The sequence below is a fragment of the Streptomyces sp. NBC_01515 genome (assembly GCF_045040345.1).
Taxonomy (GTDB): Bacteria; Actinomycetota; Actinomycetes; order Streptomycetales; family Streptomycetaceae; genus Streptomyces.
On record NZ_CP109416.1, the window covers coordinates 7,635,835 to 7,692,997 of the forward strand.

General features: G+C 69.6%; 51 protein-coding genes and 1 pseudogene (2 of these 52 running past the window's edge). 24 read left to right on the forward strand and 28 right to left on the reverse strand.

Annotated features, from left to right (window positions below; genetic code table 11):
* The 4 genes from OG407_RS34680 to OG407_RS34695 all read right to left on the reverse strand — a co-directional run.
* Positions 1–502: the 5' portion of an ATP-binding cassette domain-containing protein gene (locus OG407_RS34680; protein ID WP_405863392.1), read on the reverse strand. 872 nt of this gene lie to the left of the window's left edge; only the first 502 of its 1,374 coding nucleotides appear in the window; it begins with the start codon at positions 500–502; the stop codon falls past the left edge of the window.
* 126 nt (positions 503–628) lie between these two features.
* Entirely contained in the window at positions 629–1,399 is a 771-nt protein-coding gene (locus OG407_RS34685; RefSeq protein WP_405863393.1) for an ABC transporter permease, read from the reverse strand.
* A 1-nt stretch (position 1,400) separates the two neighbouring features.
* Positions 1,401–2,372: an ABC transporter ATP-binding protein gene (locus tag OG407_RS34690; protein WP_405863394.1), complete on the reverse strand. Its 972-nt coding sequence runs from the start codon at positions 2,370–2,372 to the stop codon at positions 1,401–1,403.
* Between the two features lie 9 nt (positions 2,373–2,381).
* On the reverse strand, positions 2,382–3,746 hold the full coding sequence (locus OG407_RS34695) for an MDR family MFS transporter (RefSeq protein ID WP_405863395.1): 1,365 nt from the start codon (positions 3,744–3,746) through the stop codon (positions 2,382–2,384).
* Between the two features lie 125 nt (positions 3,747–3,871).
* On the opposite strand from OG407_RS34695, the gene OG407_RS34700 reads away from it, so the two are divergent.
* Positions 3,872–4,438: a TetR/AcrR family transcriptional regulator gene (locus OG407_RS34700; protein WP_405863396.1), complete on the forward strand. Its 567-nt coding sequence runs from the start codon at positions 3,872–3,874 to the stop codon at positions 4,436–4,438.
* Between the two features lie 88 nt (positions 4,439–4,526).
* Here OG407_RS34700 and OG407_RS34705 read toward each other — a convergent pair whose 3' ends face one another.
* From OG407_RS34705 to mce, 3 genes are all read right to left on the reverse strand, one after another.
* Entirely contained in the window at positions 4,527–5,462 is a 936-nt protein-coding gene (locus OG407_RS34705; protein WP_033285426.1) for a cellulose-binding protein, read from the reverse strand.
* 193 nt (positions 5,463–5,655) lie between these two features.
* Positions 5,656–9,504 (reverse strand): polarized growth protein Scy, encoded by a 3,849-nt coding sequence (gene scy, locus OG407_RS34710; RefSeq protein WP_405863397.1) that lies wholly within the window; start codon positions 9,502–9,504, stop codon positions 5,656–5,658.
* 209 nt (positions 9,505–9,713) lie between these two features.
* Positions 9,714–10,154, reverse strand: a complete 441-nt coding sequence (gene mce / locus OG407_RS34715) for a methylmalonyl-CoA epimerase (RefSeq protein ID WP_019073152.1) — start codon at positions 10,152–10,154, stop codon at positions 9,714–9,716.
* A gap of 149 nt (positions 10,155–10,303) precedes the next feature.
* On the opposite strand from mce, the gene OG407_RS34720 reads away from it, so the two are divergent.
* The 3 genes from OG407_RS34720 to OG407_RS34730 all read left to right on the forward strand — a co-directional run bounded on the left by OG407_RS34720 (position 10,304) and on the right by OG407_RS34730 (position 14,039).
* Positions 10,304–11,506: an acetyl-CoA C-acetyltransferase gene (locus OG407_RS34720; RefSeq protein ID WP_405863398.1), complete on the forward strand. Its 1,203-nt coding sequence runs from the start codon at positions 10,304–10,306 to the stop codon at positions 11,504–11,506.
* Positions 11,507–11,549: 43 nt separating this feature from the next.
* On the forward strand, positions 11,550–12,506 hold the full coding sequence (meaB, locus tag OG407_RS34725) for a methylmalonyl Co-A mutase-associated GTPase MeaB (protein ID WP_405868775.1): 957 nt from the start codon (positions 11,550–11,552) through the stop codon (positions 12,504–12,506).
* Between the two features lie 294 nt (positions 12,507–12,800).
* The gene (locus OG407_RS34730; protein WP_405863399.1) at positions 12,801–14,039 is read left to right on the forward strand and encodes an MFS transporter; all 1,239 of its coding nucleotides are present in this window, start codon (positions 12,801–12,803) and stop codon (positions 14,037–14,039) included.
* A 258-nt stretch (positions 14,040–14,297) separates the two neighbouring features.
* Here the strand turns inward: OG407_RS34730 and OG407_RS34735 are convergent, their stop codons facing one another.
* The 5 genes from OG407_RS34735 to OG407_RS34755 form a co-directional block, all read right to left on the reverse strand.
* Entirely contained in the window at positions 14,298–14,774 is a 477-nt protein-coding gene (locus OG407_RS34735) for a MarR family winged helix-turn-helix transcriptional regulator (RefSeq protein ID WP_405863400.1), read from the reverse strand.
* 93 nt (positions 14,775–14,867) lie between these two features.
* Positions 14,868–15,665 carry an AIM24 family protein gene (locus OG407_RS34740; RefSeq protein WP_403590739.1) on the reverse strand — a complete coding sequence of 266 codons (798 nt, stop codon included), beginning with the start codon at positions 15,663–15,665 and terminating at the stop codon, positions 14,868–14,870.
* Positions 15,662–16,312, reverse strand: a complete 651-nt coding sequence (locus tag OG407_RS34745; RefSeq protein WP_405863401.1) for an AIM24 family protein — start codon at positions 16,310–16,312, stop codon at positions 15,662–15,664. The genes OG407_RS34740 and OG407_RS34745 overlap by 4 nt, the downstream gene beginning before the upstream one ends.
* A 1-nt stretch (position 16,313) precedes the next feature.
* Complete coding sequence (locus tag OG407_RS34750; RefSeq protein WP_033285470.1) at positions 16,314–16,946, reverse strand: AIM24 family protein; 633 nt, start codon at positions 16,944–16,946, stop codon at positions 16,314–16,316.
* Positions 16,947–17,421: 475 nt separating this feature from the next.
* Entirely contained in the window at positions 17,422–17,745 is a 324-nt protein-coding gene (locus OG407_RS34755) for a DUF6191 domain-containing protein (RefSeq protein WP_405863402.1), read from the reverse strand.
* Between the two features lie 122 nt (positions 17,746–17,867).
* Between OG407_RS34755 and OG407_RS34760 the strand changes: the two genes are divergently transcribed.
* A complete protein-coding gene (locus tag OG407_RS34760; RefSeq protein WP_405863403.1) occupies positions 17,868–18,212 on the forward strand; it encodes a DUF3817 domain-containing protein in 345 nt (114 codons plus the stop codon).
* Complete coding sequence (locus OG407_RS34765; protein WP_019060761.1) at positions 18,209–18,502, forward strand: MTH1187 family thiamine-binding protein; 294 nt, start codon at positions 18,209–18,211, stop codon at positions 18,500–18,502. Before OG407_RS34760 ends, OG407_RS34765 begins: the two co-directional genes overlap by 4 nt.
* A gap of 387 nt (positions 18,503–18,889) precedes the next feature.
* Here the strand turns inward: OG407_RS34765 and OG407_RS34770 are convergent, their stop codons facing one another.
* Positions 18,890–19,993, reverse strand: coding sequence for a phosphotransferase (locus OG407_RS34770; protein ID WP_405863404.1), 1,104 nt, complete (start codon positions 19,991–19,993; stop codon positions 18,890–18,892).
* Positions 19,994–20,353: 360 nt separating this feature from the next.
* Between OG407_RS34770 and OG407_RS34775 the strand changes: the two genes are divergently transcribed.
* On the forward strand, positions 20,354–22,138 hold the full coding sequence (locus tag OG407_RS34775) for a glycosyltransferase family 2 protein (protein ID WP_405863405.1): 1,785 nt from the start codon (positions 20,354–20,356) through the stop codon (positions 22,136–22,138).
* Between the two features lie 3 nt (positions 22,139–22,141).
* Positions 22,142–24,097 (forward strand): galactose oxidase-like domain-containing protein, encoded by a 1,956-nt coding sequence (locus OG407_RS34780; RefSeq protein WP_405863406.1) that lies wholly within the window; start codon positions 22,142–22,144, stop codon positions 24,095–24,097.
* Positions 24,098–24,150: 53 nt separating this feature from the next.
* On the opposite strand, the gene OG407_RS34785 is transcribed toward OG407_RS34780, so the two are convergent.
* Together OG407_RS34785 and OG407_RS34790 are read right to left on the reverse strand one after the other, a co-directional pair.
* Positions 24,151–25,143: a glycoside hydrolase family 6 protein gene (locus OG407_RS34785; protein WP_405863407.1), complete on the reverse strand. Its 993-nt coding sequence runs from the start codon at positions 25,141–25,143 to the stop codon at positions 24,151–24,153.
* 87 nt (positions 25,144–25,230) lie between these two features.
* The gene (locus OG407_RS34790) at positions 25,231–26,214 is read right to left on the reverse strand and encodes a DUF5937 family protein (RefSeq protein WP_405863408.1); all 984 of its coding nucleotides are present in this window, start codon (positions 26,212–26,214) and stop codon (positions 25,231–25,233) included.
* Between the two features lie 73 nt (positions 26,215–26,287).
* Between OG407_RS34790 and OG407_RS34795 the strand changes: the two genes are divergently transcribed.
* From OG407_RS34795 to OG407_RS34810, 4 genes are all read left to right on the forward strand, one after another.
* A complete protein-coding gene (locus OG407_RS34795; RefSeq protein ID WP_405863409.1) occupies positions 26,288–27,532 on the forward strand; it encodes an MFS transporter in 1,245 nt (414 codons plus the stop codon).
* 11 nt (positions 27,533–27,543) lie between these two features.
* On the forward strand, positions 27,544–28,053 hold the full coding sequence (locus OG407_RS34800; RefSeq protein WP_405863410.1) for a MarR family winged helix-turn-helix transcriptional regulator: 510 nt from the start codon (positions 27,544–27,546) through the stop codon (positions 28,051–28,053).
* Between the two features lie 67 nt (positions 28,054–28,120).
* Positions 28,121–28,459 (forward strand): DUF3817 domain-containing protein, encoded by a 339-nt coding sequence (locus OG407_RS34805; protein ID WP_403590711.1) that lies wholly within the window; start codon positions 28,121–28,123, stop codon positions 28,457–28,459.
* Positions 28,460–28,543: 84 nt separating this feature from the next.
* Complete coding sequence (locus OG407_RS34810) at positions 28,544–30,244, forward strand: methylmalonyl-CoA mutase (RefSeq protein ID WP_405863411.1); 1,701 nt, start codon at positions 28,544–28,546, stop codon at positions 30,242–30,244.
* 496 nt (positions 30,245–30,740) lie between these two features.
* Here OG407_RS34810 and OG407_RS34815 read toward each other — a convergent pair whose 3' ends face one another.
* Positions 30,741–31,367 carry a TetR/AcrR family transcriptional regulator gene (locus tag OG407_RS34815; protein ID WP_405863412.1) on the reverse strand — a complete coding sequence of 209 codons (627 nt, stop codon included), beginning with the start codon at positions 31,365–31,367 and terminating at the stop codon, positions 30,741–30,743.
* Positions 31,368–31,581: 214 nt separating this feature from the next.
* Between OG407_RS34815 and OG407_RS34820 the strand changes: the two genes are divergently transcribed.
* The 4 genes from OG407_RS34820 to OG407_RS34835 all read left to right on the forward strand — a co-directional run bounded on the left by OG407_RS34820 (position 31,582) and on the right by OG407_RS34835 (position 35,882).
* Positions 31,582–32,559, forward strand: coding sequence for a tetratricopeptide repeat protein (locus tag OG407_RS34820; RefSeq protein WP_405863413.1), 978 nt, complete (start codon positions 31,582–31,584; stop codon positions 32,557–32,559).
* Between the two features lie 646 nt (positions 32,560–33,205).
* Positions 33,206–33,841, forward strand: coding sequence for a DUF6230 family protein (locus tag OG407_RS34825; protein ID WP_365309718.1), 636 nt, complete (start codon positions 33,206–33,208; stop codon positions 33,839–33,841).
* 117 nt (positions 33,842–33,958) lie between these two features.
* Complete coding sequence (locus tag OG407_RS34830; protein WP_405863414.1) at positions 33,959–34,573, forward strand: DUF6114 domain-containing protein; 615 nt, start codon at positions 33,959–33,961, stop codon at positions 34,571–34,573.
* Positions 34,563–35,882, forward strand: coding sequence for a hypothetical protein (locus tag OG407_RS34835; RefSeq protein ID WP_405863415.1), 1,320 nt, complete (start codon positions 34,563–34,565; stop codon positions 35,880–35,882). The genes OG407_RS34830 and OG407_RS34835 overlap by 11 nt, the downstream gene beginning before the upstream one ends.
* A gap of 227 nt (positions 35,883–36,109) precedes the next feature.
* On the opposite strand, the gene pyk is transcribed toward OG407_RS34835, so the two are convergent.
* The 3 genes from pyk to pta form a co-directional block, all read right to left on the reverse strand.
* Positions 36,110–37,540, reverse strand: coding sequence for a pyruvate kinase (gene pyk / locus OG407_RS34840; protein ID WP_327401239.1), 1,431 nt, complete (start codon positions 37,538–37,540; stop codon positions 36,110–36,112).
* A 73-nt stretch (positions 37,541–37,613) separates the two neighbouring features.
* Positions 37,614–38,825: an acetate kinase gene (locus OG407_RS34845; protein WP_405863416.1), complete on the reverse strand. Its 1,212-nt coding sequence runs from the start codon at positions 38,823–38,825 to the stop codon at positions 37,614–37,616.
* The gene (gene pta / locus OG407_RS34850; RefSeq protein ID WP_405863417.1) at positions 38,822–40,912 is read right to left on the reverse strand and encodes a phosphate acetyltransferase; all 2,091 of its coding nucleotides are present in this window, start codon (positions 40,910–40,912) and stop codon (positions 38,822–38,824) included. Before pta ends, OG407_RS34845 begins: the two co-directional genes overlap by 4 nt.
* Positions 40,913–41,143: 231 nt before the next feature.
* Here pta and OG407_RS34855 point away from each other — a divergent pair, with 231 nt between their 5' ends.
* Positions 41,144–42,169, forward strand: a complete 1,026-nt coding sequence (locus OG407_RS34855) for an ATP-dependent 6-phosphofructokinase (protein WP_366489955.1) — start codon at positions 41,144–41,146, stop codon at positions 42,167–42,169.
* A gap of 42 nt (positions 42,170–42,211) precedes the next feature.
* Here the strand turns inward: OG407_RS34855 and OG407_RS34860 are convergent, their stop codons facing one another.
* The gene (locus tag OG407_RS34860) at positions 42,212–42,841 is read right to left on the reverse strand and encodes an XRE family transcriptional regulator (RefSeq protein WP_405868776.1); all 630 of its coding nucleotides are present in this window, start codon (positions 42,839–42,841) and stop codon (positions 42,212–42,214) included.
* Positions 42,842–43,318: 477 nt separating this feature from the next.
* The gene (locus OG407_RS34865) at positions 43,319–43,867 is read right to left on the reverse strand and encodes a flavoprotein (protein ID WP_405863418.1); all 549 of its coding nucleotides are present in this window, start codon (positions 43,865–43,867) and stop codon (positions 43,319–43,321) included.
* Positions 43,868–43,929: 62 nt separating this feature from the next.
* Between OG407_RS34865 and OG407_RS34870 the strand changes: the two are divergent.
* Both OG407_RS34870 and OG407_RS34875 read left to right on the forward strand, forming a co-directional pair.
* Positions 43,930–44,016: pseudogene (locus tag OG407_RS34870) on the forward strand (HAD family hydrolase); the annotation flags it as partial.
* Positions 44,017–44,107: 91 nt separating this feature from the next.
* Complete coding sequence (locus OG407_RS34875; RefSeq protein ID WP_405863419.1) at positions 44,108–44,494, forward strand: tetratricopeptide repeat protein; 387 nt, start codon at positions 44,108–44,110, stop codon at positions 44,492–44,494.
* On the opposite strand, the gene OG407_RS34880 is transcribed toward OG407_RS34875, so the two are convergent.
* From OG407_RS34880 to OG407_RS34900, 5 genes are all read right to left on the reverse strand, one after another.
* Positions 44,484–45,323 carry a carbohydrate ABC transporter permease gene (locus tag OG407_RS34880; RefSeq protein ID WP_328678966.1) on the reverse strand — a complete coding sequence of 280 codons (840 nt, stop codon included), beginning with the start codon at positions 45,321–45,323 and terminating at the stop codon, positions 44,484–44,486. The two genes, OG407_RS34875 and OG407_RS34880, sit on opposite strands and share 11 nt — an antisense overlap.
* A 3-nt stretch (positions 45,324–45,326) precedes the next feature.
* Positions 45,327–46,313, reverse strand: a complete 987-nt coding sequence (locus tag OG407_RS34885; RefSeq protein WP_405863420.1) for a carbohydrate ABC transporter permease — start codon at positions 46,311–46,313, stop codon at positions 45,327–45,329.
* Positions 46,310–47,713, reverse strand: a complete 1,404-nt coding sequence (locus OG407_RS34890) for an extracellular solute-binding protein (protein ID WP_405863421.1) — start codon at positions 47,711–47,713, stop codon at positions 46,310–46,312. Before OG407_RS34890 ends, OG407_RS34885 begins: the two co-directional genes overlap by 4 nt.
* Positions 47,714–47,785: 72 nt before the next feature.
* Positions 47,786–49,780 carry a tetratricopeptide repeat protein gene (locus OG407_RS34895; RefSeq protein WP_405863422.1) on the reverse strand — a complete coding sequence of 665 codons (1,995 nt, stop codon included), beginning with the start codon at positions 49,778–49,780 and terminating at the stop codon, positions 47,786–47,788.
* Between the two features lie 31 nt (positions 49,781–49,811).
* A complete protein-coding gene (locus OG407_RS34900) occupies positions 49,812–50,687 on the reverse strand; it encodes a 5'-methylthioadenosine/S-adenosylhomocysteine nucleosidase (protein ID WP_405863423.1) in 876 nt (291 codons plus the stop codon).
* 79 nt (positions 50,688–50,766) lie between these two features.
* Between OG407_RS34900 and OG407_RS34905 the strand changes: the two genes are divergently transcribed.
* Positions 50,767–51,321, forward strand: coding sequence for a hypothetical protein (locus tag OG407_RS34905; RefSeq protein ID WP_405863424.1), 555 nt, complete (start codon positions 50,767–50,769; stop codon positions 51,319–51,321).
* On the opposite strand, the gene OG407_RS34910 is transcribed toward OG407_RS34905, so the two are convergent.
* On the reverse strand, positions 51,311–51,994 hold the full coding sequence (locus OG407_RS34910; protein ID WP_403590652.1) for a response regulator: 684 nt from the start codon (positions 51,992–51,994) through the stop codon (positions 51,311–51,313). The genes OG407_RS34905 and OG407_RS34910 overlap by 11 nt on opposite strands.
* Positions 51,991–53,697: an ATP-binding protein gene (locus tag OG407_RS34915; RefSeq protein WP_405863425.1), complete on the reverse strand. Its 1,707-nt coding sequence runs from the start codon at positions 53,695–53,697 to the stop codon at positions 51,991–51,993. The genes OG407_RS34910 and OG407_RS34915 overlap by 4 nt, the downstream gene beginning before the upstream one ends.
* A gap of 222 nt (positions 53,698–53,919) precedes the next feature.
* Here OG407_RS34915 and OG407_RS34920 point away from each other — a divergent pair, with 222 nt between their 5' ends.
* The 4 genes from OG407_RS34920 to trxA all read left to right on the forward strand — a co-directional run.
* A complete protein-coding gene (locus tag OG407_RS34920; RefSeq protein ID WP_403590646.1) occupies positions 53,920–55,347 on the forward strand; it encodes a cation:dicarboxylate symporter family transporter in 1,428 nt (475 codons plus the stop codon).
* Between the two features lie 216 nt (positions 55,348–55,563).
* Complete coding sequence (locus OG407_RS34925) at positions 55,564–56,328, forward strand: DUF2127 domain-containing protein (RefSeq protein ID WP_328686335.1); 765 nt, start codon at positions 55,564–55,566, stop codon at positions 56,326–56,328.
* 149 nt (positions 56,329–56,477) lie between these two features.
* Entirely contained in the window at positions 56,478–56,864 is a 387-nt protein-coding gene (locus OG407_RS34930) for a MerR family transcriptional regulator (RefSeq protein WP_403590643.1), read from the forward strand.
* Positions 56,861–57,163: the 5' portion of a thioredoxin gene (trxA, locus tag OG407_RS34935; RefSeq protein ID WP_403590640.1), read on the forward strand. 21 nt of this gene lie beyond the right edge of the window; only the first 303 of its 324 coding nucleotides appear in the window; its start codon is at positions 56,861–56,863; its stop codon lies off the right edge, out of view. Before OG407_RS34930 ends, trxA begins: the two co-directional genes overlap by 4 nt.

The window sequence follows — 57,163 nt, forward strand, 5'->3', positions numbered from 1 at the left end:
TCCGCACCCAGAGGATGCCCTCGGGGTCGAGGCCGTTGACCGGCTCGTCGAAGAGCAGCACCTGGGGGTCGCCGAGGAGCGCGGCGGCGATGCCGAGCCGCTGGCCCATGCCGAGGGAGAAGCCCTTGGAGCGCTTTCTCGCCACGTCCTGGAGGCCCACGACCCCGAGCACCTCGTCCACGCGCCGGGCCGGGATGCCCGAGAGCTGGGCCAGGCTCAGCAGATGGCTGCGGGCGCTGCGGCCGCCGTGCACGGCCTTGGCGTCGAGCAGGGCACCGACCTGTCTGGGGGCGTTCGGCAGCTTGCGGTAGGGGAAGCCGCCGATCGTCACCTGTCCTGACGTGGGGTTGTCCAGGCCGAGGATCATGCGCATCGTCGTCGACTTGCCCGAGCCGTTGGGCCCGAGGAAGCCGGTGACGGCACCGGGCCGCACCTGGAAGGAAAGGTTGTACACGGCGGTCTTGTCGCCGTAGCGCTTGGTCAGGCCGACAGCCTCGATCATGCTCCGCACCCATCGAAAGGATCAGGACAGCAGGGCACACGCCCCCGTAAGGGTTAGGAGGATATCGGGGCGCTGACGGTTCCGCCCAAGAGAAAGTAAAGCAACGCCCGAAGCCGAGGCCCGAAGCTAGGCGTCCCGTCGCTTCAGAAGGACGTAGGCGCCGACGAGCGAGGCGAGCACCCAGAGGGCCATGATCCCGAACCCGCCCCAGGGGCCGTACGGCGCCGAGTCGTCGACCGGGGTGACCACCTGCATGATCTTGCTGCCGGCCTGGTCGGGCAGGTACTGGCCGACCTTCTTCGTCGCGGAGACGTTGCCGAGGATGTTGGAGATCAGGAAGAAGAACGGCATCAGGATGCCCAGCGACAGCATCGGCGAGCGCAGCATCGAGGCGACGCCCATGGAGAACAGCGCGATCAGGGTCATGTAGAGCCCGCCGCCGATCACCGCGCGCAGCACACCCGGGTCGCCGATCTCCGCCCTGTGGGAGCCGAGCATCGCCTGCCCGAGGAAGAACGTGAGGAAGCTCGTCACCAGGCCGACCACGAGACACAGCCCGGTGGCCACCGCGATCTTGCTGAACAGGAAGGTGCCGCGCTGCGGGACGGCCGCGAGCGAGGTGCGGATCATGCCGGTGCTGTACTCGTTCGACACGACGAGCACCCCGAACACGATCATCGCGAGCTGGCCGAGACTCATCCCGGCGAAGCTGATGAACGTCGGGTCGAAGGACAGCTTGTCCTTGGCGCTCATGTCGTCGAACTGGCTCTTCGACAGCGCCGAGATCAGCATGCCGAGCCCGATCGTCACCACCACGGCCAGCGAGAGCGTCCACACCGTCGACGCGACGGAACGGATCTTGGTCCACTCCGAGCGGATGACCTGGGTCGCCGCCATGTCAGCCCTTCTTCCAGCCGTCGCCCCAGCCCTGCTGCTGAGCAGGTGCCACGGGGGGTGGTGGTGCGTCGGAATGCGCGTGGTACTCCACCGACTCCGCGGTCAACTGCATGAACGCCTCCTCCAGGGAGGCCTGTTGGGGACTCAGCTCGTGCAGCACGAGCTGGTGCGACGCGGCCAGCTCACCGATCTGCTCGGAGTTGCCCCCGTCGACTTCGAGGACCCCGCTGCCGGACTCGACCACGGTGATCCCGGCCTGGTGCAGGACATCGAGCAGCCGCTCGCGCTGCGGGGTGCGGATCCGGACGTAGGACCGCGAGTTCTGCTGGATGAAGTCGGCCATGGAGGTGTCGGCGAGGAGCCGGCCCTGGCCGATGACGACGAGGTGATCGGCCGTCAGCGCCATCTCGCTCATCAGGTGCGAGGAGACGAAGACCGTACGGCCTTGTGCGGCAAGGGACTTCATCAGGTTGCGGATCCAGTGGATGCCCTCGGGGTCGAGGCCGTTGACCGGCTCGTCGAACATCAGGATCTCCGGATCGCCGAGCAGCGCGCCCGCGATGCCGAGCCGCTGGCCCATGCCGAGCGAGAACCCCTTGGCCTTCTTCTTCGCGACGGCGGTGAGACCTACGGTGTCGAGTACTTCATGCACCCGGGCCTTGGAGATGCCGTTGCTCTGCGCGAGACACAGCAGGTGGTTGAAGGCGCTGCGCCCGCCGTGCATGGCCTTGGCGTCGAGGAGGGCGCCGATGTACGTCAGCGGGTCCTTGAGCTGGTCGTAGTGCTGGCCGTCGATGCGCACGTCACCGGCGGTCGGCCGGTCGAGACCGAGCATCATGCGCATCGTCGTCGACTTGCCGGCGCCGTTCGGGCCGAGGAAGCCCGTGACGATGCCGGGTCGGACGGCGAAGGTGAGGTTGTTGACCGCCACCTTCTCGCCGTACCGCTTGGTCAGCCCCTCAAGCTCGATCATGCGGCCACGCTAAGACGGGCGTTCGGCGGATGCCACCCGAACGGGCAAACAGAGTCCGACGAGGCAGGCAACAACCGTGAACGCCGTCGCCCAGGCGAACGCGTGCGGGAAGGCGGAGCCGCCGTGCCCGTGCGCGAGGACCGTCGCCAGTACGGCCGTGCCGACGGACCCGCCGAGCTGCTGCACGATCCGGACGGTGGTGCTCGCGTGCGGGATGCGGGCCCGGTCGAGACCTTGGTACGCGCCCACCATGACCGCCATGTTGGCCGCGCTCACCCCGAGCCCGCGCACGACCAGCGCGCCGAGGAGCAGCGCTCCACCGGGGTGCGGGAGAAGGAAGGGAAGGGTGCCCAGCGCGCACAGCAGCATCCCCGCCACGGTGACCGGGCGCGGTCCGAGCCGGTCGGTCAGCGGGCCGGTGACCCGGGCCAGCAGACTGCCGAGACCCTGCGGCGCCAGCAGCAGCCCGGCCGCGATCACGCCCTCGCCGCGCGCCTGTTGGTAGTAGAGGGGGAGCAGGAACATCCCGCCGAACAGGGCGAGCCCGTTCAGGAACGTCAGGATCGAGGAGACGGCGAACGCGCGGTCCTGGAACAGCCGTAGATCGACGAGGGGTTCGCGGGCGCGCAGCGCGTGGCGGGCGAACAGGGCGATGAGTACGGCGCCCACCGGGATCGCCGTCGCGCGGGCCACGCCGGTCTCGGAGAGGCCGTAGACCAGGGCGGCGAGGCCGGGGGAGAGGAGCAGGAGGCCGGTCAGGTCCAGGCGGTGGCCGGGGCGCGGGGTGTCCTTCGGGACGCCGCGCCAGGCCAGGGCGAGGGCCAGCAGGCAGACGGGCAGGTTGACGTAGAAGATCCAGCGCCAGCTGAGGTGGCCGACGATCAGGCCGCCGACGACCGGGCCGAGGATCGGTACGACCATGGCGGGCAGGGTGATCACGGCCATCAGGCGGCCGAGGCTGCGTCCGCCGGCGGCCCGCATGACCAGGGTCTGGAGCACGGGCAGGAGTAGTCCGCCGCCGATGCCCTGGATCACCCGGAAGGCGATCAGCGAGTCGATGTTCCAGGCGAGGCCGCAGAGGAGCGATCCGGCGAGGAAGAGGGTCAGCGCGCCGAGCCAGACGCGGCGGGAGTCGAAGCGTTCGACGGCCCAGCCGGAGACCGGGACGACCGTCGCGAGGGCCAGGAGATACGCGGTGCTGACCCATTGCAGGCTCGTCGTGGAGGCGCCCAGGTCGTGGCCCAGGGTGTGCAGGGCGATGGAGACGATCGTGCTGTCGAGGAGCGGGGCGAGGGCGCCGAGGACGAGGATGCCGGCGAGCTTGCGGACGGCCGGGTCGAGGTGTTCGGCGGGGCGGACGGTGGTGTCGGGCATGACGGTTCCCCCTTTGGAGACACCTTTGGAGGCGCCTTTAGAGACGGTGCGTCTCTAAAGGGCCACGTTAGACTGGATCCGATAAGAGACGCAAGGTCTCCTAGTGGGAGTCAGGGGTGCCGGTGATGGCCGCAGAGCAGACGCGGCGGCGCGGGGCCGCGCTGGAGGCCGACATCCTGGACGCCGTCTGGGAGGAGCTGGCCGCTGTCGGCTACGCCCGGCTCACCATGGAGGGCGTCGCGGCCCGGGCCAGGACCGGCAAGCAGGTCCTCTACCGGCGCTGGGCCAACCGCGCCGAACTCGTCAAGGCCGCCCTGCCGCACCGCACCGGCTTCATCGTCGACCAGGTGCCCGACACCGGGGAGTTGCGCGAGGACGTGCTGACCCTGCTGCGGCTGATGGTCGAGCGGCAGCGGGAACTCGGCCCGGACGTCATCCGGGGCCTGCTCGGGGAGGCGACCGACCTGGACCCGAAGGTCTTCGGGATCATGCACGACATCCTGCTGACGCTGCTTCAGCGGGCCGTGAAGCGGGGCGAGATCCCCACCGCCGACCTCCCCCGACGGGCCGTCACCGTCCCCGCGGAGCTGCTGCGGTACGAGATGGTCCTCTCCCGGGACCCGGTCGCCGACGCCGTCCTCGTCGGGATCGTCGACGACGTGTACCTGCCCCTGCTGGCCGGACACGGCTGAGACACCGCCGGGACACGGCTGAGGCCCGCACCCCCGAAGGGAATGCGGGCCTCAGCCGGCGTTCACATACTCACTGGCAATCGCTTGCTTACCGGGACTGCTGAGCCGGAACTCCACGAGAGATCGGCTCGTCCTCGACCGGCGAGCTCGCGGCGGCCACCGCGGCACCGGTGAGCGTGGCGAGCATCTCGCGCACGTTCGTCAGCTGGGCGTTGATGCTGTCGCGACGGTTCGTCAGGGCGGCCAGCTCGCGCTCGGATTCCGAACGGATCCGGTCGGCCTTGGCGTTCGCGTCGGCCACGATGTCCTCGGCCTGGCGCTGAGCCGTCTCCACCGTCTGACGGGCGCGACGCTCCGCGTCCGTACGCAGCTTCTCGGCCTCAAGCCGGAGCTGCTCCGCGCGGTGCTCGATCTCCGCGAGGCGCTTCTCGGCCTTCTGCTGACGCGACGCCAGGTCGCGCTCGGACTGCTCGCGCCGCTTGGCGAGGTTCGTCTCGAAGTCGGCGGCGGCCTGCGCGGCCTTGGCGCGGGTCTCCTCGAAGAGGGCGTCGGCCTCCTCGCGCTTCTGCTGCGCGTCCTTCTGGGCCTCGCCCCGCAGCTGGGCGGAGTCGCTCTTGGCCTTCTCGACGATCCGGACGCCCTCGTCCTCCGCCTTGGACTTGCGCTCCGCAGCGAACGATTCTGCGTCGTTGCGGACCTGCTGGGCAGCGGACTCCGCGAGTTCGCGGTGCTGCTCGGCCGCGCGCCGTGCCTCCTCACGCAGGTCCTTGGCCTCTTCCTCGGCGAGGCGGAGGATCTTCTCGACCCGCGCGCCGAGGCCGGCGTACGACGGCTCGGCGTCGCTTACCTGGGCCGCGGCGTTCTGCGTTTCGAGGTGGAGCTCCTCGATGCGCTTTTCAAGAGCAGTGATACGGGCCAGAGCGCTGTCACGGTCGGAGACGAGCTTCGAGATGCGTTCGTCCACCTGAGCGCGGTCGTACCCACGCCGCACAAGCTCGAAGCCGTAGGGGGAAGTGTCGCTCATGGGGTTCCTGTCGAATGAGACCGGTGAGGTGATAGGTGGAATCCTAGGGGCCGAAGCGGTGTGTCATCGAGCGGATGCGTGTTTGATCTGGAGAATGACACCCCTTTTGAGTGGCTAACCGTCGGACCGCTTGCCAAGGACCGGGTCAAAGGCCCCAGAACGCCCGAACCTCACAGGAGGTTCCTAGCTTCCACTAGCCTTCAACCGACTTGCCACCCGAACGAGTTGCGCCCGCCGTGGCTCCCGCCTTGACCGCGCCGTCCTTCGCCGCTGTCGGGGCCTCGAAAGACTCCAACGCTTCCAGGACGTCCTGGACACGGGAGATTTCGGCGTTGATGTCCTCGCGGCGGCGGACGAGCACCTCCAGATCGCGCTTGCCCTCCTCGACCGTGCGGCGGGCCTCGCGGATCGCCTCCACCTTCAGCTCCTCGGCCTCGCGGATGAGCGTGGACTTCTTCTGCTCGGCCTCCTTGAGGAGACCCTCGGCCTTCTTCACGGCGGCGATACGGACCTTGCCCGCCTCGGAGTTGGCCTCCGAAACCAGCTCCTTGGCCTTCATCTGGGCCTTGCCGAGCTGCTCCTCGGCGGCCTTGATGAGCGCGTCGCAGCGGTCGCCGGCCGACTTCATCGTCTCGGCGGACTCACGGCGGGCCCGCTCGTGCAGGTTCTCGATCTCGGTGGTGATGCGGTCGCGCAGCTCCTCGGACCGCTCCCTTATGGCGGTGGCGTCCCGGCGCGCGCCGACCAACAGCTCGTCCGCGTCCGTACGGGCCTGCTCCACCCGGGAGTTGCCCTCGACCGTGCCCTCGGACACCAGCCGGTCGGCCTCGTGGCGGGCCGCGCCGACCATCGAGTCGGCCTGCGCCTCGGCGTCCGCCGTCGTCTTCTGCGCCTGCTGCTGGGCCTCGTTGAGGAGTTTGTCGGCCTCGGCCGCGGTCTCCGTGATGAGGGTGTCGACCTGCTCGGCCGCCTCGGAGCGCCGTTTGTTGGCCTCCTTGCGGGCCTCGTCCAGTGTCCGCTCGGACTCCTCGCGCGCCGCCGAGGTGACCCGCTCGGCCGTCGCCTCCGCGTCCGCCTTGAGCCGGTTGGACTCGTTGCGGATCCGCTCGGCCTGCTGCTGCGCGGAACCCACCGTGTCGGCGGCCTCGGCACGCAGCCGCTCCGCGTCCCCGGTCGCGTCCGAGACGAGCTTCTGGGCCTTGGCCACGGCCTCCGAGCGCACCCGCTCGGCCTCGTTGATCGTCTCCGTCTGGAGCCGCTCCGCCTCCGCCGTCACCTCGGTGATGAGGGTGTCGGCCTGCGTCGCCGCGTCCGAACGGATCCGGTTGGCGTCCTCGCGGGCGTCGGCACGGGCCCGCGCCGCGTCCTGGTCGGCCTGCGCGATCGTGTCCGCGGCCTGGGTGCGCGCCTGCTGGGCGTGCTCGGCCGACTCCGACCGCAGCCGCTCGGACTCCGCGATGGCGTCCGAAACGGTGCGCTCCGCAAGGGCCTTGGCGGCGTCCGTCTCCTCGGCCGCCCGGCGCCGGACGCGGTTGGCGTCCTCGGTGGCCCGCTCGCGCTCGCTGTACGCGTCGGCGCGGACCCGGTCCGCCTCCTCCTGCGCCTCGCGCCGGGTGCGGTCCGCCACGTGCTCGGCGGCCGACCTGATCCCGGCGATCTCCTCCTGTGCCTGCTCGTGCAGCCCGGCGACGGACTCCCGTACCTGCTGGGCGTGTTGCTCGGCGCCCGACACCATCTCGGTGGCGCGCCGGTCGGCCTCCTCGACCAGCCGTACGGCTTCGGACTGCGCCTCCTCGACGCGGTTGCGCGCCGAGGCCAGCAGCTCCTCGCTCTGCTCGCGGGCCCGCTCGCGCTCCTGCCCGGCCTCCTCACGGGCCGACCCGAGCAGCTCCTCGGCCTCACGACGACGCCGTACGGCCTCCTCCTGGGCGGCGGCCAGCGTCTCGGACGCCTCCGTGGCCAGCCGCTCGGCGGCGGCCTGGGCCTCCGCGCGGACGCGGTCGGCGGTGTCCTGCGCCTCGGTCTTGAGCCGCTCGGCCTCGGCCGACGCCTCGGACCGCAGGCGTACGGCGATGGCCTCGCCCTCGGCGCGGGACGCGGACGCGTCGCCCGCGGCCTCGTTGCGCAGCCGGTCGGCCTCCGCCTCGGCCTGCGCCTGGAGGGAGCGGATGCGGTCGGCGGCCTCGCCACGCAGGCGCTCGGTCTCCTCGGCGGCCTCGCGGCGGATCCGCTCGGCCTCCTCCCGGGCGTCGGTGAGCGCCTGTTCGGCAGCGGCGAGCCGCTCCTCGGTCTCCGTGTGCAGCCGCGTCAGGCCCTCGGCGGCCTCCTCGCGGCGCGCCTCTATGGCCCGCTCGGTCTCGTCGCGCAGGTCGCGTGCGGCCTGTTCGGCGTCCGCCTTGATGCCCTCGGACTGCTCGATGACCTCCGAGCGGTGCCGCTCGGCTTCCTTGCGGGTGCGGTCGAGGGTCTCCTCGGCCTGCCGGCGCAGCGTGGTGGCGCGCTCGATGGCCTCGGTGCGGACCTTCTCGCTGTCCGTGGTGGCGCTCTGGCGCAGCTCGTCGGCGTCCGCGCGGGCCTTGGACAGCAGTTCCTCGGCGGTCCTGGCCGCCTCCTCGATCTGCTGGACGGCCTCGCGGCGGGCCTCGGCGCGGATGCGCTCGCCCTCGCCGACCGCGTCGGCCCGCAGCTGCTCGGCCTCGCCGCGCAGCCGGCGCGCCTCCTCCTGCAGCTCGACCGTCTTGGCCCGGTACTCCTTGGTGTCGTCCTTCGCCGCGCCCTTGAGCCCCTCGGCGATGTCGTGCGCCTGGGCACGCAGCCGGTCGGCCTCGGTCTCCGCCTCGGAGCGGATCCGCTCGGCCTCCTCGGTGGCGGCCTTGGTGGTGTTCTTGGCCTCCTCGGACGCCTTGTCGAGGACGTCCTCGGCGGTACGGGCGGCCTTCGCGAGCTGGGAGGCGGTCTCCTCGGCGGTGAGGCTGCGCGCGTTCTCCTCGGCCTCCGCGACGATCTTGTCGGCCTTGGCCTGGGCCTCGGCGACGACCTGCTCGGCGTCCGACTTGGTGGACTCGGCCTCCTTGGTGGCCTCCGTCACCAGCCGGGCGACCTGCTCCTTCGCCGTCCGGGTGCGCTGCTCGTTCGCCGACTCGGCGCTCGCGAGGGCCTTGGCGGCGGCTTCTTTCGCTTCGCTGAGGACCTTCTCCGCCTCAAGGCGCGCCTCACGCAGTGAGGTTTCGGCCTCGGCCATGCGCGTCTCGGCGGTCCGGCTCATCTCGGTGGCCTGGCGGCGGGCGGAATCCGACTCGTTGACCGTGGAGCTGCGCAGCTGCTCGGCGTGGTCGGTGGCCTCCTGGGCCTGCGAGGACGCCGCGTTCAGCAGCCGCTCGGCGTCCGTGCGGGCGCGGCGCAGCAGCTGCTCGGCCTCCGCGCGGGCCGTCTCGGCGTCGATCTCCAGCCGCTGCCGGGCCTCGGTGGCGACGCGCTCGGCCTCGGCGCGGGCGGCGGCCAGCGCCTGCTCGGCCTCGGCGCGCGACTCGTCCACGAGCCGGCGGGCCTGCGACTCCGAGCGGGCGCGGAGCTGCTCGGCCCACGCCACGTTCTCGTTGACGTGCGACTCGACGGTCTGCCGGCGCTCGCCCAGCTCCTGGTCGAGCTGCTGGCGCCGGGTCACCGCCTCCTGGTGCAGTTCCGCCTGGAGGCGCGCGGCCTGCTCGGCGTGCTCCTGGAGGATGCGCTGGGTCTGCGCGCGGGCCTGGCTCAGCTCCCGCTCGGCGTCCTGCCGCAACTGGTCGGCCTGGACCTGGGCATTACGAAGCATCTGCTCGGCCTGATAGCCGATGTCACCGCCGTCGTAAGCCGGTCGGGACATGAGGGTGCGGCGCGCCTCGTGCAGCTTGGCGCGCAGCACCTCGACCTGGTAGCCGAGGTCCTCGGCATGCTGGATCGCCTTTTCCCGCTCGGTCTTCAGCCGCTCCATCTCGGCCTCGAACCGAGAGAGGTGGTCGACGTCAGCCGCCGGCTCTCGCTCCTGGCGTTCGTAGCCCCGCACTGCGCGGTCCCATCCGTCCCCTGGTCGCGGTTTACTCCAACGAGCGCCGTCCATCCACCGAACGGTGCTCCCGGGGAATGGTGTCAGATCAACGACGGAGCATGGGCTGCTGCCCGACGCTCGCCCCCCGAAACCCGGACCCCGGCATGCCGTTGCCCTGGTTGCGAGCGACGACCGACCCCAACCCTACCGGCCCATATGTACGAGGGTCAGTGCTCAGGTGACTCAACAGGCGCCGAAGTGACCAGTTCTGTCAGTACGCCATGGCAATCCTTTGGGTGCAGGAACGTGATCCGTGACCCCATGGAGCCGCGCCGGGGCTCCTCGTACAGAACGCGTACGCCCTTCCCGCGGATGTCCTCGGAGTCCGTGTCGACGTCCGCCGTGCCGAAGGCGATGTGGTGGACCCCCTCGCCGTTCTTCGCCAGCCACTTTCCTACGGCGGAGTCCTCGCGGGTGGGTTCGAGGAGCTGGAGGTAGGAGGCGCCGCCGTCGTCCGTGTTGTTGATCTTCAACATGGCCTCGCGCACGCCCTGCTCCTCGTTGACCTCGGAGTGGAACACCTCGAAGCCGTACGTGGCCCGGTAGAACTCGACGGTCGTGTCGAGGTCGAAGCAGGCGATCCCGATGTGGTCGATTCGCGTCAGCATGTATGTAGTGCAGCGCTCGCGCGGTGGTTACGCAACGTGCGCGCGATCACACCGACGGCCCGATGACGGGGTGGACTACCGCTCAGTACATTTCAAGTAAACCCTCGTTCACTCCTCAGCTGAAACACGCTGGAAGGGGATCGCACCTCATGTCTGGAACGAACAGCACGACCTCGGTGATCGTCTCGGGCGCCCGGACGCCCATGGGACGCCTGCTGGGCTCCCTGAAGTCCTTCTCCGGAGCCGATCTCGGCGGCTTCGCGATCAAGGCCGCCCTCGACCGTGCGGGTATCGGTGGCGACCAGGTGCAGTACGTGATCATGGGCCAGGTGCTCCAGGCCGGGGCAGGGCAGATCCCGGCGCGCCAGGCCGCCGTCAAGGCGGGCATCCCCATGAGCGTCCCCGCGCTCACCATCAACAAGGTGTGCCTCTCGGGCCTCGACGCCATCGCGCTCGCTGACCAGCTCATCCGTGCAGGTGAGTTCGAGATCGTCGTCGCGGGCGGCCAGGAGTCCATGACCAACGCCCCCCACCTGCTCCCCAAGTCCCGTGAGGGCTACAAGTACGGCGCGATCGAGATGCTCGACGCGATGGCCCACGACGGCCTCACCGACGCCTTCGAGAACATCGCGATGGGCGAGTCCACGGAGAAGCACAACACGCGCCTGGGCATCGCACGCCCGGAGCAGGACGAGGTCGCGGCCCTGTCCCACCAGCGGGCCGCCGCCGCCCAGCAGAATGGAGTCTTCGAAGCGGAGATCACGCCCATCGAGATCCCGCAGCGCAAGGGCGAGGCCGTCGTCTTCAGCAAGGACGAGGGCATCCGCGCGGAGACCACGGTCGAGTCGCTCGGCAAGCTCCGCCCCGCGTTCACCAAGGACGGCACGATCACCGCCGGCACCTCCTCGCAGATCTCGGACGGCGCCGCCGCCGTGGTCGTGATGAGCAAGACCAAGGCGCAGGAGCTGGGCCTGGAGTGGATCGCCGAGATCGGCGCCCACGGAAACGTGGCGGGACCCGACAACTCCCTCCAGTCGCAGCCCTCGAACGCGATCCTGCACGCCCTGAAGAAGGAGGGCCTGGAGGTCGAGAGCCTCGACCTGATCGAGATCAACGAGGCCTTCGCCGCCGTCGCGGTGCAGTCAATGAAGGACCTCGGGGTGTCCACGGAAAAGGTGAACGTCAACGGCGGCGCCATCGCCCTGGGCCACCCCATCGGCATGTCGGGCGCCCGCCTGGTCCTGCACCTCGCCCTGGAGCTCAAGCGGCGCGGCGGCGGGGTCGGCGCGGCGGCACTGTGCGGCGGCGGCGGTCAGGGTGACGCGCTGATCGTGCGGGTACCCAAGGCCTGAGCAGCAGTACCTTCTCGCACATCCGCAAGGGATCGGAGCCGTGATGCAGGACGTCGCCTCGCTGGTGGCCCAGGCCAGGGAAGGCCGGCCGCGGGCCGTGGCCCGGCTGATCTCCCTGGTGGAGGGGGCGTCCCCGCAGCTCAGGGAGGTCATGGCGACCCTCGCACCGCTGACCGGCGGGGCGTACGTCGTCGGCCTCACCGGCTCGCCGGGCGTCGGCAAGTCCACGTCCACGTCCGCGCTGGTCACGGCGTACCGCAAGCAGGGCAGGCGGGTCGGCGTCCTGGCCGTCGACCCGTCCTCGCCGTTCTCGGGCGGCGCCCTGCTCGGCGACCGCGTCCGCATGTCGGACCACTCCTCCGACCCCGGCGTCTACATCCGCTCGATGGCCACCCGCGGCCACCTCGGCGGCCTCGCCTGGTCCGCCCCGCAGGCGATCCGCGTCCTCGACGCGGCGGGCTGCGACGTGATCCTGGTGGAGACGGTCGGGGTGGGCCAGTCGGAGGTCGAGATCGCCTCGCAGGCGGACACGTCCGTCGTGCTCCTGGCCCCGGGGATGGGCGACGGCATCCAGGCGGCGAAGGCCGGAATCCTGGAGATCGGCGACGTCTACGTCGTCAACAAGGCCGACCGCGACGGCGCCGACGCGACCGCCCGCGAGCTGAACCACATGCTCGGCCTCGGCCAGTCCCGCGGCCCCGGCGACTGGCGCCCCCCGATCGTCAAGACGGTCGCCTCCCGCGCCGAGGGCATCGACGAGGTCGTCGAGGCGCTGGAGAAGCACCGGGCGTGGATGGAGGAGCACGGAGTCCTCGCGGAGCGCCGCCGCGCCCGAGCCGCCCGCGAGGTGGAGGCCATCGCCGTCACGGCCCTGCGCGAACGCATCGAGGACCTCCACGGAGACCGCCGCCTCAGCGCGCTCGCGGAACGGATCGTGGCGGGGGAGCTGGATCCCTACCGGGCGGCGGACGAGCTGGTGGCGGGGCTCACGCGGGGGTGACGTGGGTGCGGGTGTGCCGGGCGCCTTCTCGGCTGCCGGGTGCGCTCGCACGGCGAGCGCGGGCCGGTTGCGGCCGGTCGCGTCCCTGAGGGCGACGGTCGGCGCCGGTGTCGACGACGCCTGGTCGGCAAAAATCCCTGGTCAACTCCCGTCCCCCGCTGTTAGGTTGCCCCACGTGTTCCTCCTCTTGGCATAGGGCCCGCCCAGGCCCGCGCACGGCAGACACCAGTCGCATCGCCGTCGCGCGGCACACAGGCGTCCCCTTCTCCTGCCTCCAGTTGAGGAACATCTCGCATGTCCGCGTCTTCTTCCACGCCGACTTCGGCGTGCCCTTCGTATGCCGCCGTACTCCAAGTCCCGTACGCGCGCCGCACGTTCGCCGCAGCGCTCGTAGGCCGTCTTTCGTACGGAACGGTCTCCCCGGCGGTCCTTCTCGCGGTCGTCCGCGCCACCGGCTCCTACGCCGCCGCCGGCACGATCATGGCCGTCTTCGGCACCGCGACCGTCCTCCTGCTCCCCCTGCGCGCGGCCCTGGTCGACCGCCACGGCCCCCGCCGCGCCCTCCTCCCCATGGCGATGCTCTACGGCGGTCTCCTGTGCGTCCTCGCGGCGGTGACCTGGAGTCCCGGGACGCCGGAGGTGGTGCTCGGCATCGTGGCCGCGCTGACGGGCATGTGCGCGCCCCCACTTGGACCCACCATGCGCTCCGTGTGGGCCGAACTCGTCGGTGACCGCGGGCTGTTGCAGCGCGCGTACAGCCTCGACGGCGTCGCGGAGGAACTCCTGTACGTCATTGGCCCGTTGGCGGTCGGCGCGCTGCTCACCATCGCTCCACCGGCTGCCGGGGTCCTGCTCAGCGCGGCCCTCGTCGTGACCGGGACGACCGCCTTCGTCATGTCACCCGCGCTGTCCGGAGTACGCGTATCCGCGGGCGCCGGGCGGGGGTTGAGGCCGGCCCGGGTGCGTGGGCTGCTCGGTCCGGTGGTCGTGGCCGGGGGGATGGGGCTCGCGTTGAGTGCGGTCTACCTGTTGGTGATGGCGTTCGTGGAGCAGCGGGGGTACGGCGACGATGTCGTGCCCTGGGTGCTGGCGGCGGTGTCGGCGGGCAGTGCGGTGGGTGGGCTGTTGAACGGGGCGGTCAACTGGCGTACGGCCGCGCGGGTTCGGTTGTCCGGGGCCGCGTTGGGGCTGGGGCTGACGTTGGCTGCCGCCGGGTTCGCCTCGGGGGTGTGGTCGCTCACCGTGGCTGTGGGGTGTGCGGGGTTCTTTGTGGCGCCGGCGTTGACCACCGCGTATCTGCTCGCCGACGAGGTGGCTCTGCCGGAGGCGCGGACTCGGGCGGGGGCGTGGGTCAACATGGCGGTGAACGCGGGGAGTTCGGGTGGGTCGATGGCGACGGGGCTGCTTGTGGGGCGGGTGCCGTTGGGGGTTTGTTTTGTGATCGCCGGGGTGGTGGCGGGGGGTGCGGGGGTTGTGTCTTGGGTGCCGGTGCGTCGTGGCTGGTCGCGCCCACGCGGCGGAGCCGTAAATTGATACAGCCTCGCGCCCCTAAGGACAAGGGCGCCGTCGTGCACCGGATTGCAACGGACCCGGTCTCGCGACGAGGTCGGCGTAGTCCAGCCCGTCCGGCACCCGTCCAACGCAGGCCGGCGCAATCCGGCCCGTCCGGGGCCTCTCCGGCGCAGGTCGGCACTATTCAGCCTGTCCGGCGTGTGAGGACGAGGCCCCTTCAGGGCCGATGCGGGGGTCTGGGGGCGGCAGCCCCCAGAACGGCCCCGCTCCGACGGACGGTCAGGGGCGTCCCCGTTGGCCTCGCAGGTGTTCCGCGATCGGCTTCAGGGTGTTGCTGAGGTCCGAGAGGCCCTCGGGGGTGGCCAGGTCGATGAAGTGGCGGCGTACGGAGGCGACATGGTGGGGCGCGACCTTCTGCATCGTCTCCAGGCCGTGGTCGGTCAGCACCGCGTACAGGCCCCGGCGGTCCGACTCGCAGTTCTCCCGGCGGACCAGGTCCGCGTTCTCCATCCGGGTGATCTGGTGCGAGAGGCGGCTCTTGGACTGGAGCGTGGCAGCCGCGAGGTCGCTCATCCGCAGCCGTACGCCCTCCGCCTCGGAGAGATTCACCAGGATCTCGTAGTCGTTCATCGTCAGGCCGAACGGCTGCAGATCCTTCTCCAGTTGGTACGTCAGCAGCCTGTTGACCTCCAGGTGGGTGCGCCAGGCGCACTGCTCCTCTTCGGTCAGCCAGCGCGTGGCCGTCTCGGTCTCCATAAATGAAGTCTACCTAAAATGTTGAAAGGCGAACTAGTGAGGGGTGGCGTGACGGCGCGCACACGTTCGACGTCACACTCCGCAGACTACCGCTCACAGCCCGAAGCGACGCTGGAGGTCCCCCAGCTGTCCGGGAAGGCGCGGTGCCCCCGCCTGCTGTGAGGGACCTGTGGGAACCCCGCCCCCGCCCGGTACCCCCGGCTCGTGCGGCACACCCCCTGTGGCCTGCTCGGGCATCAGGTTCTCCGACGACTGGAGCAGCACCGTGCCCGCCCCGACGAACTCGAACTGGTGCTCCTCCCCGGATGCCCCGCCGATGCCCGTCATCGCACGTAGACCGCCCATCAGGCCGGTCATGTACGCGTGGTCGTAGTGATGGCAGGGGGAGGGGCAGTCGGCCCAGCCGACGAGGGCCTGCGGGTCCACCCGGATCGGGGGTTCCATGAACACCACCGGGCCGCTCGACGCGGCCACGATCTTTCCGGTTCCGATGAGTGTCAGAAAGCCGGGAACAATCGACTGCTTGAGAGCGAGACTTGGCTGAAAAGCGAGCAGGTTGCCCGAGCGAATGGTCATGTTGGCGTCTTCGAGGTCGTACGCGTTGACGTCGAAGGCCCGGTCGGCGAGCAGCATCTTGCCCGAGCCGTCCGCCACGACCCAGTCGCTCGCGTGCAGAGGCGAATGGAAGGACGTACGGACAAGTCGGTCGAGTCGCCCGTGCCCGATGCCGTTGAACTCCATCGAGCCGTAGTAGGCGATCATCTTCCCCTTCTGCAGGAACCACTGGCTCCCCTTGAGCTCCACGCAGAAGGTGTACTTGTTGACGTTGTCGTCGACCGGGAGGGTCATCGGGTCGTAGATCGTGGGGCCGGACCCCGCGTACTGGCTCACAGCTTCTCCTCCGACGCCTGGACGTACACCGCGCCGCTGCCGCTCAGCTCCAGCTGGAACGCCTCGCCGGAGCCCCGGCCCACCATGTCGCGCCAACCGAGCGCCGTGGACAGCTTGTTGCGTACGTCGCCGTGGTGGGCGACGTAGGCCTGCGGGTCGACATGGACGGGGCGCCCTGGGGTGATCGGGACCTCGAAGACACCGCCGTGGGCCATCACGGCGACCGAGCCCTGTCCCTGGAGGGTGGTCGTGAACAGGCCCTGGCCGGTGACCTGGCCGCGGACCATGCCCATGACGCCGCCCTGGGAGCCCATGAACATCGTGCCCTGCCGGAGGGTGCCCTCGAAGGCGAGGAGGCGGTCGGCCTCCACGTAGAGGGTGTCGCCGGTGAGGTTGATGATCTGGATGTGGTGGCCGCCGTGACCGAACATCACGGTGCCGCTGCCCTCGACGGTCATCAGGGGGGGCGCCTCGTTCGCCACCCGGCGTCCGAGCATCGACATGACGCCGCCCTGGCCGCCCTGGATGTTGGGGGTGAAGGAGACGTCGCCCTTGTAGGCGAGCATCGCGCCGCGCTGACTGAACAGCCGCTGGCCCGGCATGACCGTGGCCTGGATCATCTTCGAGTTGATCTCGGTGAACGCCATGTCACACGTCCCCCGCGATCGTGTTCCGCTCGCTGGGCTGGACGTAGACGAGCCCGTCGCCCTCGAAGCGGATCTGGAAGGCCTCGCCGCCGCCCTCCCCGAAGAACGTGCGGAAGGTCACACCGGACTGGAAGGACTGCTGGAGGTTCCCCTGGTGCGCGATGTACGCGCCCGGGTCGACGGTCAGCGGGTACTGCCGGCTGACCCGCAGCACCACCGCCGGACCGTCCGACATGATCGCCGCCTGGCCGTGGCCCTCGACGGTCGTCGTGAACAGCCCGTTTCCCTGCGAGGCGCCGCGCAGGCCGGTGAACGTGGTCCCCGTCCGCAGCCCCGCGTCGGTCACCAGCAGGTTGCTCGACTCGACGTACAGCTTGTCCCCCTGGAGATTCACGAGGTTGATCTCGGAGGCCCGGTCCGCGAACCAGCACGTCCCCTGCCCCCTCACCTCCATCACCGTCATCTGCTCACCGGTGAGCCGCCGGGTCACCATCCCCCGGATGCCCTCACCGCCGCCGGTCATCTTCTTGAAGGCCATCTGCCCGTCGTACGCGACCATCGAGCCGTTCTTCGCCTTCACGGCGTCCCCGGTCATGTCGACGGCGAGCACCTTGCTGCCCTGGAGCCGAAACATCGCCACGCTGCGAAGGTAACCGCAGGGACGCGGTCGAGGACAGGGCCCGTGGGTGGAGAACGACCCTGACCTGGCCCCTAGGGCGGAGCCGGGGGTGAACTCTGGGCGGGGCGGGGGAGTGGTCGGCCGCGGTCTGTGCGGGCGGGGGCGCGGAATCGGGGTGGGCCCAAGGTCTGCCGTGGGGCGACCCAGGACAGACCTGGGGTTTCGTTACAGGGTCGGAGCCGGGGTGCCCTCAGGGAGTGCTGCGGGGAGGCCCCAGGGTGTGCTGCGGGATGGCCCCAGGGTGTGCGCAAGGCGTGCCGCCAGGATGTGCCCAAGGCGTGTCGCCGCGCGATGCTCCCGCCTGCCGTCGCACGGTGCTCCCGCCTTCCGCCGTGCGGTGCTCCCTCGTGCCGCCGTGCGGTGCTCGCGGGCGTCGTCGGGCCGTACTCCCGCGTATCGCCGTGCCGTAGTACGACGTCGTCGCCCGGCGCTACGCCGTGTCGCGGGGCCTGTTCAGCCGGATGACGGCCGTGCCCGCGCGGAGGTCGACGGTCGACCACGGCGGCGCCCCGTCCTCCTCGTCGTCCCGCATGACCAGCGCGCTCTGGCGTTCCTTCAGCTCGGTCTGCTTGCCCGGGGACAGGCTCGCGTGCAGTTGCTCGAAGCCGGTCGCGGATATCTGGCCCTGCCGACCGGAGTTCCGCCAGGGGAGCATTCCGGCGCGGCCCATCTTCAGGAGCAGCTGGTCGAGGAACGCGAGCGCGGTCAGCAGGACCACCAGCCCGGGCAGCGTCATGAAGAAAACGAACTGCACGGGCACTCCCGGGGCTCGGCTACGGACCCCCAGTCTCGGCTGACTCAGCCGTTTGCCACAATGGGTGAACGTTTGTGCTCGCGTTCACAAACTGTGGACGTCTCCCTCACCGAAGGTGACCCGTGGACATCAAGACCGCCACCGCCCTCCGCCGTCTCCGCCTGGTATCGGCCCCCGAGGCCGTGTCCTTCCTCGTACTGCTCGTCTGCTCGGTGCTGAAGCGGACCACGGACTTCAACGCGGTGCCCGTGATGGGCATTGTCCATGCCGTCCTCTTCATCCTCTACGTCCTCTTCTGGGCCGACGCCTGGAACCGCACGAAGTGGGGCGCCAAGACCGCCGCCTTCTACTTCATCCTCTCCGTCCTGCCCACCGGCGGTTTCTTCGCCGAGCGCAAGCTCAAGCGCGAGGCCGAGAACGCGGTCATCGCCTCCCGCGCCCGCCAGGAAGGGGTCGTGAGCGCATGATCGTCGCCTTCTCCGTGACGCCCCTCGGTGTCGGCGAGGACGTGGGGGAGTACGTCGCCGACGCCGTCCGCGTGGTCCGCGAGTCCGGCCTGCCCAACCGCACCGACGCGATGTTCACGTCCATCGAGGGCGAGTGGGACGAGGTGATGGACGTGGTCAAGCGCGCCGTCGCCGCCGTCGAGGCCCGCGCCCCACGCGTCTCCGTCGTCCTCAAGGCAGACATCCGCCCCGGCGTGACGGACGGCCTCACATCCAAGGTGGAGACGGTCGAACGACATCTGGCGGAGTAGCGGGGGTGCTGTCCGGCGGGGGCGGGTCAGGGAGGTCGGAGGAGCTAGCAACGAGCCCCCACCCGTGCCGCCGCACCGCGCCGAGCGTCACCGCCCGCTCGCGCCGAAGGTAGGCCACAGCCGACGCGAGGTCGGCGACGGGCGGGCTCGCTTCGTAGCCGGCGAGCTTGTGGACATATCAGTCGAGCCACTCCGGCCCGTCCCGCCCTCCCCGGCGCGGGACACTGCGGCCCCTGTGCCCCCGAAGTCAGGAGGGCTGAGGGAACCAGGACTTGAGACCTTGCCCTACCGCCACCAGGACCTCACTCGGCGTCAGCCCATCCACCCGCGCCTCACGCCGACACCAGAACCGTCACCCCCAACTCCCCTCCACCGCCCCGCACTCGATCACCCCGCCCGCCCCACCGCCGCACTCAACCGCGACACCGCCCCCAACTCCGGCACCCACCCCAGCGCCGCGACGACCTGCCCGCTCGCGAACTCCCTCTGCGCGGCCGTCACCGCCGGGTCGATCGCGCACTCGGCCTGCACCCGCACGTAGTTCAGCGCGGTAGCGAAAAGCATCGAGAACGACTGCGGACCCTGTACGACCGCACGCCCCCCGGCACTCCGATACGCCCGTGCCACCCGCACGCCCGCCTCCACATCCCCCTCGTTCCCGCCCGACCACACGAACAGGGCGCGGGCCAACTCCCGTTCCGCAGAAGCGGATCCGGCGTTGTCCCAGTCGAGGAGGACGGGACCGTCCCGGCCGACCAGGACGTTCTGGGGTTGCAGGTCGAGGTGGGACGTCACCAGGTCGCCGGGGTCGGACGGAGTCACCCAGTACGCCAACTCCCTTGCGGGCGTGGTGATGAAGCGGCCCAGCTCGTCCGCCCACGGCATCCCCGCCCGCCGGACCTCCGCGTGCAGCGCCGCCCACTCGTCGTCCCCCGGGCACCGCTCGTACCAGGCGGACGGCATCGCACTCTCGCCCTCGCCCGCCCGGTGCAGCAGCGCCATGGTCCGCCCGAACCAGTCCAGGACGTCCGAGTCGGACACGTCCGCGGGGGCGCCGTCGATCCAGTCGTACAGCTTGATGTGGGAGCCGGCGGAAATACCAGAACCAGAACCAGAGCCAGAGCCAGAGCCAGAGCCAGAGCCAGCACCAGAGCCAGCACCAGAGCCAGCACCAGAGCCGGAGCCGGAGCCGGAGTCAGAGACAGAGCCAGGGTCCAGATGGGAGACATGCGCCCCCTCCCGATTGGCCAGCAGCCGCGGCGACGCGATGCCCAGCCGCTCCGAGGCCTCCCGTAACGCGGCCTCCCGGCAGACCTGCTCCTCGTCGCAGCCGAAGAGGAGTTCCTTGACCGCCCACGAGGAGCCCGACCCCGAGCCGTCGCCGGACAGCTTCCAGATCTGCCCCAGCGCGCCCCGGGTGACGGGCGTCAACATCCAGGGGCCGGGGCCGAGCGCATAGGTCTCGGCGACGAGATCGGCGGTGTCGTGCATACGGGTACCTCCCAGGAAGCAGCTGAGAATCACGACCGGGGCATTCCCGCCGAGCCGCTCCCGCACCCCGCTCCATCTCCCGCCCTCGCACCCCGAGCCGCTCCCGCACCCCGCTCCATCTCCCGCCCTCGCCCCCGCACCCCAACTCCACCCCGCCCCCCGCCCAACCGCCGGAGGCCCCCGTTCCGCCGCCGGAGTCAACTCCCCACCCACCTGGACGCACCCAGTTCGACACGCCCCCATATCTCCACTTGTGTGTGGGTATCGGCCCGGTCGATCTTCGGTTCCACGGTCTCCACTCGGACTCCACGGTTCCTCGCTCCCCGGGCTTCGATCACTCCTCAATCATTGGAGGGCGCTGTGCGGCCGGAGGGCTACGACTACGACACCTACAGCCGACTGGCCGGACCGCTCACCGAGCCGTCCGGTGCGTCGTACCAGGTGCAGTACACCTCGCTCCTCTCGCGCGAGCCCCACCGAATACGCGCTGTCCTCCTGATGAGCCTCGCCCCGGTGCTCACCGCCGCCCTGCTCGTCTATCTCGTCTGGCCCTCCCACTGGGTCGAACGCGAGGGCGGTCAGGAGTGGATGGTCGGGCTCGACGTCACGATGCTGATAGCCATCGGGCTCATCGAGCTGTTCATGGTCGTCAACGTCGCCTCCGTCGCCCACGCCACGCTGGTCGCCCGCGACCCGATCCCCGTCGTCCCCGCCCCCGGCACCCGCGTCGCCTTCCTCACGACGTACGTCCCGGGCAAGGAACCCCTCTCCATGGTCCGCGCGACTCTCGAAGGCGCGGTGAACGTCACCCACACCGGACCTGTCGACGTCTGGCTCCTCGACGAAGGTGACGACGAGCAAGCCAAGGCCCTGTGCGCCGAGTTGGGCGTACGGCACTTCACGCGGCACGGAGTTCCCGAGTGGAACCGCCCCAAGGGCGTCCACAAGGCCCGTACGAAGCACGGGAATTACAACGCCTGGATCGCCATGCACGGCGGCGACTACGAGTTCTTCGCCTCCGTCGACACCGACCACGTGCCGCTCCCCAACTTCCTTGAGCGGATGATGGGTTACTTCCGCGACCCGGACGTCGCCTTCGTCGTAGGACCGCAGGTGTACGGGAATTACCACAACCCCGTCACCAAGGCCGCCGAGTCGCAGCAGTTCCTCTTCCACGCGCTGATCCAGCGCGCCGGGAACCGCTACCGCGCCCCCATGTTCGTCGGCACCAACAACGTCGTACGGATGGCCGCCGTCAAGCAGATCGGCGGGCTCTACGACTCCATCACCGAGGACATGGCCACCGGGTTCGAGCTGCATCGGCACCGCAACCCGTTGACCCGTACGCACTGGCGGTCCGTCTACACGCCCGACGTGCTCGCCGTCGGAGAGGGGCCGGCCTCCTGGACCGACTTCTTCACGCAGCAGATGCGGTGGTCGCGCGGGACGTACGAGACGCTGATCAAGCAGTACTGGAAGGCGCCGTTCACGATGCCTCCGGGGCGGCTGTTCTCGTACACGATGATGCTCGTCTACTACCCGATGACCGCCGTCAACTGGCTGCTGGGCATCATGAGTTGCTTCCTGTTCCTGTGGTTCGGGGCGTCCGGTACGCAGGTCGCCGCGTCGGTGTGGCTGATGCTCTACAGCGATGCCGCGGCGCTTCAGATCGGGCTGTATCTGTGGAACCGGCGGCACAACGTCTCCCCGCACGAACCCGAAGGGTCGGGCGGGCTGGCCGGCATGGCGATGTCGGCGCTCTCCGCGCCCATCTATCTGAAGTCCTTCGGTGAGGCGCTGATCCGTCGGCCGAGCCGGTTCGTCGTCACGCCCAAGGGCGGTGACGCCAGCCCGGACCGGGTGATGACCTTCCGTATCCATCTCTTCTGGGCGATCCTCCTGGCGACCTCGCTGGCCGCCTCCGTCGTCCTCGATCACACCCACGCGGCCATGCGCACCTGGGCGGTCCTCGCGATGGTCATCTCCCTTGCGCCGCTGGGGGTTTGGGTCGGCTCGCTGATCAAGGAGCGCCGGGAACGCCGGTCGTTGCTCGGCGGCGCGCGCACCCTCGACACCGCCGAGCCCGCGCTCGCCACCACCGGGGCCGGTCCGTCCGTCTCCAGCACCACGACAGGGGGCAACTAGACCATGGCCTTCCAGCCGTCCCAGAAAACCAGGAAGACCGTCCTCGGCATCGGCGGCGTCGCCGTCCTGGCCGGTCTCAACGCCCCGGCCGCCCTCGACTTCGCCGGCGAGCAGTACCACGAGTACAAGATCACCCGGCCCGGATACATGGCCAAGTACGGCTCCTGGGACCAGATCGACATCCCGAAGGAGTACCGGACCAACGCCATCCACGCCTCGCTGCTGCACACCGGCAAGGTGCTGATCGTGGCGGGCTCCGGCAACGAGCAGAAGAAGTTCAACGCCGGGTCCTTCGACACCGTGCTGTGGGACCCGAAGGCCGACACCTTCAAGAAGATCCCGACCCCGGTCGACTTCTTCTGCGGCGGACACAGCCAACTCCCCAGCGGCAACCTGCTGGTGGCCGGCGGCACCGCCCGCTACGAACGCCTCGACGGCGAGGTCAAGCGGGCCGGCGGCGGTATGCGCGTCAAGAACGAGAGCCCCAACAAGGCGATGTTCCTGAAGAAGGGCACCGTCTTCCGCTCACCGGCCGGCGTCGACTACATGACCAAGTTCGACGTCACCGTCCCCAAGGCCAAGCGCGAGTTCAAGGTCACGTACAACGCCCGCGGTGTGATGCAGCCCTGGCAGACCAAGGTCACCGCCAGCGAGGTCCGCGTCTTCGTCGAGGCCGCCGAGGCGGGCCCGATGTCGGTCACCGAGAACCAGGCCCAGTACGACATCGTCGGCCTCAAGGGCAAGGACGCGAACAACACGTACGGCCTCTCCGAGAAGATCACGCTGGAGAAGCAGGACTACCAAGGCATCCGCGCCGCCTACGAGTTCGACCCGAAGGCCGAGCGGTACATCCCCGTCGACCCGATGGAGAAGGCCCGCTGGTACCCGACCCTCGTCGGCCTCGACGACGGTCGCGTCCTCGCCGTCTCCGGGCTCGACGACGTCGGCGTCATCGACCAGGGCGACAACGAGATCTACGACCCGAAGACCAAGAAGTGGACCCCGGGCCCCAAGCGCTACTTCCCCACCTACCCGGCCCTCTTCCTCACCAAGGGCGGCAAGCTCTTCTACCCGGCCTCCAACGCCGGCTACGGACCCGCCAACAAGGGCCGTGAGCCCGGACTTTGGGACCTGAAGACCAACAAGTTCACCAAGGTCGCCGGGCTGCGCGACCCCGAGGAGACCGAGACCTCGTCCTCGCTCCTCCTGCCGCCCGCCCAGGACCAGAAGGTGATGATCCTCGGCGGCGGAGGCGTCGGCGAGTCCAAGAAGTCGACCCCGCGCACCGCCGTCGTCGACCTCAAGCAGGACAGCCCCGTCTTCAAGGACGGCCCCGATCTCCCGCAGGGCACCCGGTACTTGAACAGCGTGATCATGCCGGACGACTCGGTCTTCACCACCAACGGCTCCTCGGACTACCGCGGCCGCAGCGCCAGCAACATCTTCAAGGCGCAGTTCTACGACCCGAAGGGCAACGCCTTCCGCGAGGCCGCCGCCCCGATGGTCGGCCGCAACTACCACTCCGAGGCACTGCTGTTGCCCGACGGCCGGGTCGTCACGTTCGGCTCCGACCCGCTCTTCGACGACCAGGCCAACACCAAACTGGGCCACTTCGAGCAGCGCATGGAGATCTTCACCCCGCCCGCGCTGCACAAGAACGGCACCAACAGGCCCGTACTGCAGGACGGTCCGGAGACCCTGGACCGGCACCACCGCGCGACCTTCCGCACCGACCACCCCGAACGCGTCGTCAAGGCCCGTCTGATGCGCCCGAGTTCGGTCACGCACACGACGGACGTCGAGCAGCGCTCCATCGAGCTCGGCCTCGTCAAGGACGGCAAGTCGGTGACCGTGGACGTACCGAACGACCGGGCCCTGGTGCCGCCCGGCTGGTACATGCTCTTCGTGACGGACGCGCAGGGCACGCCGTCGGAGGCCAAGTGGATCCAGGTGCAGTGAAGTTGACCGCCCCGAACTGAAGCGAACTGAAGAAGGCGAACTGAAGTGCCTTGCTACGCCTTGGAGTTGCGTGCCAGCTCCAAGGCGTACTCCGGCCACCACTGCCCGGCGTCGGGACCGCCCTCACAGGTGCCGTCCGAGGCGCCGGGCCGCTTGATCCACAGGTAGGCGTCCAGCGACTGCTCGCCGGTGTCGGTGGTCGGCCGGGTGCCCAGGCCGCGGCCCGGCGGATTGCACCAGGCGCCGGCCAGCGGCCCGTTGCCGTTGCGGCTGGTGTCGACGACGAAGTGCTTGCCGCCGAGGTTCCGCGACAGCTGGACGCCGTACTTCTTCGTCACCGCGTCCGTCTGGAAGTTGGACACGTTGAGCGAGAAACCGTCCGCCTCCTCGACCCCGGCCCGCTTCAACGGCTCCACGAGCTGCCAAGGGTCCCTGATCCAGGCCGGGTTGCCCGCGTCGAGATACACCCTCGTCCCCGACTGCTGCTTCAGCCGGACGACCGCCTCGCTCAGCAACCGCTCCCGCTCGCCCTGGTATTCGCCGGGCGTGCAGCCGTCCACCATGTGCGCGACGGCGTCTGGTTCGAGCACGACGAGTGCCTTGGAATCCCCCAGCGCATCGGCGAACTTCCCGATCCACGCCCGGTAGGCATCGGCGTCCCCGGCCCCGCCGGCCGAGTGCTGGCCGCAGTCGCGGTGCGGAATGTCGTACGCCACGAAGACCGCCGTACGACCCTCCTGGCGCGCGGCCGCGGTCGCCGCCCTGATCACCGGGCCGGGGTCGATCTCACCGGCCGGCCACAGCGCGGTCGGCTCGTCGGCGATCCGCTTGAGGAGCGTGGCGTCCTGCTTGCGGCCCTCCCGCTCCCACATCTGGATCTGCTCGGCCGCCGGGCTCGCCGGGTCGACCCAGAAGGTCATGTCGCCCATCGGCCCCTTGGACCGGGCACCGGCGACGGAGGCCTCGTCGACGTCGGACGCGGACGAACAGCCCACCGCGAGGCCGAGGACCGTGAGCGCCGCGAACGTGCGGATCAGCCGGGACATGCTGCTCCCTTGCGCGAGGGGACAATACGGGACGATTCATCAGTGATTGTGGACGATCCGTCACCCTGCCCGGCCCTGGCGCGCCGGTCAGCCGCCGCCCGAGGCCAGCGCGATCCCCAGCGGTGTCCGTTCGTAGAGCACCTGATGGCCGTAGCGTCGCGCCGTGAGCAGGCCCGCGTCGCGCAGCACCGTCAGATGCGCGGACACCGACGAGGGTGCGAGGCGGAGGCGGTGGGCGAGGACGGTCGTGGAGGCGGGTTCGTCGAGCGCGACCAGCACGGCGGCCCGGCCGCGCCCCAGCAGCCGTAGCAGCACGTCCGGTGTGTGGTCGGCGGGCTCGGTCCACAGGGCGCCGATGCCTCGCGCCGGGTAGGCGAGGGTGGGCTGCCAGGGGTGCTCGAAGGTGCTCACCACGTTCGGCCAGATGAAGACGCTCGGCAGCAGCACCAGGCCCTGACCACCGAGCCGGCGCTCGTGCTCGCCCCGGAAGCTCACGGTCAGCGTCCCGGCGTCCCAGCCGCAGTCCCGGCTGATCTCCGGGAGCAGCACGCCGAGCCCGACCTCGGCGAGCCGACGCGAGTGGAAGGCGATGTCCGCCTCCAGCAGGGCGCGCAGCCGCGGCCAGTCCGGCGCGACCAGGGTGTGCCAGACGGCCTCCATCGCGTCCGCCAACTCCTCGATCATGCGGGCGGGTTCACGCAGCCAGGCCCGGCCGCGCGCGGACTCCAGCGCGCCCGGGGTGTCCGCCAGCGACCGGGCCGTGTCCTCCCGGGCCTGCGCCGGATCGGCCGCGCGAACGGCGGCGATCTCCTCCTCGAAGGTGGCCGAGGGTCCGATCGGCGGCGGACACAGCCAGTCGGGACAGTGCCCGGTCCGCGGCATCAGCAGCCACAGCGGCGCGAGATCGAGACCGGCCGCCGCCGCACCGGTCCGCCGCAGCCAGGGCGCGTGATAACCCTGCCGCTCGGGCCGCTTGAGCGTCCGCACCACCTCCTGCGTCTCCCACAGCGGCGACACCGCGAACCGGCACCTGAGGAAGTCGGCCTCCCCGAAATACAGCCGCGACGGCATGCCCCACCCCCAGAAGATTCGGCCCTGTCCGAAACTCTAGGACGCCGGGGCGTCGGTGGGCACGCTGCTGCCCATGCTCCAAGCCCCTCCCGCGCGGCCCACCGGCTACCGCCGTGTCCTCGCCGTCCCCGAGTTCCGCGTCGTCTTCGCCGCGCACGCGCTCTCCCTCCTAGGCGTGGTCGTCACCGAGATCGCCCTCTCCGTCCTCGTCTACGACCTCACCGGCTCGCCCCTGATGAGCGCGCTCGCCTTCGCGGTGGGCTTCCTGCCGTACCTGATCGGCGGGACGCTCCTCGCCGGGGTCGCCGACCGGTACCCGGCCCGACGGGTGCTCGTGGTCTGCGACCTGGTGTGCGCGGCATGCGTCGCGGCGATGGTGACGCCCGGCACCGGCATCGCCGTACTTCTGCTGCTCCGCTGCGCCCTCGCCGTCGTCTCACCGGTCTTCGCCGGCACCCGGATGGCCACGCTCGTCGACGTCCTCGGCGACGGCGACCTCTTCGTGCTCGGCCGCTCACTGCTGCGGATCGTGTCGCAGAGCGCGCTGCTCGTCGGATACGGACTCGGCGGCCTGCTGCTCACCGTGGTCTCGCCGCGCCACGCCCTGCTGATCACCGTGGGCACCTTCCTCACCTCCGCCGCGCTGTTGCGCCTCGGCACCCGGCGCCGCCCCGCCCGGGCGAGCGGCGGGGGCGCCCTGCTCGCCGACTCCCTCAAGGGCGCCCGGCAGGTCCTCGCCGACCGCCGGGTGCGGGCGCTGCTCCTGCTGTTCTGGCTCCCGGCGATGTTCTCCGTCGCCCCCGAGGCCCTCGCCGCCCCCTACGCGGCCGAACTCGGCGCCGGTTCGACCGGGCTCGGGCTGCTGATGTGCGCCCTGCCCGTCGGCACCATCGCCGGCGAGCTGTACGCCGGCTCCCGGCTGCGCCCCGCCACCCGGTCGCGGATCGCCCTTCCACTGGTCTGCTGCACCCTGCTGCCCTACCTCGGCTACGCCTGCCGGCCCGGCCTGGCCCTCTCACTGGTGCTGCTGGTGGTCGCGGGCGCCGGGTCCGCGTACACACTGGGCCTCGACCAGTGGTTCGTCCGGGACGTGCCCGAGGACCTGCGCGGCCGGGCCATGACCCTGCTCACCGCCGGACTGATGACCATCCAGGGCGTCGGCATGGCCCTGGCCGGTGTGGCCGCCGAGTTCGCCGGGGTGCGCGGGGCGGTCGTGGGAGCCGGGGTGCTCGGCACGGTCTGCTGCGCCCTGCTCGCCGTGGAGGCCCGCAGGACCGATGGGCGAGACGGGGCTGACCACGATGTGACCGGCCGGTAAGGTCTGGTGCCGTGCCGAAGCCGCTCAGTCTTCCTTTCGACCCCATCGCCCGTGCCGACGAACACTGGAAACAGCGCTGGGGAAACGTGCCGTCCATGGCCGCCATCACCTCGATCATGCGGGCGCAGCAGATCCTGCTCGCCGAGGTCGACTCGGTCGTCAAGCCGTACGGACTGACCTTCGCGCGCTACGAGGCACTCGTGCTGCTCACCTTCTCCAAGGCGGGCGAGCTGCCGATGTCGAAGATCGGCGAGCGGCTCATGGTGCACCCCACGTCCGTGACGAACACCGTGGACCGCCTGGTCAGGTCCGGCCTCGTCGCCAAGCGCCCCAACCCCAACGACGGCCGCGGCACCCTCGCCTCCATCACCGACAAGGGCCGCGAGGTCTGCGACGCGGCCACCCGCGACCTGATGGGGATGGACTTCGGTCTCGGTGCCTACGACGCCGAGGAGTGCGGGGAGATCTTCGCGATACTGCGGCCGTTGAGGGTCGCCGCGGAGGACTTCGACGAGGAGTGACCCGGGGGCCCGGTCGGGGGTCGACCCGGGGAAAGATCGCCCGGAACGGGTGGTTACGCTCGTCCTCATGAAAAAGAGCGTGTTCACCCGCTACCGCGTTTTGGCGTACACCACGGGTGTGCTGCTGGTCCTGCTCTGCCTGAGCATGATCGCCAAGTACCTCCTGAAGATCGACGGCGCCGGGAGCTTCACCGAGGTCGTCGCCATCGCGCACGGCTGGCTGTACGTCGTGTACCTCCTCTTCGCCTTCGACCTGGGCTCCAAGGCGAAGTGGCCGGTCGGCAAGCAGCTCTGGGTGCTGCTGGCCGGGACGATCCCGACGGCCGCGTTCTTCGTCGAGCGGAAGATCAGCCACGAGCTGGAGGGTCACTTCGCCGAGCCGACTCCGGTCGCCGCCGAGGTCTGAGTGCCGTAGCTTCCACCGCCGTACGAGTTGCGTACGGCGGTCAGCCATCGACATTTACTAGGACGTCCTAGTAAATTCGAGAGTATGGACGCTGACGCCATCGCAGAGGGCCGCCGACGCTGGCAGGCCCGGTTCGACGCCGCACGCACGCGTGAGGCCGATTTCACCACGCTCTCGGGGGACGCCGTAGAGCCGGTGTACGGGCCCCGGCCCGGGGACACGTACGACGGCTTCGAGCGGATCGGGTGGCCCGGGGAGTACCCCTACACGCGCGGGCTGTACGCGACGGGCTACCGGGGGCGGACGTGGACGATCCGGCAGTTCGCCGGGTTCGGGAACGCCGAGCAGACCAACGAGCGGTACAAGAAGATCCTCGCCAACGGCGGCGGGGGTCTTTCGGTGGCCTTCGACATGCCGACCCTCATGGGCCGGGACTCCGACGACCCGCGCTCGCTCGGCGAGGTCGGGCACTGCGGGGTCGCGATCGACTCCGCCGCCGACATGGAGGTCCTCTTCAAGGGCATCCCGCTGGGTGACGTCACGACGTCGATGACGATCAGCGGGCCGGCCGTCCCGGTCTTCTGCATGTACCTGGTGGCGGCCGAGCGGCAGGGCGTGGACCCGGCCGTCCTCAACGGCACGCTCCAGACGGACATCTTCAAGGAGTACATCGCCCAGAAGGAGTGGCTCTTCGAGCCCGAGCCGCACCTGCGCCTCATCGGCGACCTCATGGAGTACTGCGCGACCGGCATCCCCGCCTACAAGCCGCTGTCCGTCTCCGGGTACCACATCCGCGAGGCCGGCTCCACGGCCGCGCAGGAGCTGGCGTACACCCTCGCGGACGGCTTCGGGTACGTCGAACTCGGCCTGTCCCGAGGCCTCGACGTGGACGTCTTCGCGCCCGGCCTGTCCTTCTTCTTCGACGCGCACGTCGACTTCTTCGAGGAGATCGCCAAGTTCCGCGCGGCGCGCCGGATTTGGGCCCGCTGGATGCGGGACGTCTACGACGCGAAGTCCGAGAAGGCCCAGTGGCTGCGCTTCCACACCCAGACCGCCGGCGTCTCGCTGACCGCGCAGCAGCCGTACAACAACGTGGTGCGTACGGCAGTTGAGGCGCTCGCGGCCGTGCTCGGCGGGACCAACTCGCTGCACACCAACGCCCTGGACGAGACCCTCGCGTTGCCGAGCGAGCAGGCCGCGGAGATCGCGCTGCGCACGCAGCAGGTGCTGATGGAGGAGACCGGGGTCGCCAACGTGGCGGATCCGCTGGGCGGTTCGTGGTACGTCGAGCAGCTCACCGACCGCATCGAGGCGGACGCCGAGAAGATCTTCGAGCAGATCCGGGAGCGGGGCGTGCGCGCCCACCCGGACGGCCGGCACCCGATCGGGCCGATCACCTCCGGCATCCTGCGCGGCATCGAGGACGGCTGGTTCACCGGCGAGATCGCCGAGGCCGCGTTCCAGTACCAACGGTCCGTGGAGAAGGGCGACAAGCGGGTCGTCGGCGTGAACGTCCACCACGGCTCCGTCACCGGCGACCTGGAGATCCTGCGGGTCAGCCACGAGGTGGAGCGGGACCAGATCCGGGAGTTGGGTGCGCGCAAGGGCGTACGGGACGAGGCGGCCGTAGCGGCGGCCCTCGACGCGATGCTCGCGGCGGCGCGGGACGGGTCGAACATGATCGGCCCGATGCTGGACGCTGCGCGGGCGGAGGCGACGCTGGGGGAGATCTGCGGGGTGCTGCGGGACGAGTGGGGGGTTTACACGGAGCCTGCGGGCTTCTAGCCCTGCCCGGCGGATCAGGCCGCGGGAGATCGGTGGGGCCTGATCCGCGCCGGTGATCGGGCCTGGTGCGTGACGCTGCGAGGCGGCGGCGGGCGAAGCCGAGGGCGGGGGAATCGGTGGCCGGTGGCCGATGACAGCGCCTCAGGTGTGCGTGCTGGGCGAGGTGTCTGCGGAGGTGGGTGATACCGGGTGCGGGGGGAGCCGGTGGCCGATGGCAGCGCTGCGGATGTGCGTGCCGGGCTCTGCGTCTGCGGAGGTGGGTGATGCCGGGTGAGGGGAGGTCGGCGACCGATGACAACGTCGCAGGTGTGCGTGCCGAGCCCCGTGTGCCGGGACGGGGGAGTCGGCGGTCGGTGGCAGCGCCTCAGGTGTGCGTGTTGGGCTTGGCGTCCGCGGACGTGGGCGAAGCCGGGGCGGCGGAGCCGCGGTGGTCGGCCGTAGTGCCTCGGGTGTGTGGGCCGGGGGCGTGTCTGCGGTCGGATTTGGTCGGGGGATCCTAGGGGTTGTTGAGCGAGGTCAGGCCTAGCAGGAGGACCTGGGTGAAGCTGTGGACCCACTCCTCGTCGGCCGGTTCCGCGCTTACCAGGGTGCGGTGGACTACCGCGCCCGCGACCACGTCGAAGATGAGGTCGGCCGTGCGGGCGGCTTTCTCCGGGTCGGTCTCCGGGGGGAGTTCGCCGCGGGCCTGGGCGCGTGCTCTGCCCTCCAGGACCAGGCGTTTCTGGCGGTCGACGATCGACTCGCGGATGCGTTCGCGCAGGGCGTCGTCGTGGATGGACTCGGCTACCACCGCCATCAGGCCGCTCTTGGCCTCGGGGCGGGCCAGGATCGCCGCGAACTGGAGGACCACGCCCTCGATGTCGGCGGCCAGGGTGCCCCGGTCGGGGAGGTGGAGTTCGTCGAAGAGTTCCGCCACCGCGTCGACGACCAACTCGTTCTTGCCTGCCCAGCGGCGGTAGAGGGTCGTTTTCGCAACCCCCGCGCGCGTCGCGACGTCTCCCAACGTGAGCCTGGACCAGCCGAGTTCGACCAGGGCCTCCCGGGTCGCCGCCAGGATCGCGGTGTCCGCGGTGGTGCTGCGGGGGCGTCCCGCGGCGCGCGGGGCGGGAGTGCTGCTCTGCATCCCTTGACCATAACCGGCGGTTCCTGTGGTGCAGTGAGGGAGATCACCGGGTATCTGTATCCCGGAAGGGGCCTGTGCTATTACGCTACGGGTCGTAGCGTAACCACTGGGCGCGGGGTGGGGACCCGGCGCCGAACAGCTCACAACTGGCTTGCGACAGACCGGCTTTCACAACGCTTTTCATTCACACGCGCGGACGGGGGAGGATGGGCGCATGCAGCCACGGAACATGTCCATGAGCGGAGTCGTCGACCTCGCCGCGGTGAAGGCGGCCCAGGAGGCCAAGGTCAAGGCGGAGCAGGCGCGCGCCGAGACCGCCAGGCAGGGCGGCGGCGGGGCCGTCTCCCCGGCCGACCTGGTGATCGACGTAGATGAGGCGGGGTTCGAGAGCGAGGTCCTGCAGCGGTCCACCGAGGTCCCGGTCGTCATCGACTTCTGGGCCGAGTGGTGCGAGCCGTGCAAGCAGCTGAGCCCGCTCCTGGACCGGCTCGCGCTTGATTACAACGGGCGCTTCGTCCTTGCCAGGATCGACGTCGACGCCAATCAGATGCTGATGCAGCAGTTCGGGGTGCAGGGCATCCCGGCCGTCTTCGCGGTGGTCGCGGGCCAGGCGCTGCCGCTCTTCCAGGGGGCCGCCGCCGAGTCGCAGATCCGGGAGACCCTCGACCAGTTGATCCAGGTCGCCGAGCAGCGCTTCGGTCTCACCGGGCTGGAGGTGGACCCCGACGCCGCGCCGGGCGACCGGCCCGAGGTCGTCGCCGAGGTGCCGGCGGGACCGTACGACGCGCTGCTCGAAGCCGCCGTACAGGCCCTGGACGCGGGGGACTTCGGCGGGGCCGTGCAGGCGTACAAGAACGTGCTGAGCGACGACCCGGGCAACTCCGAGGCCAAACTGGGGCTCGCCCAGGCCGAGTTGCTGCAGCGGGTGTCGACGCTCGACCCGCAGCGGGTGCGCGCCGAGGCCGCCGAGAAGCCGGGTGACGTGCCGGCGCAGATCGCCGCCGCCGACCTGGATCTGGTGGGCGGTCATGTCGAGGACGCCTTCAGTCGGCTGATCGACACCGTGCGGCGCACGCTGGGTGACGACCGGGATGCCGTACGGCTGCGGCTGCTGGAGCTGTTCGAGGTCGTCGGGGCCGATGACCCCAGGGTGACGGCGGCCCGGCGGGCGCTGGCGCGGGCGCTGTTCTGAGCGGGGCGCGGGGCCGGTTCTGACCAGTCGGTAAACCTCGTGACCTGTGTTGCCGGAGTGAAAGATTTGCCGACGGAGTGTCACTGCGGCCGCGCTTTACCAAATCTTGGTAATCGCGGCCGCTGTTACTTGGAGTAAGTCAGGGGCGTTGATCTGTCGGATTCCGCCCAGGTGTCAACTGATTTGTCCTGGCCCACGATGACACCCAGCGTCGTCGACCGATACCGGCGGGTCGTTGTTCGGTTATCCGGCCGTTACTACCCAGTAACGAAGCCCCTTGTGCGGGCGGCGAGAATGCACCACGATCGGCGACGCTCGGTCCAATTCCGTACCCCGACAGCCGGTCGGGCCGACGGAGTCTCCTGGGTCCCCACCGAGTAGAGCCGGAAACAATGGAGTCGGCTCTTGGGCAGGGGGGTCTTCGCCGCCAGGCGGAGCCTGTCCAGCAAGGTTGTGCGTGATGTGCGTCAGGCGCGACCAGTGGTTGTCGCTCGGGGGTGATCGCCGGTGATCGGTGCGCGGTTCGCGCCTCCGAGGACGGGCGCTCCCCTTCCCGAGGACGTAGCACTTCTCCCATCCCTGCCCGGCTGAGCCGCCAATAGGGGGCAGTCAGGGCCAGGAGATGTACGTCCGAGAAGGAGGAAATATGGAGTCCCAGGTGCGTGGCGGGACGAGATGGAAGCGCTTCGCTGTGGTCATGGTGCCCAGCGTCGCCGCTACGGCGTGTATAGGTGTGGCCCTCGCGCAGGGTGCTCTCGCCGCGTCGTTCAGTGTTTCGGGTCAGTCGTTCAAGGTGTCGGCCGACCAGCTCGACGGCACGGGCTTCACGCAGTACGGAGCGCTTGACTCGGGTTACAACCTCGACGGCAGCAAGTCGCTTCACCCCGTCGCGGTCTCGGCGTTCAAGTCCGCGTCGATCACCAACATGTGCCAGTCGGTGGTCACCCCGAACATTCCGCTGCTCGGGTCCGTCAGCCTTGTGCTGAAGGCGGGCGGCAGCGGTACGCCGGTCCAGGCCGAGAACCTGTACATCGACGTCGAGGACCTCAGCGCCGACGCTGTGTTCCACAACATCGACATCGGTGTGGCGGCCGGAAGCGCGACCAAGGGTCCGGGCATGAAGGGCGGCAGCGAGGCTGCCAACCCGTACGGATTCGCGCAGCAGGCCGAGTCGGCCACGCTGACCAACGTGAAGCAGACGGCGTGGGCCACCACTGCCGGAACCTTCAAGCTCAGCGGGCTGAAGATGTCGGTCTCGGCCGGCACCCACGAGTGCTACTAGGCACTTGACGGCGGGCGGGGGAGCCGGTGGCGCCCCCGCCCGTCCCACTTCCACCAGCGCCTTCACACGAGGTGCGACTCTCCACCACAGCAACGCCGTACCAGGGAGCTGTTTTCCATGAGCGCCGAGACTCCTGCCGCATCCGGCCAGTTCGCCCGCCGGAGGCTGCAGTTTCGTGCCTGGCGTGGCACGAGGCCGTTCTGGGCCGGTCTGTTCGTCATGCTCGGCGGACTCCCGATCGCCTACTTCCCGTACGCACATCTCCAGGTGGGCCATCTGACGCTGGCGATGGCCACCACCGCGGGCGCCGGGTCCCTGATCATCGGCGTACTGCTGGTCGTCCTGGGCTTCAGCCTCTGGTTCCAGAAGCACGTGCGCACCTTCGCGGGTGTCGCGGCGATCCTGCTGGCGCTGGTGTCCATCCCCGTGTCCAACCTCGGCGGCTTCCTGATCGGCTTCCTCCTCGCCATGGTCGGCGGGGCACTGGCCGTGTCGTGGGCGCCGGGCGCACCGCCGGAGCCGCAGTCGCTCCAGGATGTCGCACAGGGAGAGGGCGGCGCCCCCGCAGCGGCCGCACCGTACGAGGCGGCGCCGCACGACTCCGCGTCGTACTACGCCAAGCCCCAGGAGCCCGCGCCGTACGAGTCCGCCGACGGTACGGACGAGCCGAACGATCTGTCAGGAACGAGCCCGGTGAGCAACGGGGCGAACGGGAGGCACAGTGCCGGCTGACGAGGTGACCCACGGGACTGATGTGGACGAGTCCCGTGTGAGAACCGGGCCGCGGCATGCGGCACCCAAGAAGCCGCTGTTCACCAGGCTCCACATGCCCGCCGGCAAGGCGATAGCCACGGTGGCGATGCCGACCGCCGTGATCATGGGGATGGGCTTCACGTCCTCGCTCGCCCTCGCCGACAACGGATCGACGACCTCGCCGTCGTCGAAGAGCCTGACGGCCGACGAGTACAAGGACTGTGTCGCCGCCATCGCCGGATCGACGGCGAGCCCCTCGGCGACGCCGTCCACGTCCGCGAGCGAGTCCGCCGACTCGTCCAAGGACACCGCGACGCCCTCGGCCACGGCCACGGGCGACGCGACGTCCGACTCGGGCAAGACCTCTTCGTCGGATTCAGGTTCCGACGACAAGGCCGCCACCCCCACGCCGTCCGCGTCCGCGAGCAAGTCCGCGGAGTCGAGCGGTTCGTCCGGCAGCACCGCTACGGCGACGCCCTCGGCGTCCGCGAGCAGCGGCAACCTGCTGGACACCATCGGCGACGCCATCACCGACCTCCTCACCGGAGGTTCCTCGGACTCCGGCTCGACGGCGAGCGCCACCCCGACGCCGACCGCGTCCGCCTCGGCGAGCGCCACGAAGGACACGTCCACCGACGACTCCTCCAGCGCGTCCGACACCGTCAAGGACACGGTCAAGAAGGCCACCGACACGGTCGACGACACCGTGAAGGACACGACCGACGCGGCGACCAAGGCGGCCGAGGACACGGCCACCGCGACGCCTTCGGCCACGGCCACCCCGAGTCCGTCCGCGAGCGCGAGCACCGACACCTCGGACTGCCCGGTCGCCACGGACGACTTGAGCGGCGTCGACAACAAGGTGCTGCTGCCCGACGACCCCTGGTACCTGAACGCCAGCTCCCTGCTGCTCAAGGGCGCCGACTATCAGGGCATCGTCGAGGTGAAGACCGCCAGCGGCAAGGTCAAGAAGGTCCTGAAGTACGTCATCTCCGGCGGCACCGACATCGGCGACCTGCACCAGACGGTGAACGACAAGCAGTCCGGCAAGACGTATCACGTGCAGGCGGCCTCGGGCTCGACGTCCACCATCCGCGACGGCGACACCGTGATGTACACGGAGTCCATCTCGGGCAACCTGTTCGGACTGATCCCGATCACGTTCACCCCGGACAACCCGCCGCCGCTGAACATCCCGCTGATCTACTTCACCAACGTGAAGGTGGTCCAGGCCGGCCAGTTCGGGGGCACGCTGACGGTCCCCGGGCTGCGCAGCTACCAGAACTGAGCCGGCCCACAAGCCCGTTCGGGAGCCGCGAAGGAGCAGTGCCCCGCCGAGTACCCACCCGGCGGGGCACTGCTCTGTCCGGTGCGCGGTGGATCCACAGGGGCGACGCGTGGCTCCGGGAGACGCCAGGAGCACCGTCGACCACGTGATCCGACGGCGGACGGACTGAGGGCGCCCCCCGTCGCAGGGAGCGCCCTCAGTGTCGTACAAGAGCCTTCAGGCGTACGTCAGTTGCCCTCGCCGCCGCCGAGGTGGTGGACGCGGAGCATGTTCGTGGTGCCGGCCACGCCGGGGGGCGAACCGGCGGTGATGATGACGGTCTCGCCCGGGTTGAAGCGGTTGATCTTCGCGATCTCGCCGTCGACCATGTCGACCATCTCGTCCGTGCTGTTGACGAACGGCACCACGTGCGACTCCACGCCCCAGCTGAGCGTGAGCTGGTTGCGGGTGCTCTCGTCGGTCGTGAACGCGACGATCGGCTGCGAGGCGCGGTAGCGGGACAGCCGGCGGGCGGTGTCACCGGACTGCGTGAAGGCCACCAGGGCCCGGCCGCCGAGGAAGTCGGCGATCTCGCACGCGGCACGCGCGATCGAACCACCCTGCGTCCGCGGCTTCTTGCCCGGCACGAGCGGCTGCAGGCCCTTGGAGAACAGCTCCTCCTCGGCCGCCTGGACGATCTTCGACATCGTCTGCACGGTCTCGATCGGGTACGCGCCCACCGAGGACTCGGCGGACAGCATGACCGCGTCCGCGCCGTCCAGGATCGCGTTGGCCACGTCGGAGGCCTCGGCGCGCGTGGGGCGGGAGTTGGTGATCATCGACTCCATCATCTGGGTCGCCACGATCACCGGCTTGGCGTTCCGCCGGCACAGCTCCACCAGGCGCTTCTGCACCATCGGGACCTTCTCCAGCGGGTACTCGACGGCGAGGTCGCCGCGGGCCACCATCACCGCGTCGAACGCCGCGACCACGGCCTCCATGTTCTCGACCGCCTGCGGCTTCTCCACCTTGGCGATGACGGGGACCCGGCGGCCCTCCTCGTCCATCACCTTGTGGACGTCGTACACGTCGCCCGCGTCGCGCACGAAGGACAGGGCGACCATGTCGCAGCCCATCCGCAGCGCGAAGCGCAGGTCCTCGACGTCCTTCTCGGACAGCGCGGGCACGTTCACGGCCGTGCCGGGCAGGTTGATGCCCTTGTGGTCGGAGATGACGCCGCCCTCGATGACGATCGTCTTCACGCGGGGGCCTTCGACGCTGAGGACCTTCAGCTCGACGTTGCCGTCGTTGATGAGGACCTGGTCGCCGCGGGAGACGTCACCGGGCAGGCCCTTGTACGTGGTCCCGCAGATGGTCTTGTCGCCCGGGACGTCCTCGGTGGTGATGGTGAACTCGTCACCGCGCACCAGCTCGACGGGACCCTCCGCGAAGGTCTCCAGGCGGATCTTCGGGCCCTGCAGGTCGGCGAGGACGCCGATGGCACGGCCGGTCTCCTTGGCCGCGGCACGGACGCGGTCGTACCGCCCCTGGTGCTCGGCGTGGGTGCCGTGGCTGAAATTGAAGCGGGCCACATTCATGCCGGCCTCGATCAGCGACACCAGTTGTTCGTGGGAGTCGACCGCGGGGCCGAGAGTACAGACGATTTTCGAACGGCGCATGGGACGATCCTATCGGTTTGTTTCGCTACGGAATATTCCGTCTGGCGGAAGATACAAATGGGCGGGCATGCGCTCAGGCGTTGTAATTTCCGACCAGTGCATAGGTCTGTGTCGCGATCTCCAATTCCTCGTCCGTCGGCACCACCGCGACCGCGACCCGCCCGGACGCGGGCGAGATCAGCCGCGGCTCGTCACTCCGTACGGCGTTCAGCGCGCCGTCCACCTCAAGCCCCAGCAGCTCCAGGCCCGCCACGGCAGCCTCCCGCACGGCGCTCGCGTTCTCGCCGACCCCCGCGGTGAAGGCGACCGCGTCCACCCGGCCGAGTACCGCGCAGTAGGCACCGATGTACTTCTTCAATCGGTGAATGTAGATGTCGAAGGCCAGTTCCGCCTGTTCGTCACCCTCGTCGATCCGGCGCCGGATCTCCCGCATGTCGTTGTCCCCGCACAACCCGATCAGACCGCTCTTCTTGTTGAGAAGAGTGTCGATCTCATCGGTGGACATTTCGCCAACACGCATCAAATGGAAGATGACGGCCGGATCCAGGTCTCCCGACCGCGTCCCCATCACCAGCCCCTCCAACGGCGTCAGCCCCATGGACGTGTCCACACACCGACCACCCCGCACGGCGGAGGCGGACGCCCCGTTCCCGAGGTGCAGCACGATCACGTTGACGTCCTCGGGCGCCTTCCCCAGCAACTCCGCCGTCGCCCGCGACACATACGCGTGCGAGGTCCCGTGGAACCCGTACCGCCGGATCCGGTACTCGTCGGCGATCCGCACGTCGATCGCGTACCGCGCGGCCGACTCCGGCATCGTCGTGTGGAACGCCGTGTCGAACACCGCCACCTGCGGCAGATCGGGCCGCAACGCCGTCGCGGTGCGGATCCCGACGAGGTTCGCCGGATTGTGCAACGGCGCGACAGGGATGAGCCGTTCGATCTCGGCGAGCACGGCGTCGTCGATGACGGTCGGCTCGGTGAAGACCAGCCCACCGTGCACGACCCGATGCCCGATGGCGGCCAACTCCGGCGAGTCCAGGCCGAGTTGATCGTTTGAAAGCTCGTGCGCCACGGCCTTCAGGGCAGCCTCGTGATCCGGGATCGGGCCGGTGAACTCCCGTACGGCGCCGGTCGTGACGCAGGTGTGCTTGAACCGGGAGGTCTCCTCACCGATCCGCTCGACGAGTCCGACGGCGAGACGGGTGCCCGCCGCCATGTCGAGCAGCTGGTACTTCACCGACGAGGAGCCGGAGTTGAGGACGAGGACACGCGTGGGACTCACTGGGCGGTTGCCTTCTCGATCGGGTGCTGCGCCTGGATCGCCGTGATGGCGACGGTGTTGACGATGTCCGAGACGAGTGCGCCCCGGGACAGGTCGTTGACCGGCTTGCGCAACCCCTGAAGCACCGGCCCGACCGCGATCGCGCCGGCCGAACGCTGCACGGCCTTGTACGTGTTGTTGCCGGTGTTCAGGTCCGGGAAGATCAACACGCTTGCCTGACCGGCGACTTCGGACTCCGGCATCTTGGTGGCGGCGACACTCGGCTCGACGGCGGCGTCGTACTGGATGGGCCCCTCGATCCGCAGGTCGGCGCGCCGCAGCCGGACCAGTTCGGTCGCCTCGCGCACCTTGTCGACGTCGGCGCCCGAGCCGGACGTACCGGTGGAGTACGACAGCATCGCGATCCGCGCGGCGACGCCGAACTGCTCGGCGGTGGCGGCCGATTGGATGGCGATGTCGGCCAACTGCTCCGCGTTCGGGTCGGGGTTGACCGCACAGTCGCCGTACACCAGCACCTTGTCGGCGAGGCACATGAAGAAGACGGACGAGACGATGTCGGCGTCCGGCTTGGTCTTGATGATCTCGAAGGCGGGGCGGATGGTCGCGGCCGTGGAGTGCACGGCGCCGGAGACCATGCCGTCGGCGAGCCCCTCCTGGACCATCAACGTCCCGAAGTAGTTCACGTCGGCGACGACGTCGTAGGCGAGTTCGACGGTGACGCCCTTGTGGGCGCGGAGCTTGGCGTACCGCTCGGCGAAGCGGTCGCGGAGTTCGGAGGTGTGCGGGTCGATCAGCTGGGCGGCGGTGAGGTCGATGCCGAGGTCGGCGGCCTTCTTGCGGATCTGGTCCTCGGGGCCGAGGAGGGTCAACTCGCAGACACCGCGCCGCAGTAGCACCTCGGCGGCGTGCAGGACGCGGGGCTCCGTGCCCTCGGGGAGGACGATCCGGCGCTTGTCGGAGCGGGCCCGCTCCAGGAGCGTGTGCTCGAACATCATCGGGGTGACCCGGTCGCTGCTCGGCGCCGAGACCCGCTTGAGCAGGTCGCCGGTGTCGACGTACCGCTCGAAGAGGCCGAGCGCGGTCTCCGCCTTGCGCGGGGTGGCCGCGTTCAACTTCCCCTCCAGGGAGAAGAGTTCGGCGGCGGTGGGGAAGGAGGTGCCGGGCACGGAGACCACCGGGGTACCCGGCGCGAGGCGGGCGGCGAGGGTGAGGATGCCGTGGCTGGGCACCTCGTTCAGGGTGAGCAGGACGCCGGCTATCGGCGGGGTGCCGGCGCTGTGCGCGGCGAGCGCCCCGATGACGAGGTCGGCGCGGTCGCCCGGGGTGACGACGAGCGCGCCCGGGGTCAGCGCCTTGAGGAAGTTGGGCAGCATCGCCCCGCCGAACACGAAGTCGAGCGCGTCCCGGGCGAGCCCGGAGTCGTCCCCGAGGAGGACCTTGCCGCCGAGGGCGTGGGTGATCTGGGCGACGGTCGGCGCGGAGAGGGCGGGCTCGTCCGGTACGACGTAACACGGCACCGGCAGCCGGGTGGTGAGCCGCTGGGCGATCTCGTCCCGGTCCTCACGGGCGACCCGGTTGGTGACCATGGCGAGGACGTCGCAGCCGAGGCCGTCGTAGGCGCGATAGGCGTTGCGCGTCTCCGCGAGCACGGACTCGGCGGTCTGCTTGCGGCCGCCGACGACGGGGATCACGGAGGCGCCGAACTCGTTCGCGAGGCGGGCGTTGAGGGACAGCTCGTCCGGGAACTGGGTGTCCGCGTAGTCGGTGCCCAGGACGAGGACGACGTCGTAGTCACGGGCGACGAGATGGAACCGGTCGACGAGCGTCGACACCAGCTCGTCCGTCCCCTGCTCGGCCTGAAGGGCGGAGGCCTCGTGGTAGTCCATGCCGTAGACGGTCGCGGGGTCCTGGGAGAGCCGGTAGCGCGCACGCAGCAGTTCGAACAGGCGGTCGGGGCCGTCGTGGACGAGGGGTCGGAACACCCCCACCCGGTCGACCTGCCGGGTCAGGAGCTCCATGACCCCCAGCTCGACGACCTGACGGCCGTCGCCGCGGTCGATCCCGGTCACGTACACGCTGCGGGTCACGCGTGGTCTCCCCTTCCGGCGGGTTCTCAGGGCTTTTGGTTCTCAGGGCTTCTGGCTGCCCGTTTCGACGGTCATAAAAATCGCCCACCTGGGTGAGCAGAACCCTCTTGACAATACCTCCGGGGGTGGTTAAGGCGCCCGCCAGTCCGACGGGAGCGGCGTCGCCCTGAGGGACGTGAAACAATCGGGTCCGGCTCACCGGCGTCAACAGCGAGCAGGAGACACAGCACGATGCGTATCGGAGTTCTCACCGCAGGCGGCGACTGCCCCGGCCTGAACGCCGTGATCCGGTCGGTCGTGCACCGAGCGGTCGACAACTACGGCGACGAGGTCATCGGCTTCGAGGACGGCTATGCCGGACTGCTCGAAGGCCACTACCGCAACCTCGACCTGGACGCGGTCAGCGGCATCCTCGCCCGCGGCGGCACGATCCTGGGTTCGTCACGACTGGAGCGGGACCGCCTCCGCGAGGCCTGCGAGAACGCGCTGGACATCGCGCGGGACTTCGGGATCGACGCGCTGATCCCGATCGGCGGCGAGGGCACGCTGACGGCGGCGCGCATGCTGTCCGACGCGGGCCTGCCGGTCGTAGGCGTCCCCAAGACGATCGACAACGACATCTCGTCGACGGACCGCACGTTCGGCTTCGACACGGCGGTCGGGGTCGCGACGGAGGCGATGGACCGCCTGAAGACGACGGCGGAGTCGCACCAGCGGGTCATGGTCGTCGAGGTCATGGGCCGGCACGCGGGCTGGATCGCGCTGGAGTCCGGGATGGCGGCGGGCGCCCACGGCATCTGCCTCCCCGAGCGCCCCTTCGACCCCGCCGACCTGGTCAAGATGGTCGAGGAACGCTTCGCCCGCGGCAAGAAGTTCGCCGTCGTGTGCGTGGCCGAGGGCGCGCACCCCGCCGAGGGTTCCATGGACTACAACAAGGGCGAGATCGACCAGTTCGGCCACGAGCGCTTCCAGGGCATCGGCACGGCGCTGGCCTACGAGTTGGAGCGCCGCCTCGGCAAGGAGGCCAAGCCGGTCATCCTCGGCCACATCCAGCGCGGCGGCGTACCGACCGCGTACGACCGGGTGTTGGCGACGCGCTTCGGCTGGCACGCGGTGGAGGCCGCGCACCAGGGGGAGTTCGGGCGGATGACCGCGCTGCGGGGGACGGACGTGGTGATGGTGCCGCTGGCCGAGGCGGTCACCGAGCTGAAGACGGTGCCGAAGGACCGGATGGACGAGGCGGAGTCGGTTTTCTAGTTTCCAACTTCCTCTTTCTGGCCGGGTTTTGGTACCGCGTGTTCAGTAGGTACTCCGCTCGACCATGGACCAGAACCGGCTGATGATCTGGTCGAGGAAGTCCTGGCCGGCCTCGCCCGCTTCGACGGCGGAGTTGCCGCCGCCCCAGGTCAGGGTGGCGACCATCTGCGCCTGGTAGTCCTCGTGCAACTCCTGGAGGGAGTCCTCCAGGAGCCGCCGGTCCAGCGGCACCATCTTGCCGATCGGGCGGACGTACGCCTGCCACCGCGTGGTCATGGCACTGCGCAACAGCTCCGCGAGGCGGCTGTCGCGCCCGGTGACGCTGATGAAGTCGGGCAGCGAGAGGCCGAGGAGATCGGCGAGCGCGGAGGACTGGCGCTCGGTGCCGCGCCACTGGTCGTGCTCCTCCATCCGCAGATACGCGAGGAGTTCGAGCCCGACGGCCCGGGCGACGTCCTCGGGCGCGAGGCCCCGGGCGAGGCGATGCTCACGCAGCGTGCGTGGCTTGCCGATGAGTTCGGCCGGCGAGCACCACAACACACCGGACAGCGCGGTGAGTTCGGGACCGGAGGGCGCGGTGAGTCCACGTTCCCAGGCGATGACCAGGTCAGGCGTGACGTACGGCAGTCCGTACGAGGCACGCATGCCGTACGCGACGTGTTCCGGGCCCATGTTGAGCGCGGTACGGAGCCGGTGGGCGGCGGGCGCGTTGAAGGGTGGAGTGGGCGGTGTCGGCGGCGTGGACTGGCTGGGTTGAGCTGGGGGTCGGCGCACGGGCCACAAGCTAGGGGTGCCTGAGTGCGGTTACTACGGTCTGTTCGGCCAGGATTACGGATTGTAGGAACGTACGGATTCGGTCGACCGGTGGGCGTGCGGTGGGGCCGGGATGGGGGAGATCGGTGACGCTGAGTGGTGGCGAGGAGGGCTGAGAGGCGGGCAGGGGATGGGCGCCGCCCGATGAATATGCCTCCCTACCTTGCCATTCGCCGGTGCGGCGGACTCCGGGGACCGTTTCGGCGGCGTCGGGTGTGTGGGCGGGGGTCGAAGGGGAGTGCGTTTGTGGTGGGGGTGGTGATCGGGTGTGGGGGGAAGTGGGGGGTGGCGGGAAATCGACGGTGGGTGTCCGGGGGGTGGTGGTGGGCGGGGTGTTCAGGTGGGTGTCGCGGCTACGGCCGCATCCAGCACCAGCCGCCAGGGGAATTCCTTCGGCTTGCCCTGCCCGGGCTGGTTCGGCACGAATCCGCCTTCGCCGTACAGGAGTTGGACGCCCATGGCACGCAACTCGGCGACGCTGCGCTCGAATTGCCGGTGTTGTACGTAGGCGGAGTTGACGCAGGGCATGGCGATGATGGGGATGCCCTTGCCGATGCCTTCGGCGACGACACCGACCACGAAGTCGTGAGTCAGGCCCAACGCCCATGAGTTGACCGTGTTGAAGGTCGCCGGCGCGAACGCGATGACGTCCGCCTTCGGCCAGACGTCCGGCTCGCCCGGCATCTTGTACTCGCTGCGCACGGGGTGGCCTGTCAGCCGTGCCAGTTCACCGAGTTGGGGTTCGAGCCAGCGGGCGGCGGTGGGGGTGAGGCCGAGGTATACGTCGAAGTCACGGGACTGGGCGTCCTTGACGACCTTGGCGATGTCGAGGATGGGGGGTGCGGCGGAGGCGAAGAGGTAGAGGGTGCGGGGGGTGGTCGTCATGCGGGTCATCCGATCACGGGGCAACCAGCGTTGATGTGTCGCGACGGCCTGGGCTTCGAGGGGTGAATGAGACCATCGTGTTCGACGTGGGCGAGACGATTACCCGAGACGACCGGTACTGGGCGTCGTGGGCCGACTGGCTGGACGTTGCGGGAGGCGGGCCGGGCGGAGGAGGCGATCGACGCCCACACCCGCGCCCGCGACCTGTTTCAGGCTGTCGGGGACCGCTCCCGCGAGGCCGTGGCGTGGGACAGCCTCGGCTTCGCTCTGGGGGAGGCGGGCCGTGCGGGGGAGGCGGTCGGCGCCCATATTCGCGCCCGCGACCTGTTCCAGGGCGTCGGGAACCGCCGGGGTGAAGCCGCCGCGTGGAACAACCTCGGTGCCGCCCTGGGTGACACGGGCCGTGTGGAGGAGGCGGTTGAGGCGTACGAGAAGGCTTTGGAGGGCTACAGGGAGTTCGAGGACTGGTACGGGGCGGGCCAGACCCTCTCCAACTTGGCTTTCGGCCACCGGTATGCCGCCCGCCCCGCCGAGGCCCGAACCAACTACCTCCAGTCCGCCGACGCCTTCACCCGAGCCAACGCCCCCACCGAAGCCCGCACCCGAGCCGAAGCGATCACCCCTTAACCGCCCCACCCAAAGCAAACCCCCCACCCAACCGCCTCGCCACCAGCACATACAACAGAATCACCGGCGTCGAATAAACAACCGAGAACGCGGCCAGCTGCCCGTAAGCCACCATCCCCCGGTTCCCGAAGAACTCGTTGATGCTCACGCTCGCCGGCATCTGATCCGGCGTGAGCAGCAGCATGAACGGGACGAAGAAGTTCCCCCACATCATCACGAACGAGAAGACGGTCACCACCGCGACCCCGGGCCCCATCAGCGGCAGCACAATCCGCACCAGCGACTGAAGCGACGACGCTCCGTCAGTCCAGGCCGCCTCCTCCAACTCCTTCGGCACCCCGTCCATGAAGTTCTTCATCAGCCAGATGGCGAACGGGAGTTGGGACGCGGCGAAGAAGAAGATCGTGCCCTGCATGGTGTCGATGAGATTCACCTGCACGAACAACGCGTACACCGGCACCATGATCGCCGTGATCGGAAGGCTGGTCGCGAAGAGGATCGTCAGCAGGAACGGGCGGTTCAGGCGCGACCGGAACCGCGACAGGGGATACGCCGCCAACGCCGAGCACACCACCGTCAGCAGCGTTCCGAACCCGCACAGGATCAGGCTGTTGAGCAGGGGCGTGAAGGTGATGTCCGGTTTCAGGATCGCGTGGAAGTTGTCCAGGGTCAGGCCGTCGGGGGCCTTCACCTTGAGGTCGGCGTGGGCGTCGAGGGACGACAGGACCACCCAGAGCAGCGGCAGCGCGAACGTCGCCGCGACCACCAGCAGCCCCGCGTCCGCAGCCAGGCGTCGGCTCGTGCGGCGGGAGGAGAGGGTGAGTGCCATGGGTCAGACCTCCGTTCGCAGCAGGCGCATGTAGATCACCGAGAAGAGCGAGCCGACCAGGAGCAGGAGCAGCGCGACCGCCGTGGCGTAGCCGATCATGCTGTTCTGGAAGGCCTGTTCGTACATGTAGAGGGGGAGGGTCTGGCTCTTGTTTCCCGGGCCGCCTCTCGTCATCACCCAGATCAGGCCGAAGACGGACAGGGTCTGGAGGGTGTTGAGCATGAGGTTCGTGCCGATCGAGCGGCGGATCATCGGCAGCGTGATGTGCCACATCCGGCGCCAGCCGCCCGCGCCGTCGACCTCCGCCGCTTCCGTGATCTCCTTGGGGATCTCGTCCAGGGCCGCTGAGTAGACCAGCATCGAGAAGGCGGTCCCCCTCCATACGTTCGCGAACGACACCGCGAGGATCGGGAGCGTGAACAGCCAGTTCTGGGACGGGAGATGGAGCCAGTCCAGGATGGCGTTCAGGGTGCCCTCGCGGCGGAAGAAGGCGTAGAGGAGGAAGCCCGCCACGACCTCCGGGAGTACCCACGCCGTGATCACGATCGCGCCCGTGATGGTGCGGACCGGTTTCGACGCGCGGTGCATGAGGGTGGCGAGCGCCAGGCCGAGGGTGTTCTGACCGACCAGGGACGACAACACCGTGAACACCAGTGTCAGCCATACCGCGTTGAGGAATTCCGCGTCCTTGAAGGCCGTACGGAAATTCGCGAAGCCTACGAACGACGAGTGGGCCTGGCCGGTGAGTTGGAGGTTGGTGAAGGCGATGTAGGCGCAGTAGCCGATCGGGACGGCCAGGAAGAGGAGCAGGAGGATCAGGGCGGGGGAGAGGGGGAGGAGGTGGGTGAGGACGCGGCGGAGGGTGTGGTGGTCGTTGCGGGGGTGCTGCTGGTGCGCGGACTGTCGAGGGGCCGGGCCCGGGCTCGGGCCCGGGCCCGGGTCGGACTTCGTCACGTCCGGGCCCGCCGCTTGCCGGGGTGCGGTGGTCACTTCTGCGTGACCTGGTTGTCCGTGGCCGACTTGAGTTCGTCGTCGTACGAACTCGCCGCCTTGTCCACCGACATGTCGCCCGTCGTCACGCCTTCCATCGCCTCCTGGATGGCGGTCGAGACCTTCGGGTACGCCGGGTACGCCGGGCGGTAGTGCGTGCTCGCGACCAGGTCCGTGAAGAACTTGATGCCGGGCTGGGCGGTCGCGTAGGCGGGGTCGGCGGCGACGTCCTTCCGCACGGAGATACCGGAGTTGGCGATGTACCACTTCTCCGCGTTCGCCTTCGTCTGCATCGTCTTGATGAAGTCGAAGGCGAGGTCCGGGTTGCCGGCCTTGGAGGGGATCGCCCAGGTCCAGCCGCCGGACATGCTCACCTTGCCGGGCGCCTGGCCCTGCTGGGTGGGCATGTACGCGAGGCCCAACTCCTTTGACCAGTCCGGCCATTCATGCCCGCTTCCCTTCAACCAGGCCTGGGGCAGCCACGATCCGTCCAGCGCGATGCCGAGTTTGCCCTTGGGGAGGAGTTCACCGGCCACGTAGGTCTGGATGTTGGGGTCGAGGGCGTCGGACACGTCCGGGCCGAGCTTCTCCTTGTAGACCGTGTGGACGAAGGAGAGCGCGTCCTTGAAACCCTGGCCGCCGGCGATCCACTTCTTCGACGACTTGTCGTAAAGGGGGTCTGTGGTGCCGTCGTTGGTGCCGTAGAGCAGCATCTCGAAGCCCTGCATGGTGGCGGCTTCGCCGGCCGGCTTGCCGGTGTAGACGTTGAGCGGGGTGACGTTCGGGACCTTCTGCTTGATCGTGCGGGCCGCGGCGAGGACGTCGTCCCACGTCTTCGGCTGCCAATTCGTAGGCAGGCCCGCCTTCTTGAAGATCCCCTTGTCGAACCAGAGGCCTCGGGTGTCGGTCCCGTCCGGGACGCCGTACGTCTTTCCGTCCTCGGCCTTCGCGGCGGACTTCGCCGTGTCGATGAACTGGTTCCAGTCCGGCCACTTGGCGAGGTAGGGGTCGAGGGGCTTCAAGTACCCGGACGTGATGTCGCTGTTGATGAGGAACGTGTCCTCGTAGACCAGGTCCGGGGCGGTCTTCGGCGAGCGGAGCATCTGCTGGAGCTTGGTGTAGTACTCCGAGTCCGGGGCCTTGATCGGGACGAGCTCGACCTTCTTGCCGGGGTACTGCTTCTCGAACTGCTTCTTGATGTCGGCGAGGTAGGTGTCCATCACCTTGATGGAGTTGTCCGTCGACTGCTTGAAGGAGATCTTGACGGTGTCGGGGCTGCTGCCGGATCCGCTGCTGCACGCGGTGAGGGTTGTCGCGGCGAGGGAGAGGGCGGCGAGAGTAACTAGGGGTGTGAGTAGGGCAGTTCGGTGGGGGCGGGCGGCGGTGGGGCGCACGGGCACGACCTCCTACGGGCTCACTGCGGTGTGGCCTGGGGGGATGACTGCCCGGTGAAGGTAAGTGGAGTGGTCTAGTCAGGTCAATGAGTCTGCGCGGGATTGGGCGAGAGCGGCTTCGGTGGGGGCGTTGGCTCGGGTGTAGGCGGCGGCGGACTGGAGGTAGTGGGTGCGGGCCTCGGCGGGGCGGGCTGCGTCCGCGTGGGCGTGGGCCAGGTTGGAGAGGGTGCGGCCCGTCTCGTACCAGTCGTCGAACTCCCGATAGCCCTCCAGGGCCTTCTCGTAGGCCTCCACCGCTTCCTCCATGCGGCCTGTCTCACGCAGGGGGGCGCCGAGGTTGTTCCACGCGCCGGCCTCGCGGTGGTGGTCCCCGGCGGCCTGGTACAGGTCGCGGGCGCGGGTGTGGGCGTTGATAGCCTCCTCTGCCCGGTCCGCCTGCCGCAGGGCGGTGCCGAGGTTGTCCCACGCCTTGGCCTCGCGGTGGTGGTCCCCGACGGCCTGGAAGAGGTCGCGGGCGCGGGTGTGGGCGTCGATAGCCTCCTCCACGCGGCCTGTTTCACTCAGGGCGGCGCCGAGGTTGTTCCACGCGCTGGCCTCGCGCAGATGGTCCCGGGCAGCCCGGTACAGGTCGCGGGCGCGGGTGTGGGCGTCGATCGCCTCCTCCGTCCGGCCCGTCTGCCGCAGGGCGATGCCGAGGTTGTTCCACGCGATGGCCTCGGGCACCTGGTTTCCGGTGTGGTGGGCAGCCTCCCGCGCAACACCGCACACCGTGATCCAGTCGTCGAAAGAGCGCCGCCAGTTCAGATACTCCCCTAGACGTTGCGACAGCCACACTGCCGTGTCCGTGTACCGCTCCTCCCGCGCCCACTGCACCGCCGCCACCAGACCCGCCCGCTCGCCGTCAAACCACGCCAACGCCCCTGCCCGGTCCGCGAACCGTTCCGGCACCGGCATCCCCGGCAGCCACCGCAACCGGTCATCCGCCGCATCCGCCCACCGGTGATAGAACGCCAACACCCGCTCCCGCGCCGCCTCCCCCTCCTCCCACAACCCCGCCTCCCCCTTGACCACACCCACCCCGAACACACGCACCAAGTCATGCAACCGCCACCGCACGTCCGCCCCACTCGGAACAGGCGTAACAAGGTGGGCTGCGGCAAGCTCTTCGAGCAGGTCGTACGTCCGGTCGACGCCGAGGTCTGCCAGTGCGGCGGCAGTTTCGATGCTGACTTCCGCCGCAGGAGCCAGAGCGAGCAGACGCAACAACCTGGCCTGTTCAGGCGGCAGTTGCAGGTACGCCGCTTCGAAGAGCGGGCGGAGTCCGACAGCCGCCGTCACGTCCTCGGCACCCCGCAACTCGTTCACGAGGGATGAGACGGACCGGTGGCGGCGCTTGCGCAGCATGCCGGCGATGATCCTCAGGGCGAGCGGGTGGTGGCCGCAGAGCGTGGCGAGCTCCGAGACAGCCTCCGGTTCGCGCGTCGCCCGATCGTCGGCGCGGTCGCTGAGCCGCAAGGATCTGTCGATGAGGTCGGCGGCATCCTCCGCGTTGAGGACATCGAGGTCGATCAGCTGAGCGTCCAGTTCGGTGAGCCGGTCCCGGGAAGTGACCAGCACTCGGTGATGGTCCGTCCCCGGCACAAGCGGCATCACCTGCCCGGGATCCGAGGCGTTGTCGAGCAGCAACAACATCGGCCGTTGCTCCTCCGCCAACAGCCGCCGATACAACCCGTACTGCCCCGCCGCCGTCTGCGGAAGATCCGCCCCCCGCACCCCCATCCCGTCCAGCAGCGCGACCACCGCCTGATCCGCCGTAACCGGATCCTCGTCGTAACCCCGAAAGTCGACGAACAGAGTCCCGCCCGGAAAGCACCCGTCCCTGACCGCCTGATGGGCCGCACACAAGGCCAACGACGTCTTCCCGATCCCGCCCAGCCCGGATACCGCGCAGATCACCACCGGCAGCTCGGACTCCGCGGCCGGGTCCAAGACCGGAAACAGCCGCGCCAAGTCCTCGTCCCGCCCGGTGAACCCCGCCGGCACCGCAGGCAACGCGGCAGTGGCTACCGGCACCGGACCGTGAACGGACCCACGTCCGGAGTCGCTACCGCTCCCGGTCCACCCGCTTGGCAACGAACGGCCCGTTGAAGGTGCTCCCTCGAAAGTCGAGGTGATCCCCTCCGTACGTGGCCCCCGTCGCCCCCCGATGGGGCCCCTCCTCGGAGTCCTCGACCTCCCTGTCGGAACCCCCGACCCGCCCGCCACGGAACGGCCGCAGCTCCCGCAACACCGCCACCGCGGCAGCCGCCGCGTTCTCGGCGGCCCGGGGCTGCCAACCCTCCCCGTCCGTACGGGACTTGTCCGCGTCGGCCCGGTCGCTGATACCCCGGATCACCAGGGCGTCACCGCCCGCGAGATCCACGGCGCTCACCACCCCCGAGCCCTCCATCTCGATGGCCGCCGCGTCGTTGTAGTGCCTACGCAGGTGTTCCGCGAGCGCGGACTCGGGTGCGGCCAGGACGACATCGCCCGCGGCGATCGGCTTCAGGTGGGCATGGGGGTCGTCCCGCAACGCCTCCCGGGCGGCGGCGGTCAGCCGGTGCGACGCCCGCCACGCCTCCGGCCGCACGAGAAAGCCCTCCGGTGTCTCCTTGCCGCCGTGGATGCCGTACACCTTCGTCGCCACTACGACGTCGCCCAGCCCGATGTCGCTCTTCAGGCCCCCGGCGACCCCCACGAACAGCACCGCCTGTGGTTCCAGCCAGGTCATCACGCGCTCGGTGAGCGCGGCGGCGGTCAGGGTTCCCTCGCCCATCTCGACCAGGGCAACGGACCAGGGTGTGCCGGGGAGTTGGCCGATCGCGGCCCGGGTGCCTCGCGGATGCTCCCGCTTCCGTACGTCCGTGAGATGGGCCTGCACGGCCTTGTACTCCAGCGGCAGCGCGGTCAGCACCGCGACAGTGGGTTGAAACCCAGGCATCTCAGACACTCCCTTAAGGTACTTCCAAGTCGCCTGCGCAGATGCTGTGTTGGCACCACTCGGGGGAGAGGCGAGGGCAATGCCCGAACGTGACGTCACCGTGGGCCAGTTGCTCCTCGCCGAGTACCAGACCGTCAAGGACGAGCAGAGGACCCGTATCGGTTTCCGCGACAACCTCCTCTACGTCACCCTCACCGTCGTGGCCGCCGTCATCGCCGCCGCGGCCCAGGCCAAGCAGTCCGAGATGCTGCTCGCGCTGCCCCCGGTGTGTGTCGTGCTCGGCTGGACCTACCTCGTGAACGACGAGAAGATCTCCGCGATCGGGACGTACGTACGGGACGACCTCGGGCCACGGCTCGCCCAACTCACCGACGCCCAGGCGGTCTTCGCCTGGGAGACCACCCACCGTTCCGACAGCCGCCGCCGTTCCCGCAAGGTCATCCAGTGTGTGATCGACCTGCTGGCGTTCTGCGTCGTTCCGCTCGCCGGTCTCGTCGTCTACTGGTTCGCGGGTCAGACGTCCTCCGGCCTGCTCGTCCTGTCCGTGGCCGAGGCGCTCATCGTCGTCGGCCTCGGCCACCAGGTCCTCAGTTGCGCGCGGCCCTTCAACTCGCCCCGCCCGCCTACCCCTTGACCCACCGATACTGCAACTCAGGCCGCCCCACAGTCCCGTACTGCGGACTCCTGCCCGCCCGCCCCGCCTCCACCAAATGCTCCAGATACCGCCGAGCCGTGATCCGAGAAATCCCCACCGCCTCCGCAACCCCCGCCGCGGTAAGCCCTTCCCCACAATCCCGCAGAGCCACAGTCACCCGCTCCAGCGTCGGCGCACTCAACCCTTTGGGCAGCGCCGCAGGCGACGGCGCCCGCAGCGTGGCCAGCGCCCGGTCCACCTCGTCCTGACCGCTCGCCTCACCCGCCGCCGCATGGAACTCGGCGTACCGCACCAGCCGATCCCGGAGCGTCGCGAACGTGAACGGCTTCAGCACGTACTGGACGACCCCCAGCGACACCCCCTCCCGCACGACCGCCAGATCCCGCGCCGAGGTCACCGCGATGACGTCGGCGTGATACCCGGCCGCCCGCAAGGACCGCGCGAGTTGCAGCCCGTGCGCGTCCGGCAGATGCAGGTCCAGCAGCAACAGGTCCACCTGCGTACGCTCCAGCGCCCGCCGTGCCTCCGCCCCCGTGTGCGCCTTGCCCACGGCCACGAACCCCGGTACTCGGCCTACGTACATGACGTGCGCGTCGGCGGCGACGGGATCGTCCTCGACGATCAGGACGCGGATCGGTTCGGCCGTAGTCACGAGGTACCACCTTTGGAAACAGAACCCTGGGACGAAACCGAACCCTGAGCCGACGCCCCCACCCCGTCCTCACTCCCCGCCCCCCACAAAGGCAACCGCACCTCGAACACCGCCCCGCCCCCCTCCGCCTCGGCCACCGTCAACGTCCCCTCATGCCGGTTAACCGCCTGCCGCACCAACGCCAACCCCAGCCCCCGACCCCCCGGACCCGCCGGCTTCGTCGAGAAGCCCCGTTGGAAGACCGCCTCCGCGTGCGCCGGATCCACCCCCGCCCCCGTGTCCGCGACCCGCAGCACCAGCGCGGAGCGGGAGCCCGCCGGGTCCGCCTCCGTGCGTGCCGTCACCGTGACCCGCGCCCGCAGGCTTCCCTGTGCCGCGTCCACCGCGTTGTCGATCAGGTTTCCGAGGATGGTCACCAGGTCGCGCGCGGGGAGTGAATCCGGCAGCAGGCCGTCGTCCAGGCCGCTGTCCTCCGATACGACCAACTCCACGCCCCGCTCGTTCGATTGGGCCGTCTTGCCGAGCAACAGGGCAGCCAGCACAGGCTCGTTGACCGCCGAGACGACCTGGTCCGTGAGCGTCTGGGCCAGCTCCAGCTCGGCCGTCGCGAAGTCCACCGCCTCCTCCGCGCGCCCCAGCTCGATCAGCGAGACGACCGTGTGCAAGCGGTTCGCCGCCTCGTGGGCCTGTGAGCGCAGCGCCTGTGTGAAGCCCCGCTCGGAGTCCAACTCGCCCATCAGTGACTGGAGTTCGGTGACGTCCCGGAGTGTCGCCACCGTTCCGCGGCGCTCGCCGCCCGACACCGGCGACGTGTTCACCACCAGCACCCGGGACGCCGTCAGATGCACCTCGTCAACGCGGGGCTCCGAGGACAGCAGCGCGCCCGTCAGCGGTGCGGGCAGTCCGAGGCTCGCCACTGACCGGCCCACCACGTCCACGTCTGGCCCGACCCCCAGCAACTCCCGTCCGCCGTCGTTCATCAGCGCCACCCGGTATTGACCGTCGAGCATCAGCAGCCCTTCGCGTACCGCGTGCAGCGCGGCCTGGTGGTAGTCGTGCATGTGGCTCAGCTCGGCCGCGTTCATGCCGTGGGTGTGGCGGCGCAGGCGGGCGTTCACGACGTACGTCCCTACGGCACCCAGTGCCAGGGCGCCGGCCGCCACCCCGATCAGCGCCGTCACCTGGTCCTGCACCCGCTGCGTGATCGCCTCGACCCGGATACCGGCGCTGACCAGGCCGATGATCCGGGTGCCGTCGGTGTCGTAGACGGGAGTGACCGCGCGGACGGACGCGCCGAGGGTGCCCGTGTAGGTCTCGGTGAAGGAGTCGCCCTTCAGGGCGGGCCCGATGTGGCCGAGGAACTTCTTGCCGATCTGCGTCCTGTCCGGGTGCGTCCAGCGGATGCCCTGCGGATTCATGATCGTGATGAAGTCGACCTGGGTGTCCCGCTGGACCTTCAGGGAGTACGACTCCAGGTGCGTGGTGGGGTTCGACGTACCGATCGCCGCGATCACCGAGGGCGAGTCCGCGACCGACCGCGCCACCGCCATGGCCTGGCGGCCCGCCGCGTCCTCGGCCTGGCTGCGGTCGCTGACGTAGGTGAACAGCGCGTACCCGGCGACGACGACCGCTATCAGCACGGCCTGCATGCCGAAGAGCTGGCCGGCGAGGCTGCGGGGACGGGGGACGTGCGGGAAGCGCATGTCGTCAGTGTGCCTCTCCTGTTCGGCGCGAACTAAATGAACGTAAGGGTGACCGGCCTCACAAGGCGGGAGATAGTCACCGCAACCCCGGAAGCAGCCGCCTCCCGGACCGACCCGCACATCGCTTGGTGCGGATCGCCGCACCACCCCTGAAATTCATGAATCCCCGGACGTGAGCCGCACTCGCCACCCGGGTTCCGCCGGTCGTGAGCCGCACGCCGGATGATGCCGACGACGTCGTCAAGGAGGGCAGCCGTGGCCAGCACCCCCGCACCCGCACCTGCCGCACCCGCAGCACCGCCCGTGAAGCGGGACCGCACCCACTACCTCTACATCGCGGTGATCGTCGCGGTCGCCCTCGGCATCGCCGTCGGGTTCGCCGCGCCGGACTTCGCCGAGGAGCTCAAGCCGCTCGGTACCGGCTTCGTCGCGCTGATCAAGATGATGATCTCGCCGATCATCTTCTGCACGATCGTGCTCGGCGTCGGCTCCGTACGGAAGGCCGCGCAGGTCGGCAAGGTCGGCGGGCTCGCGCTCGCCTACTTCATCGCGATGTCGTTCGTGGCGCTGGCCATCGGCCTGGTCGTCGGCAACATCATCCACCCGGGCAGCGGCATGCACCTGACCGAGGCCGTCAAGGGCGTCGGACACACGCAGGCCCAGGCCGCCGCCGAGGGCCCGGTCGACTTCCTGCTCGGGGTCATCCCGACCACCTTCGTGTCGGCGTTCACCGAGGGCCAGGTCCTCCAGACGCTGCTGATCGCGCTCCTCGCGGGCTTCGCGCTGCAGGCCATGGGCCGGACCGGCGAGCCGGTGCTGCGCGGTGTCGAGTACATCCAGAAGCTGGTCTTCCGCATCCTCGGCATGATCATGTGGGCCGCGCCGGTCGGCGCCTTCGGCGCGATGGCCGCGGTCATCGGCGAGACCGGTATGGACGCGCTCAAGGCGCTGGGCACGATCATGCTCGGCTTCTACATCACCTGTGCGCTCTTCATCGTCGTCGTGCTCGGCACGCTGACCAAGCTGGTCGCCAAGGTCAACCTCTTCCAGCTGCTGCGGTACCTCGGCCGTGAGTTCCTGCTGATCGTCTCCACCTCCTCCTCCGAGTCCGCGCTGCCGCGGCTCATCGCGAAGATGGAGCACCTGGGTGTCAGCCGCCCGGTCGTCGGCATCACCGTGCCGACCGGCTACTCCTTCAACCTCGACGGCACGATGATCTACCTGACGATGGCCTCGCTGTTCATCGCCGACGCGATGGACCAGCCGATGAGCATCGGCCAGCAGATCGGCCTGCTGCTCTTCATGATGGTCGCCTCCAAGGGCGCGGCCGGTGTCTCCGGCTCCGGTATCGCCGTACTCGCCAGCGGTCTCCAGTCGCACAAGCCGGCCCTGGTCGACGGTGTCGGCCTGATCATCGGCATCGACCGCTTCATGAGCGAGGCCCGCGCGGTCACCAACTTCGCCGGCAACGCCGTCGCCACGCTGCTCATCGGCACCTGGACCGGCGAGGTCGACAAGGAGCGGGTGAACCGGGTCCTCGCGGGTGAACTGCCCTTCGACGAGAAGACGTTGCTCGACGCGAAGGACGGCGACGACCACCTCGACGCCGTACCGGAGCAGGGCGGCGAGAAGGAACTCGCCAAGGCCTGAGCCTTCGTCGACGCTCCCCCGAAGCGGGGCGCCCGGACCCGCCTGAACACGGCCCGGACGCCCCACGGACTCCGGGCGGCTGGGTGTCCCCCCGTCGCTCAGCCGCCCGGTCCTTACAGAGACGTAGTAGGGATGTACTAGCGTGCCGTGCCGTGCCGGAAACCTCCGGCGCGCACGGCACGTTCGCGTTCGGTGGGAGTCACGGGGGCCATGGGCATGAAGATCGACTGGGACCGGCGGCACTGCGCACGGCACGGGCACGCGACCTACGCGCCCGACGAGACGGCACTGCGGGAACGGCTGCGCGCCGAGACCGGGTTCGGGGAGGCCTGGCGCTGTCTGCGCTGCGGCGACTTCGTCCTCGGCGAACCGCACGGTTCGGGGCCCGCCGAGCACGCTCCCCTGGTGCCGCGCGGGAAGGTGCTGCGGGACCTGTTCATCCTGCGGTTCCTCGCCATCGAGCGGGCCGTGCGCGGGGTGTTCATCGTGCTGGTCGCCGCCGCCGTATGGAAGTTCAGCAACAGCCAGGACTCGGTGCGCCAGCTCTTCGACGAGTACCTCGACGTCTTCCGGCCCGTCTTCAGGCACTTCCACTACGACCTCGACCACTCGCCGATCGTCGGCACCATCCAGAAGACCTTCGGCTACAAGCACTCCACGCTGGTCCTGGTCGCCGTCCTCCTGCTGGCGTACGCGCTGATCGAACTCGTCGAGGCCGGCGGACTCTGGTACGCCAAGCGCTGGGCGGAGTACCTGACGGTGGTCGCCACCGCCGCGTTCCTCCCGCTGGAGATCTACGAACTCACCGAACACATCAGCTGGTTGAAGATCGCCACCCTCGTCCTCAACATCCTCGCCGTCCTCTATATCGCCCTGGCCAAGCGGCTGTTCGGGCTGCGCGGCGGCCGGAAGGCCTTCGACGAGGAGCGGGAGAGTGCGTCCCTGCTGGAGGTGGAGACCTCGGCCGGGGTCATGGTCTGACATCCGCGGGACCCTCGACGAACTCCTCTCCGACCGGGAGCGGTTGACGTGCCGGCTGCTCGGGGTGCGTGGGGACGGGGACGAGCCGGTGTCGCCCTGATGTCGGCGTCCTTGCCCTGACGCCCACGTCAAGGATTACCGTCGTAGGCATGCGAATCGGCGAGTTGGCCGCGCGGGCCGGGACCACGACGCGGGCGTTGCGGTACTACGAGGCGCGGGGGCTGTTGCCCGCGCGGCGGGGTGGTAACGGGTATCGGACGTACGACGAGGGGGATCTGAAGCTGCTCCGGCAGATCAGGACCCTGCAGGACTTCGGGTTCGACCTGGAGGAGACGCGGCCCTTCGTGGAGTGTCTGCGGGCCGGGCATCCCGAGGGGGACTCGTGCCCGGCCTCGCTCGCCGTCTATCGCCGGAAGCTGGCCGAACTGGATTCCCTGATCGGGGAGTTGCAGGCGGTGCGGGCGGAGATCGGAGTGCGGCTGGCGACGGTGGAGGAGCCGCCGCCGCTGTGCGAACTGGGAGGGCGGGAACTGTGAGCGGCGTTACGGATGTTACGGACGAGGATTTCACCGCGGAGGTGATCGAGGCCGAGTTGCCGGTGCTGGTGGAGTTCACGGCGGACTGGTGTCCTCCGTGCCGGCAGATGGCACCGGTGCTGCGGGCCCTTGCCGCCGAGGAGGCGGATCGGCTGAAAGTGGTGCAGTTGAACGTGGATGAGAATCCGGAGACCACGAACGCCTACAAGGTTCTCTCGATGCCCACGTTCATGGTCTTCCGGGGCGGTGAGCCGGTGAAGGCCATGGTGGGGGCCCGGCCCAAGCGCCGGCTGCTGGAG

Bases quoted from the DNA above. Each gene is read 5' to 3' on its own strand.
- OG407_RS34815 (WP_405863412.1), bottom strand. From the start codon at position 31,367: ATGCAGAGCAGCACTCCCGCCCCGCGCGCCGCGGGACGCCCCCGCAGC.
- OG407_RS34900 (WP_405863423.1), bottom strand. From the start codon at position 50,687: ATGCCTGGGTTTCAACCCACTGTCGCGGTGCTGACCGCGCTGCCGCTG.
- OG407_RS34685 (WP_405863393.1), bottom strand. From the start codon at position 1,399: ATGGCGGCGACCCAGGTCATCCGCTCGGAGTGGACCAAGATCCGTTCC.
- OG407_RS34820 (WP_405863413.1), top strand. From the start codon at position 31,582: ATGCAGCCACGGAACATGTCCATGAGCGGAGTCGTCGACCTCGCCGCG.
- OG407_RS34920 (WP_403590646.1), top strand. From the start codon at position 53,920: ATGATGCCGACGACGTCGTCAAGGAGGGCAGCCGTGGCCAGCACCCCC.
- OG407_RS34700 (WP_405863396.1), top strand. From the start codon at position 3,872: ATGGCCGCAGAGCAGACGCGGCGGCGCGGGGCCGCGCTGGAGGCCGAC.
- OG407_RS34905 (WP_405863424.1), top strand. From the start codon at position 50,767: ATGCCCGAACGTGACGTCACCGTGGGCCAGTTGCTCCTCGCCGAGTAC.
- OG407_RS34930 (WP_403590643.1), top strand. From the start codon at position 56,478: ATGCGAATCGGCGAGTTGGCCGCGCGGGCCGGGACCACGACGCGGGCG.
- OG407_RS34865 (WP_405863418.1), bottom strand. From the start codon at position 43,867: ATGACGACCACCCCCCGCACCCTCTACCTCTTCGCCTCCGCCGCACCC.
- OG407_RS34785 (WP_405863407.1), bottom strand. From the start codon at position 25,143: ATGTCCCGGCTGATCCGCACGTTCGCGGCGCTCACGGTCCTCGGCCTC.
- OG407_RS34780 (WP_405863406.1), top strand. From the start codon at position 22,142: ATGGCCTTCCAGCCGTCCCAGAAAACCAGGAAGACCGTCCTCGGCATC.
- OG407_RS34765 (WP_019060761.1), top strand. From the start codon at position 18,209: ATGATCGTCGCCTTCTCCGTGACGCCCCTCGGTGTCGGCGAGGACGTG.
- OG407_RS34830 (WP_405863414.1), top strand. From the start codon at position 33,959: ATGAGCGCCGAGACTCCTGCCGCATCCGGCCAGTTCGCCCGCCGGAGG.
- OG407_RS34730 (WP_405863399.1), top strand. From the start codon at position 12,801: ATGTCCGCGTCTTCTTCCACGCCGACTTCGGCGTGCCCTTCGTATGCC.
- OG407_RS34825 (WP_365309718.1), top strand. From the start codon at position 33,206: ATGGAGTCCCAGGTGCGTGGCGGGACGAGATGGAAGCGCTTCGCTGTG.
- OG407_RS34695 (WP_405863395.1), bottom strand. From the start codon at position 3,746: ATGCCCGACACCACCGTCCGCCCCGCCGAACACCTCGACCCGGCCGTC.
- OG407_RS34805 (WP_403590711.1), top strand. From the start codon at position 28,121: ATGAAAAAGAGCGTGTTCACCCGCTACCGCGTTTTGGCGTACACCACG.
- OG407_RS34735 (WP_405863400.1), bottom strand. From the start codon at position 14,774: ATGGAGACCGAGACGGCCACGCGCTGGCTGACCGAAGAGGAGCAGTGC.
- meaB (WP_405868775.1), top strand. From the start codon at position 11,550: ATGCAGGACGTCGCCTCGCTGGTGGCCCAGGCCAGGGAAGGCCGGCCG.
- OG407_RS34750 (WP_033285470.1), bottom strand. From the start codon at position 16,946: ATGTTTCGGCTCCAGGGCAGCAAGGTGCTCGCCGTCGACATGACCGGG.
- OG407_RS34925 (WP_328686335.1), top strand. From the start codon at position 55,564: ATGAAGATCGACTGGGACCGGCGGCACTGCGCACGGCACGGGCACGCG.
- OG407_RS34860 (WP_405868776.1), bottom strand. From the start codon at position 42,841: ATGGGCCCGGAACACGTCGCGTACGGCATGCGTGCCTCGTACGGACTG.
- OG407_RS34745 (WP_405863401.1), bottom strand. From the start codon at position 16,312: ATGGCGTTCACCGAGATCAACTCGAAGATGATCCAGGCCACGGTCATG.
- OG407_RS34855 (WP_366489955.1), top strand. From the start codon at position 41,144: ATGCGTATCGGAGTTCTCACCGCAGGCGGCGACTGCCCCGGCCTGAAC.
- OG407_RS34915 (WP_405863425.1), bottom strand. From the start codon at position 53,697: ATGCGCTTCCCGCACGTCCCCCGTCCCCGCAGCCTCGCCGGCCAGCTC.
- mce (WP_019073152.1), bottom strand. From the start codon at position 10,154: ATGCTGACGCGAATCGACCACATCGGGATCGCCTGCTTCGACCTCGAC.
- OG407_RS34795 (WP_405863409.1), top strand. From the start codon at position 26,288: ATGCTCCAAGCCCCTCCCGCGCGGCCCACCGGCTACCGCCGTGTCCTC.
- OG407_RS34720 (WP_405863398.1), top strand. From the start codon at position 10,304: ATGTCTGGAACGAACAGCACGACCTCGGTGATCGTCTCGGGCGCCCGG.
- OG407_RS34770 (WP_405863404.1), bottom strand. From the start codon at position 19,993: ATGCACGACACCGCCGATCTCGTCGCCGAGACCTATGCGCTCGGCCCC.
- OG407_RS34705 (WP_033285426.1), bottom strand. From the start codon at position 5,462: ATGAGCGACACTTCCCCCTACGGCTTCGAGCTTGTGCGGCGTGGGTAC.
- pyk (WP_327401239.1), bottom strand. From the start codon at position 37,540: ATGCGCCGTTCGAAAATCGTCTGTACTCTCGGCCCCGCGGTCGACTCC.
- OG407_RS34880 (WP_328678966.1), bottom strand. From the start codon at position 45,323: ATGGCACTCACCCTCTCCTCCCGCCGCACGAGCCGACGCCTGGCTGCG.
- OG407_RS34810 (WP_405863411.1), top strand. From the start codon at position 28,544: ATGGACGCTGACGCCATCGCAGAGGGCCGCCGACGCTGGCAGGCCCGG.
- OG407_RS34790 (WP_405863408.1), bottom strand. From the start codon at position 26,214: ATGCCGTCGCGGCTGTATTTCGGGGAGGCCGACTTCCTCAGGTGCCGG.
- OG407_RS34690 (WP_405863394.1), bottom strand. From the start codon at position 2,372: ATGATCGAGCTTGAGGGGCTGACCAAGCGGTACGGCGAGAAGGTGGCG.